Source organism: Jiangella asiatica (assembly GCF_004349065.1).
GTDB classification, from domain to species: Bacteria; Actinomycetota; Actinomycetes; order Jiangellales; family Jiangellaceae; genus Jiangella; species Jiangella asiatica.
Map to the genome: position 1 here is coordinate 1 of NZ_SMKZ01000010.1, position 57671 is coordinate 57671.

Below are 57671 nucleotides of genomic sequence, written 5' to 3' on the forward strand. Positions count from 1 at the left end.
ATGAGGAACCCCTCGGCCACGAGACGCTCGTACGCGGTTGCCACCGTGTTGCGGGAGACGCGCAGCGTGCGGGCCAGCTCACGGGTGGGCGGCAGGCGGTCGCCGGGGCGCAGCCGGCCGTCGCGGAGCCCGTCGCGCAGCGCGCGGTAGACGCGGGCCGAGAGGTCGTCCCGACCGTCGACGGCGACGTGGAGGTCAATCACATTGGCTCTTTCAAATCGACAAGTATTGGCTCTTCTGCCAAACCAATGATCCCTCGTACGGTCACCGTGGTCGAGACACCGCACCCGAGGAGACACCATCATGGACACCGCCGTCGAGCCGACCGCCGTCCGCGACCGCCTGGACGTCGAGGCGCTCGCTCCGGCCGCCTACAAGGCGCTGGTGGCGCTGGACAGCCGGTCCGGCCAGGGCCCGTTGCCGTCGACATTGCTCGACCTGGTGAAGCTGCGCGCCAGCCAGATCAACGGCTGCGCCTACTGCGTCGACTGCCACAGCCGCGACGCGGTCGACGGCGCAGAGAGCGCCGCGCGCGTCCACGCGGTCGCCGTCTGGGACGAGGGTCCGTTCTTCAGCCCGGCCGAGCGAGCCGCCTTCGCGCTCACCGAGTCGATGACGCGGCTCAGCGAGGGCGCGCCGAGGGTGCCGGACGGCGTCTGGGCGGTCGCCCGGGAGCACTTCGGCGACGAGGAGCTGGCTCAGCTGATCATGGTGATCACGACGATCAACGCCTGGAACCGCGTCTGCGTCACCGTCCGGATGGTGCCGGAGTCATACAGCTGAGCCAGCCGGTTACGGGTCGAGTCTCCGCGCCGGGCACCGAGACGTCGGCAGGGATCCGAGATCCGCGAAACGGACTATTGACGCCCCGTGGGTCGTGGTTCATGCTGAGGGCGATAGCCGCGAATCACGCGACATCGCACCCTGGTCACGCCGCCAGGGTCTCGCGTGAGTGCGAACAAGCAGCTCCACGAGCTGAATAGGAAGTTCCGGTCTGGGCATAGTCGACAACGGCTTGCCCATGTGGGTCGCGCGTCGGGGTGGCGCCGACCGAGGACTGGAGGTGCCGTTGTCTCGCACGATCGCAAGGCTTCGCCCGCTAGCCCGGCTGCGCCGCTGGCTGATCGGCCCGCACCAGCCGACCACGAGTATCCGCCTCTCCGCGGCGCTCGTCAGCCTGCTGGCCCTGTTGGCGTTGACCATCCGCTAGCCCCAGCGCCGACCGCGAGGTCCCAGGCGGGAGCGAGGTCCACGAGGGGAAGAAACCCAGTCGGCACCTCCCGCCTCCGATCCGACGCTCGCGGCAGCGCGCCGCCGTCGGCGCAACGTCGTCCGGGCCGGCGGAGCGCTGGCGCGTCCTGGCGGCGCCGCCGGTGAGCCACTGGGCGATCGGCCGCCGGCCGGCTGCGGTACGGCCGACGACGTCCGCCATGGCGAACCGGTCAGGCGCCCGACCAGCACCAGTCCTGCCGGCCCGGACATCTCGGGGCGCGGCGGTCGGCCCACGCACGACCTCCGGCCGTCCTGGCGTAGCGGCTTCGCGCCGCTGTCGACGACCCGTGTCCGACGCGCCGTCCGGACCACACCCGCCGCGCGCACCGTGTCGGCCAGCCGGGCAGCCCACTGGAGGAGCGCACACAGCGCGCCGATCACCTGAAGCGACAGCGGCACATCCACCTCGCGGGGCCTGAGCGACGGTCCACGGAATCACCTCGACCTGTGACGTTCCGATGTCCGACGGCGCCACCGCCTCAGGACGGTGCCACCGGTGCGCTCGCCCGCGGTTCTCGTGCCCGGCCCGGCGCATTCACCGCTGACGACGAGGACGCTACCGACTCAGCTGCCAGGCACACAAGCGTTACCTTTAAGTAACTTGCGAAAGTTGTACGTGCATCGGCCTAAGTTGCACCGGCCACCACGCCTAGCCCCATCATCGGCGACGGCCACCCGGACAACGCGGACAGCGTCGCAACCAAACGCATGGCACCTGCGAATTTTCGACGGCTCAGGATCGAGAACCTGGCGCGGGCTCATCAATAGCGGTCGGCCATTTGATGACAAGCACGAACCTTTCCGTTGACGCCCACGCAAAAGTGCCCCTACTGTGCGATCTCGTACGCGTCCGTGGGGATCGGCGGACCCTGCCGCCAGCGCGAGAGCGAGCACGACGGCAGGACCGGCGCTCCACGGCCGGCGAGCGATGGCCCGATCCCGGTCTCCGGTGCAGGCGCCCCGGGGCTCATGGAATGGAGACCCAATGGCTGACAATCCCGTTCGCAGCGGTACCGCCCACCACGTGACTCGCCGGTCGATGTTGGCCGGAGCGGTAGCGGGCGCGGCATTCCCGGCGGTCGCCACCACCGCCGCGTCGGTGCCGACAGCGACGGCAGGCACGGTACCGAGGACGTCGGGGACCGCCCGTGCCGGCGGGACGACGCACCAGGTCACGATCTACGCCGAGGCGCTCCCGAACGGTCTCTACGGCTACGGCCTGGCCCCGGGCGAGGCCACCGTCCCGGGCCCGATCCTCGAGATGATCGAGGGCGACACGATGGAGATCACGCTGGTCAACACGACCGACCAGCGCCTGTCCATCCACCCGCACGGTGTCGACTACGACGTCCACTCCGACGGCAGCCCGCTCAACGCGTCGGCCACCGAGGCCGGTCAGACGCGCACGTACGTGTGGCACACCCGCGAGAAGGCACCGTCGACGGGACGGATGTGGCTGCCGGGCAGCGCCGGCTACTGGCACTACCACGATCACGCCCTGGGCTCGGACCACGGCACCGACGGCATCGCAAAGGGCCTCTACGGCGCGCTCATCGTCCGCCGCAAGGGCGACGTGCTGCCGGACCGCCAGTTCACGGTCGTGTTCAACGACATGACGATCAACAACCTGACCGCGCCGGACACGCCGATTTTCGACTGCCGGCTGGGCGAGCGCGTGGAGTTCATCGCCATCGGCCACGGCAACATGGAGCACACCTTCCACCTGCACGCCCACCGTTGGGCCGACAACCGCACCGGCATGCTGGAGGGTCCCAACGATCCCAGCCCGGCGGTCGACAACAAGGACCTCAACCCCGGCAGCTCGTTCGGGTTCCAGGTGCTCGCCGGCGAGGGCGTCGGGCCCGGTGCGTGGATGTACCACTGCCACGTGCAGTTCCACTCCGACCCCATGTCGGGCATCTTCCTGGTCCGCAACGAGGACGGCACCATCCCCGACCACGCGCAGGAGGCGATCGACTACTTCCACGGCCACCACCACGGCGGGCACGACGAGCACGAGGGGCACGGCGGCTAGGCCACCGCACTTTTTCGACGAACGACCACACGACCACAGCAGGGCCGAGAACGCATAGCCACGGGGCGCACCATCGATCGAAGGAGCAACGATGAGACGCAGGAGCCTCGAACGTCCGGACGGCAGGCTACCGGCACGGTCGGCACCCTGGCGCCGCACGGCGGTTCTCGCGGGTAGTGCGGCGCTGGCGTTGAGCCTGGTCGCGCTACCGGCCCAGGGTCAGCCGGAGCCGTCGCCGAGCCCCACGAGCCCGGCCCCGCTGGTCGAGGATGCCCCGAAGGCCTCTGACGGGTCGGCACCCAGTGCCTCCCCCGCCGCCCGGCAGGCACTCGCCGCCGCCAAGGCGGCTACCGCCGCCGACAACGGCGTGAACGTGCTGGTGTTCCACGGTGCGGCCGACGCGCAGGACGACCCGGTGGCCGAGGCGACGCAGGCGATCCAGGAGCTCGGCGCGGAGCACGGCTTCGCCGTCGAGGTCTCCAGTGACCCCGCGGTGTTCTCCGCGCAGAGCCTGGCGCAGTACCGCGGCGTCGTCTTCCTGTCCGCGCAGGGCACCGAGCTGACGCCGAGCCAGGAGGACGCCCTGGAGGCCTACCTCGAGGACGGCGGCGGCTTCCTCGGTGTTGGCGACGCGGCCCGCGCGCAGGAGCGGTCGGAGTGGTTCACCGGCCTGATCGGCACTCGGCCGGTCGGCGCGCTGCCGGACCCGCTCGACGTCTCCTCCGTGAGCGCCAGCGCCAACAACCCGCCGAACGAGGACGCGCCCAAGCTCGTCGACGGCGACGTCAACACGAAGTGGCTGGCCTTCGAGCCGACGGCATGGATCGTCGTGCAGCTGACCGAGGCAGCCGCGGTGAACCAGTACGCGTTGTCGTCGGCCAACGACGCCGCCGGCCGCGACCCGCAGGACTGGACGCTGCAGGGGTCCACGGACGGGCAGACGTGGACTGACCTGGACCAGCGCACCGGCGAGGACTTCCCGGACCGGTTCCAGACCAAGGACTACACGTTCGAGAACACCCAGGCCTACCAGTACTACCGCCTGGACATCACCAGGAACGCTGGCGACGGCCTCACCCAGCTCGCCGAGCTGCAGTTCTTCGCCGGCGACGGCACGGTCGAGCCGCCGCCGATCGTCGTGCAGGAGGCGACGGTCAGCATCGTGGACCGTCAGCACCCGGCCAACGACGGCCTCCCGCTGACGCTGGCCCGCGAGGACCGGTGGATCAACTGGGCGCCCAACCCGGTCGGCACGGTCCACACGGTCGCGCAGGTGCAGGAGCACACGTACGAGCCGGGCGAGGGATCCAACGGCGCGTTCCACCCGGTCTCCTGGTGCCGTGACTACGACGGCGGCCGCTCGTTCTACACCGGCATGGGCGGTACCGCCGCCAGCTGGTCCGAGGACGCGCTGCGCAGCCATGTCGCGGGCGCCATCCAGTGGGCTACCGGCATGGTCCGCGGCGACTGCCAGGCGACCATCGGCTCGAACTACGAGATCGAGCGGCTGACCGAGGTGAACCAGGACGGCCAGCTCGACCAGATCGGTGAGCCGCACGGCCTGGACATCGCGCCCGACGGCACCGTCTTCTACATCGGCAAGGCCGCCTGCGCGACCGGCCCGGTCGTCGACTGGTCCGACCCGAATGTGGGACTGGGCTGCGGCACGATCCACCAGTGGGACCCGGAGACCCAGGAGGTCAAGCACCTGACCACGCTGGACGTGTTCGGCAACCGGGGTTCCGGCGGTGAGCTGGTCAAGACCGAGGAGGGCCTGGTCGGCATCGCGCTCGATCCGTCCTTCGCCGAGAACGGCTGGATGTACGTCTACTGGATGCCGTATGAGTCGATCGACAAGGAGCGCCGAGTCGGCGAGCGGACGGTCTCGCGGTTCACCTACGACGCCGAGGCCGACGAGATCGACCTCGACAGCCGGGTTGACCTGCTCTCCTGGGAGACCCAGATCCACAGCTGCTGCCACGCCGGCGGCGGCATGGACTTCGACTCCGAGGGCAACCTCTACATCGGCGTCGGCGACAGCAACTCCTCGCAGGGCTCGGGCGGCTACTCCGGCAACAACTGGACGCAGGAGTTCGCCGGCATCTCGTTCCAGGACGCCCGCCGCACGTCAGGCAACACGAACGACCTGAACGGCAAGATCCTGCGAATCCACCCGGAGGACGACGGGACGTACACCATCCCGGACGACAACCTCTTCACCGGTGAGGAGGAGGGCGGCGGCAAGACCCGCCCGGAGATCTACGTGATGGGTGTCCGCAACATCTCCACGCTCTATGTGGACCCGGAGACCGATTACCTGCACGCGGCGTGGGTCGGCCCGGACGCTGGCAACCCGGACCCGGAGCTGGGCCCGGCGAAGTACGAGACGGCGACCATCATCACGTCGGCGGGCAACCAGGGCTGGCCGTACTGCATGGGCAACCGGCAGCCGTACCGGGATCGCAGCAACGAGGACGCGGCGATCCTGACCGGCTGGTACGAGTGCGACGGCAACCTGGTGAACACGTCGCCGCGCAACACCGGCCTGGTCGACATCCCGGACGCCCGGGACAACATGATCTGGTACTCGCCCAGCGGTGGGAACCCGGTCTTCCCGGACCGTGGCGACGGCATCCCGACATACGACAGCGACGACGCGACGTACACCTTCCCGTACCTGCGGGGCGGCTGCCAGGCGATCATGACCGGCCCGACCTACCGGGAAGCGCTGGTCGACCCGGACAGCGACGTGGCCTGGCCGTCGTACTGGGAAGGCAAGTGGATCATCGGCGACGAGTGCACGCCGACCAACCGCGTCGCAGTGACCGTCGACCCGGAGGGCATCGACTCGCAGAGCCCGCCGCTGTTCGCCGAGGACCTGCGATCGCTCATCCCGGCCGGCGGCAACGACGACCAGCTGCAGAGCTGGATGATGACGTCGCGGTTCGGCCCGGACGGTGCGCTGTACATGTCCGACTACAGCGGCGGCTTCTTCAGTCTCGTCGACAACCAGAAGCTCATCCGCGTCGTCTACAACGGCGGCCCGGCGACGCCGATGGCGGCCGCCTCGGTGACGGCCGTCCAGAACAAGCCGCTGACCATGGCCTTCACCGGCGCTCGGTCCGGCGGCGTGTCCTACGCGTGGGACTTCGGCGACGGAGCCACGTCGGACGAGGCCAACCCGCGGCACATTTACGACGCGGTGGGTACCTACACCGCGACGCTGACGGTGACCTACGCCGACGGCGAGACGATGAGCACCGAGGTCGAGGTCGTCGTCGGCTGCACGGTTCCCGACGACCGGGACACCGTCTGGCTCCGTGACACCGACACCGGGGTCGCCAACCATGAGGCCGGCGGCGGCTGCACCGTCAACGACCTCATCGACGACGAGAGCAGCTGGCCCAACCACGGTCAGTTCGTCCGACACGTGACCGACGTCGCCAACGATCTCGTCGCCGACGGCGTCCTCACCGCCCGCGAACGCACGACGCTGAACCGGCTGGCCGCACAATCCGAGATCGGCACCGCGGGCGACACCGGATACGAGGCCCTCTTCGACGGGACCGCCGAGTCCCTGCAGGGGTGGACCCAGGCTCCGGGCGGCTTCTTCGAGCTCCAGGACGACGGCACGATCATCAGCCGCGGCGGGCTCGGGATGCTGTGGTACTCGGCGCGAGAGTTCGCCGACTTCTCGGTGAAGCTCCAGTTCCGGGACGTGTCGCCGGGCACGGTCCGGGCGAACAGCGGTGTGTTCACCCGGTTCCCGAGCCCGAACCAGCCGCTGGAGGAACGGCCGGAGTGCGGCCGGACCGGCGCCGCCGCCTCGTCACCGGCGTGGGTCGCGATCTACTGCGGGCAGGAGATCCAGATCTACGACGGCGAAACCGGCGAGCCGCAGAAGACCGGGTCGGTCTACAACTTCGACCCGATCGGGCTCGACGACGCCGGTGCGACGCCGAAGGGCGAGTGGAACGACTACGAGATCCGGGTGGTCGGACAGCAGTACACGATCATCCGCAACGGCGTCGTGATCAACGAGTTCGAGAACGCACCCGGCATCACGTCGTCGCGTCCCGGTGACCCGCCGACGGATCTGCGCCAGTTCCTCAGCGGATACATCGGGTTGCAGAACCACGGCAACAACGACCAGATCGAGTTCCGCAACATCCGAGTTCGAGAGCTGTAGCCCCGGCCGCCGGTCGGTGCGGGTGCGGCCACGAGACCTTCTCGTGGCCGCACCCCACCGGCCGGCCCGGCCGCCGGGGTGCGCCCCGGGTTCACGAGAGGTGCACATGCTGATGTTTCGACGACTCCTGGCGGCCCTGACCGGCCGCCGCCTCGGCGCGTCCCCGGGACGTCGCAAGCCCAGTTCGCAAACGGTCCTCGTGTCGGTGCTGGCGACGGCGCTCACGGCGCTGTGGCTGGTGCCGACGGCGACCGCTCTGCGCGGCGAGGCCGAGCCGGCACCGTCGCCGGCGGCGGCCGCGGACCAGGTGCTGACCTGGACCGCGAACGACAGCGTGACCGACTACGCATCATTCCCGACGACGGCGACCGCCGGGCCGACGACCATCGTGTTCGAGAACAGCCAGGCCACCGGGAACACCACCGGCATGCCGCACACGCTGACCTTCGACACGTCGGACCCGAACTACAACCAGGACGTTACGCTGGACCTCGTCGCCAACCCGTTCGACGGCAACGGCGGGCGGCACGAGGCCCAGGTGACGCTCTCCCCCGGTACCTACCGCTACTACTGCGCGTTCCCCGGCCACGGCGAGATGACTGGCCTGCTGGTGGTCACCGGCGGTGGCGAGGACACCACGCCGCCGGAGGTCTCGGCGACGGTCAGCGGCGACCAGAACGTGGACGGCGACTACGTCGGCTCGGCCACGGTCACCGTGACGGCCACCGATGCCGGCTCGGGTGTCGAAACCGTCGAGTACGAAATCCGCGACACAGGCTTCCAGCCCTACACCGGGCCGGTGACGGTGGACGAGCCGGGTGACTACTCGGTGCAGTACCGGGCGACGGACGCGGCCGGCAACACCTCCGAGGTCGGGTCGGTGAGCTTCACGGTCGTCGAAGCCGAACCCGACGACACGACACCACCGGACACCGCCGCGTCGGTGGGCGGCGAGCAGGACGACGAGGGCAACTACGTCGGCTCGGCGACGGTCACGGTGACGGCGACGGACGCTGGGTCCGGCGTCGCGTCGATCGAGTACAACCTCGACGGCGCCGGCTTCACCGCGTACACCGCACCCGTCGTGGTCGACTCGCTGGGCGCACACACCGTCGAGTACCGGGCGACCGACAACGCCGGCAACGTCGCGCCGGTCGGGTCGGTGACCTTCACCGTCGTGGAGCCGGAGCCAGACGACACGACGCCGCCTTCCGTCGATGCCGCTGTCGCGGGTGACCAGGACGAGGACGGCAACTACATCGGCTCCGCCACCGTGACGGTGACCGCGTCCGACGCTGGGTCCGGGGTGGCCTCGATCGAGTACAACCTGGACGGCGCCGGCTTTGTGGCGTACAGCGCGCCCGTGGTCGTCGAAGAGCTGGGCGCACACACCGTCGAGTACCGGGCCACTGACAACTCCGGCAACGTCTCCCCCGCCGGGTCGGTGACCTTCACCGTCGTCGAGCCCGAACCCGACGACACGACCGCACCGGAGGTCTCCGCGTCGGTGGGCGGCGAGCAGGACGAGGACGGCAACTACATCACCTCCGCCACCGTCACGATCACCGCGACGGACGCACAGTCCGGCGTCGAGTCCATCGCCTACGCACTCGACGACGGCTCGTTCGTGCCGTACACCGAGCCGGTCGTGGTGGACGAGCTGGGCGCGCACACGGTGCAGTACCGGGCGACGGACAACGCCGGCAACACCTCCGAGGTCGGCTCGGTGACCTTCACCGTCGTCGAGCCGGAGCCCGACGACACGACGCCGCCTTCCGTCGATGCCGCCGTCGCCGGTGACCAGGACGAGGACGGCAACTACATCACCTCCGCCACCGTCACGGTGACAGCGTCCGACGCTGGGTCCGGCGTCGCGTCGATCGAGTACAACCTCGACGGCGCCGGCTTCACCGCGTACACCGCACCCGTCGTGGTCGACTCGCTGGGCGCACACACCGTCGAGTACCGGGCCACTGACAACTCCGGCAACGTCTCCCCCACTGGGTCGGTGACCTTCACCGTCGTCGAGCCCGAACCCGACGACACGACCGCACCCGCCGTGACAGTGAGCGTCGCAGGCGACCAGGACGAGGACGGCAACTACATCACCTCCGCCACGGTCACGATCACCGCGTCCGACGCTGGGTCCGGCGTCGCGTCCATCGCCTACGCACTCGACGACGGTTCGTTCGTGCCGTACACCGAGCCGGTGGTCGTCTCGGAGCTGGGCGAACACACGCTCCAGTACCGCGCCACCGACAACGCCGGCAACGCGTCGGAGGTCGCGACCGTCGCCTTCAGCGTCGTCGAGCCGGAGCCCGACGACACGACGGCACCCACCGTCGATGCCGCCGTCGCCGGTGACCAGGACGAGGACGGCAACTACATCACCTCCGCCACCGTCACGGTGACAGCGTCCGACGCTGGGTCCGGCGTCGCGTCGATCGAGTACAACCTCGACGGCGCCGGCTTCACCGCGTACACCGCACCCGTCGTGGTCGACTCGCTGGGCGCACACACCGTCGAGTACCGGGCCACTGACAACTCCGGCAACGTCTCCCCCGCCGGGTCGGTGACCTTCACCGTCGTCGAGCCCGAACCCGACGACACGACCCCACCGGAGGTCTCCGCGTCGGTGGGCGGCGAGCAGGACGAGAACGGCGACTACGTCGACTCGGCCACGGTGACCGTGACCGCGTCGGACACCGGATCGGGAGTGGCGAGCGTCACCTACGCCGTCGACGACGGTGCGTTCGCCCCGTACACCGAGCCGGTCGTGGTCTCGGACCTGGGCGAGCACACGGTCCAGTACCGGGCCACCGACAACGCCGGCAACACCTCCGAGGTCGGCTCGGTGAGGTTCACGATCGTCGAACGGGACGGCGATGCCTGCCCCGACTCCGACACCCGCGCCACCGTGGTCGTCGGCGGCATCGACTCCACGGTGCCGAACGTCGACACCGGCGACGGCTGCACGATCAACGACCTGATCGACGACGACGGCGCCTGGCCCAGCCACGGCGCCTTCGTCCGCCATGTCACCGAGGTCGCGAATCAGCTGGTGACCGACGGCGTCATCACGACCCGGGACCGCGGCATGATCACCCGCGCGGCCGCCGCCTCCGACGTCGGCCGGGAACCCGCACCGGAGCCGTCGGACGAGCACTCGGTCGAGGAGGCGCTGGCGCGGCACCACCACCACTGAGATCGCCTGGAGCACCCGTTCCCGGGGGCCGCGACGTCGCGGCCCCCGGGAACGGCGCGTTCTGGGCTGGTCAGGTTGGGCCGCCCCGGGCCGGTCACGATAGTGTTCTGACGGTGCGGGCCCAAGGCCAAACGCGGCCCGGCGCGTCCAGGGGCGGTAGCTCAGCCGGTTAGAGCAGGGGACTCATAATCCCTGGGTCGTGGGTTCGAGTCCCACCCGCCCTACCAGCAATAACGCCCGATCTCGGGTCTTCTACGTCGTCCGCGTGGCACCACTTGTGGCACGAGCTCGTCTACACTGCGGGGCATAACACCACGCCAAGGCCGCCAGAGAGGCAACATCGAGGAGCTGCCGAGCGGCGGCTTCCGGGTCGGCATGTACGCCGGCATCGACCCACTGACGAAGAAGCGCCACGACCTTCGCGAAACCGTGCCGGCTGGACCCGGTGCGGCGCGTGACGCTCAAACTGGCACTGACACGCCTACTCACGCAGGTTGATCAGAAGCGAAACCCGCGAACCACGGCCACGCTGAACCAGTACCTCGTCCCGCTAGCCTCGATCGACCCCGCAGCTAGCCGCACTCTTCGCCGACTGGGAACAGGCCTATCAGGAGCTCGCCGAGGTTTCGTCGAAGAACATCTGAAAACCCTTGAGCCCGACGGGCACTGGATTGTAAGGCTGCACGACAGCACCTCATAAGCCTCTACCAGCAACAACAGTTGAGCTGTCAGCCGCACCACGCGCCTGAAGCAACCTCCGTTCACTCCATTTCGCACCACGGACGTGGGCCTGGGGCGGCTAGGACTGAACGGCCAACTGCTCACGCCGCGGGCCGGAACCTCCTGCGACGTCGAGGCCGCCGTCTCCGACGACCTACCGGAGCCTGTCGGCCGGCCGTCGGCGGGTCATCGCGATGAGGATCGCGCCCAGGAGCGTCGTCCCGGCCAGGACGTACATTCCTCGTTGTACCGAGCCGGTGCTCTCCTCCACCAAGCCTAGGAAGTATGGCGCAAGGAAGCCGCCGACATTGCCGACGGAGTTCACCAGGGCGATGCCGCCGGCCGCCGCCAGACCGGTAAAGTACCGGGTCGGGAGGGCCCAGAAGACAGGCAGCACGGCGATGAAACCGAACGCGGCCAGGCATAGCGCGGCGATGGCCGGGACCGGCGACAGCGCCGCGGACAGAGCGATCCCGGCGGCGGCGGCGGTCATGCACGCGGCGCCGTACTGGCGGTACCGCCCGCTCCGGTCAGCCGCTCGGCCGACGAGGAACAGACCGGCCAGTGCGCACATCCAGGGCAGCGCGCTGATCAGCCCCACCTGCCAGCTGTCCAGCCCACCGATGTCCTCGACGGTGCTCGGCAGCCAGAACGTGACCCCGTACAGGCTCAGCTGGATGCAGAAATAGATCAGCGAGAAGTAGAGCACGATGGGCTGCGTCAGCACCGAGCCCACCGACGCCGTGTGCCCGGCCGGTCGCGTCGCCGCCTCACGGTCGAGTTGCTCCTGTAGGGCGATCCGCTCGGCGGGCGTCAGCCACGCCGCGTCCTGCGGCCGGTCGTCGAGGAAGAACCAGGCCCAGACTCCGACGGCGGACGCCGCCAGGCCCTGGACCAGGAACATCCACTGCCAGCCGGCCAGCGCCGCGATGCCATCCATCTCCATCAGCAGCCCGGACGACGGCGCACCGAGGATGTAGGCCAGTGGCAGACCCCAGTACATGAGGCCGGTGGCGGTGGACCGGTATCGGTCCGGGAACCAGTAGGTGAGGTAGAGGATGACGCCGGGGAAGAACCCGGCCTCGGCGACGCCGAGCAGGAACCGCAGGAGGTAGAAGCTCAGCTCGCCCTGTACCAGGTACATCGCGGCGGCTATCAGGCCCCAGGAGACCATGATCCGGCTGAGCCACCTGCGGGCGCCGACCCGGTGCATGATCAGGTTGCTCGGTACCTCGAAGAAGGCGTAACCGACGAAGAAGATGCCGGCGCCCAGGCCGTAGGCCGCTGCCCCGATGCCGACGTCGACCTCCAGCTCATCCTTGGCGAAGCCGACGTTCACTCGGTCGAGGAACGCCAGGACGAACATCAGCGCCAAGAACGGCACCAGCCGGCGCAGTGCCTTGCGGACGGCTTCTCGCGCGTGCGGATCGGATACAGCCTCGTGTTCGGATTGCATGCCAACCACCTCATCGGAGTGACGTGCGAAACGGCCCGCGCGAATGGCCGCGCGGTCGGGCTGACTATGAACGGGTGAATGCGGAGGTCAGCCCCGGCGTAGCCGGATCTGCGGCAGTCCGGTGACCTCGGTGTCGTAGGCACGGTCGATGTCGACGTCCTCAAGCTCCTGGAGGAAGACCTCGCCTTGGCTCCAGATGGTCGCTCTGAAGACGTGCCCGCCGCGTACGGAACCGCCGGCCTCGGAGAACAGGCCGTGGCAGTGTGCCCACAGCTTCCCGTCGAGAGTCGTGACGTTGCCCTGGATCGACAGGATCTCCATAGATCGCCGCAGTACGACGGTGTCGATCTCGTCGGCGAACTCGTGCTCGTGCCTGATCGGCAGCGTGGTGGTGTCCCGTGGGTTGCGCAGATAGACCTCGCTGATGGTGCCGATCACCGACGCGATCACCGCGGTCCGCACGCCGTGCTCGGCGCAGATCTCCTCGATCCGGTCGGTGAGCTGCTCCCCCGGCTTCAGCGATGCGGCAATCAGCCGGCCTGGCCGGCCGGCGAGTGTGGCGATCCGATCGGCGCCGGACTCTATCGGTGGGTTCATGCGGGGCCTCCTCGGTGTCGGTGTACTCGTGCTGGTCGGTCCGCGCAGCTCAGAGAGGTTCGGCGACGACTGTGCAGGGCGCCTCGGCGACGTCGGTCACGGCCAACGGCAGGGCCGTCAGGCGCACCCGGTCGGCCTGGATCGAGCCGCAGCCAGCCAGGGCGACCACCGTCGGCACAACCGCGGTGAGTGACAGTGAGACCGCTCGGTCGGCACGCGCCTTCTCCGCCGGGTAGTGCCGCAGGTACGCCTTGGCCTGGTCCGACGGCCACGGCGGCCGCTGCCATGGCACCACCGAGGCCCACTCCGCTCGAGCGTGCCGGCCACCGGGACGGTCCACGTCCGCACAATCGGTCAGGAACAGCGGCGCTCCGCGGCGGCGCAACTCGCCGGCCAGGTCGGCGGCGCCCGCCGCACTCAGGTGTGGCGTCGCCAACAGGTAGTCCTCGCCCAGCTCCCTTGGGCTGTGATCACCCCAGCCGGTGACCAGGAGAACGGCGCATCCGGTCCAGGCACCCGCGGTGTCGCTGGCCTCGAACGCGGTTCGCACGTCCGCGGGTCCGATCGATTCCTCACGGTCCTTGGGGATCCGCAGCACGACGGTGTCGAGGTTGACCAGGCGGTCGCGCGGGAGGCTGTCGATGGTGGCTCCGCTGGCGTCCCCATACCCGGAGGTACGCATCCGGGTACCCGTCCCGCTGCCCATCCGGATGTGGAACAGGTGCGCGCGGTTACGCTCCACCGTGGCGATGTCCTCGCGCAGGTGTGGTGAGTCCCAGGGGAAGACCGAGCTCACCGGGCTGTGCGGCGCGATCGGCAAGGTCAGCGTGTGTACGCTGCTGGTCGCGGTCATGTCACTCCTCCATGGCGACGACGGTGCACGGTGCCCCCGCCGCGCCGGCGAGGTACAGCGGCAGGACCGTGACCGTGATCCGCTTGGCGGTGACGGACCCGCAGTTGGCCAGCGCGGCCACCGGCGACACCGACGCGTGCAACGGCACCGATGCCGGGAAGTCCGGTCCGGTCCCACCGGCGCCGCGGGAGCCGACGTAGTGCCGCATATAGATCCGGGCTTGGTCGGACGGGAATGGCGGGCGGTCCCAAGGCCGCCGCGACGACCATTCCGGGTACTGCAGGCCTTTGCCGTGCCCGCCGACATAGGCGCAGTCGGTCAGCATCAGGTCCAGGTCCTTTTCCCTCATGACCTCGACCAGCCGTTCGGCACCGGCGACGGAGAAGTGCGGCGTGGTGGTGGCGTACTCGTCGCCGAGCCGGCGGTACCGCTCACCGTCGCCCCACCCGGTGCGGACGAGAACCGCGTCCCCGGGCCGCACGTCCGGATCGACGGCCAGAGTGGCGTCAATGTCCTCGGGCATGATCGCTTCCAGGGCCCCCTTCGGGATGTCGATTACCACGGCCGGCCGGTTCACCAGTCGCGCGTAGTCGAGCTCGTCGATCTTGGGAGCGTCGTCGGCGTAGCAGGCCGCGAGCATCAAGCGGGTCCCGGTCTCGCTGTGGAAACTCATGTCGTAGGCACTGACGCCATGGCTGTCCGGCGTCATGATCGGCGCCAACTGGAACGGGGAGTCCCAGGCCCAGACGTTGCCGACCGGCATGAACGGGTAGAGCGGCAGCGTCAGGTCGATCGTCCTCACCCCGCCTCCCCGCCGTCGGCCAGGTGTTCCACGAGGTGGTAGGGGTCGCCAGCCTGCTCGGCGTGCTCGCGGATCCATCGACGCCGCTCGGTGTGGAACGCGTCGGAGATCAGATAGACATGCCGGGCCGTCTCCACCGCGATGCGCGACGGATCGCCGTCGACCACCGCCTCCAGCAAGATGCGGTGGTGGCGCGCGATGGCCATCGGATCGTCCTCGGCCTCGGCCACGACATTGAGCCAGAGTCGGAACAACACATGCTGGTCTTCCCAGACGCTGCGCACCCGCGGTAGATCGGGCACCTCGCAGAGGCTCTGATGGAACTCGAAGTCCAACTGGGCGATCTGCTGATGGCACTGCTCGGAGGCCGTGACCATCTCCATCTTGCGCACCAGCCGGTCCAGCGCCTCGATCTCCTTCTCCGAAATCACCGTCGCCGCGCTCTGGTACAGGGTGGTTTCGAGGGTGGTGCGCAACAGGTGCAGTTCGCGGATGTCGCGTTGTGACAGTGCCACCACCCGGGTGCTGCGTCCGGCGCCGACGATCAGCCCGTCCGCCTTGAGCTGCCAGATCGCCTCGCGAAGCGGCGCCCGGCTGACCCCGAGCTGGGCGGCGAGGCGTTCTTCGACGATGCGCTGGTCGGGCTTGAGCCGGCCGCGCAGGATGACCTCGCGCAGCGAACTGTAGACGTCCTCGCTCAGCGCCGAACGCTGCACCTTCGGCAGCACGTCATCGCTCATCGGATTCGCGTTGTCCACGTGACCACCCTCTCCGTCGTCCGTCGTTCGTATTCCGTCGACGGTGGACGGTAAGCTAGCGCCTACCGACATTGGCGTCAACCTGGTCGGCGCGTGCGCGAGCTTGTCGGCGCGTGCGCGAGCGGCTCTCCGGTCCGGCCGAGCACGACGGCTCCATCCGCATCGCCGTCGCCACCGGGCATCGCCCCGAATACCGAGCACCTCGGCCTCGGAGACGATCGGGCTCGACCCAGGCCTGAGACTGAGCGTGGACGAGACGATGCTCGTCGAGGGCACCGATCGGCTCTACGTCGTGGGGGACGCTCCGTACTCGTCACGCGCCCTCGGGACCGTCCGGCGGACGGCCGCCGACGGGTGGGGTTGCTGCCCGGCGCCGTGGGACTCACACCGCCTGGCCAGTACTCGACCTCTCCACATCTCTGAGTGGCCACGCCCAACGTCGTCCGGGCGCGGTCGCCGCGTGTTCCTCCCGACGGCTGTATGAAGCGTTCAAGCGCTGCGAACCAACCGTCGACCAGCGTCGCCCCCCGGCACCAGGACACGCCCGCGCGTGTGCCGTGGTTGATGCGGGCCCACTTGTCTGGGTCGCCACATGGCGTATGAGCTGCGGTTCTGTGGAGTGAGCGCAGTAAGGTTCGAACCTACGACCGCTGGTTGTAAGGCTGCACGACAACGCCTCATACAGCCACTACCAGCAACAACAGTCACGACGACAGCTGCACCACATGCTACAGCCACCCTCGTTCCACTCCATTTCGCACCACGTCAGTGCACTGACCACGGATCCGCACTGCGGGCGCGCGACCGCATCTAGGCAGTGGACCGACCACGCCCGGCCCCGCGACCTGCGGATCAGAAAGGCCGCATGACACCGCCGAATATGGCCACTACCAGTAACGATGGTTTCATCCGGACCCCTTCTTGGAGCGCAACAACCACACTGGTTGACCTCAGTTGATGCCACGAACCATGCCACACGGATCGCTCGGCCGGTTGACGACGTCGGTGAAGTTTCGGGACGCCAACCCGCTGCGGCCGAGGTCACCTGTTGCCTTGGAGGACGCAAGTGCGGCGGTTGTGCCCGACCTCAGAGGACGAGGCACAACCGCCGCGGATTGGATCAGATCAGCCGGTCAATCGTTCCTGCTCACTGCAGCCGCTCGCGTCGACGAAGCGTGGCAGCGACGGCCAGCCCACCGATCACCATTGCGAATCCGCTGAGCAGGAGCCATGTGGTGAGGTTGGCGCCTGTGTCAGGCAGGTCCGGATCGTCGCCCGAGGGCTCCTGCACCGGGTGCTCGGTACACAGCAGGTTGGTTTCGACGCATTCGCTGGGCGGTTCCTCACCGGTTGGCGTAAGGAAGTTCTCCAACAGACCGTCACCCTGCTCGTCGTAGGGCTCGACACGAACGGTGTACGTGACGGTGACGGTCTGACCGGCGGCGAGCGTGCCGGTGATCGTATAGGCGCCGTCCTCGATGTCGGATACGGCCAGCGCCGCGTCGGATGCGGTCGGCCCCTCCAGCAGTGCGGTGTCGTCCGCTACACCCGCGGCGTGGTCGGTGTAGTCGACCTCGGCCGGCCCCTCGCCCGGATTGGCGAAGGTGAGCGTGTAGGTCACCTTGTCACCGGGCTGCAGTTCGGTTCCGGACTCCGGGTCCGCAGACTTTTCCACTACCAGGTTCCCGACCGGGTGGGTGGTGCAGTCCGGATCCTCGTCCTCCGCCGGCTCGCAGACCGGTTCCGTCGGCGGCTCTTCCTGGGGGTCGAGCAGGAAGTTCGCGAGGATGTCGTCGCCGCGCTCTGCTGCATCGCGCACCCGAACCGTGTAGCTGACGGTGACAGTCTGCCCGGCCGCGAGTTCACCGGTGATGTGGATCCGGTCCTCCTCGTCCGGACCGGTCGCCGTCAGCGCCGGGTCGGATGCCGTCGGGGCGCTCACGAAGTCGGCGTCGTCGAACACGTGGGTCAGGTCGTCGACCCTGTCGACGAGGCCGGCGGCCTCGCCGATGTTGGTGAACGTGAGCGTGTAGGTCAGCTCCTGCCCTGCATTGACCGGTGTCGTGCTCTCCGGATCGGCGGACTTGGTGTCCTCGATCTCACCGATCGGCGTCACCGTGCAGTCGGGCTCTTCTCCCTCGGCGGGTTCGCACGGCGGCACCTCACAGTCCGGATCGGCCGGGTCGCACACCTCTTCGCCGGGCGGGATGAGGAAGTTCGCCGCGACGTTGTCCCCGCGCTCGCCGTCTGGCCGCAGTGTCACCTGGTAGGTGACGGTGACCGTTTGGTCAGGCTGCAGGGTCCCGGTGATGGTGAACTGTCCGTTCTCGATCGCCGACACGCTCAGTGCGGGATCGCTCGCCACTGGGGGCGAGGTGACGTCGGCGTCGTCCAGCACGTGGGTCAGGTTGTCGACCTTGTCGACCTGGCCGGCAGCCGAGCCGGTGTTGGTGAACGTCAGCGTGTAGGTCAGAACCGTTCCGGCGCCCACCGGATCATCGGATGCCTCGACCGACTTGCTGTCCTCGATGTCCGGCCAGGGAAGCTCAACGGTTGCGCACGGGTCGGTGTCGGGCGCGGCCTCTTCCTCCGGGATACACGCTGTGTTGATCAGCACCTGGTCGCCTTCACCGGTGTAGGTGACCGTGTAGGTGATAGTCACCGACTCCCCGGAGGCCAGTTCGCCCCCCCAGGTGATTTCGGGCTCGGTGAAATCCAGGGCGCCCGGTCGGTCGGCCGTCAACGTGGACTCGTCGAGCGTGGCGTCATCCAGCACGTCGGACACGTCGTCGACCACCGGTGCCGGCGCGGTGGCGGTGTAGTCGCCGGGCCCGACGTTGGTGGCGACCACGGTATATGTCACCGTCCCGCCCACCTCGGGCAGTTCGGCCGTGTCGGCGACCTTGTCGATAATCAGCCACGGCAGCTCGAACTCGATCTCGTCACATGGCAACCCGGTTTCCGGGTCGAGCCCGTCTTCGTTGGGCGGGTCGCACTCGGGCGTCGGCGGAACGTCACAGCCCGGGTCTGCGGGGTCACACGGCGGCACGAACACCACGTTGCGCACCAACCCGTCGCCATCACCGGTCAACGTCACCTCGTACGTGACGGTGACCGAATCACCGGCGACCAGCTCGCCGGTCCACGACACCATCGGGTCGGCGAAGGCCAGCGAGCCCTGCCGGTCAGCGGACAGCGACGACTCGTCCAGGGTCGCGTCGTCGAGAACGCCCGTGAGATCGTCCAGCAGAACTGCCGGCGCCTCGGCCGTGTAGTCCCCGGTGCCGACGTTGGTCAACGTCACCGTGTACCTCACCGTGTCGCCTGGACGAGAATCCGCGGTGGCGTCCGAGGTCTTGTCCACGTCCAGTTCGCGGGAAGCAATCCGGATCTCTTCGAACTCGTCGATGGTGTGGTAGGTCCAGTCGTCGATCTGGCGAACGTCGCCCCAGCTGCCGGACTCGCCGGTGTTGTCGTTGCCCAGCTGCGGCACGTCACTGCAGTCCCAGCCATGGACGCCGCCGGTGCTGTCCACGCCGCCGGTGCCATCGGTCTGCGGCGTGGTGCAGTCTCGACCCGAGTCAAGGAGTTCGGTGTCGTTCCAGTACAGCGTGGACGATCCGGCGTCCGGGCCGTTGAGCGCCTGCACCTCCAGGCCGCCACGGGTCTCCACGTCATTGTTGACGAAGTGGATCTCACCGACCTGGTCGATCGCGACCCGCGCGCCAAGCTCCTGCGTTGCAGGGATCGGGTTGCCCAGGCCGTCGAGACCGTCGAACGGCACCGTGACCGTGCCGTCCTGGGTCACTGCCACCGGCACCGTGACATCTTCCGGATCGGTGTAGTCCCCGTCGTTGTTGACGTCCACCTGCACGTTGAGCTGGCCGGTGAAGTTCACCACGTCGAACGTGAACTCGCCGCTCTGTACCGTGGCGCTGTCGGGTGTGAAAGAGAGGTTGGACAGATCCGGCAGCTCCACAGCCGGCTGCAGCCACACGGTCGATCCGTCCCACAGCTGCGCGGTGGCCGGCAGGGCCGGGTCCGGGTTCTCGAAGAAGATCTTGTAGGGATCGCCGCATTCGCCCAGCGGCGGGACCCATAGCCGGCCTGTGTCGGCGTCATTCCCAACGGAGTCCATACTCTCGTACGCCGAAACGCAGCTGTCGAGCTGGGCCACGCCGGTCGCGTCCGACGAGAAGACCGAGTCGATGCCGTTGAAGTCGGTATACGTCGCCTCGTACAGGAACCCGTGCTCGCTCTGGTACCAGAAGGTGAAATCCGAGGGCGTGGCCGTAGAGACCTGCGTCATCGCGTATCGCTCCGAGTAGACACGCCCGTCGATCGTCGCCGCACCACTCTGCACCTGGATGTCCCACTCGTACCTGTCACCCGTGGCAGCGACCGGTTCGAAGTCGACCTGCCAGACACCTTCCGTGCTCGACGTCAGATCCGTCCACGAGCATCCGCTGCCGGCCGGGTCGGCTTCCAAGGCTGTACATGTCTGAACCACGCCACCAGGGCCCCGAACCGTGATCTCCACGTCCCCGGCGTTGGTGGCGTTTCCGACCTTGGCGAAGTCGATGTCGATGTTCTCGCCGGCGCCGACATAGGCATAGAAGGTGTTGTCCTGCCGCACTGCTGTCCCGACCGGGTTCACCGATGTCGGCGACACGATGGTTTCGCCGTCCGTGGTCTCTTCAGCGGGCTGAAGGTCCACTGCGTCGTCCTCGCCGCGTACAGCCTGCCGCACTGGCTCCGGTTCGTCGCTCTCCGCAGAGACCCCCGTACTCTGCGGCTCGCTCCATTCGTCGGAGGCCGTGGCGGGTTCCTCGACCGACCCGCTCAGATCTTGCGCTGGAGCGCCCGTCTCTTCCTCCGGTTCGGCGGTTACGGCGCCATCACCTTCGGGAGTTTCAGGCAAGCTCGACGCCGACTCGTCGTCGTAAGCAGAAGGCGCCGCGCCTGTCTCATCTGGCGCCGGAGCGGAAGCGGCCTGCGCGTTGATCGGCAACGCCGCGAGGAGTAGTGAGCTCAGAATGCCCAATACGAGCATGCCGGCCGATGGCCGCCGAAGCGCCGCAACAACTCGCCTCACAAGATCCGTCGGAACAAGAGCTGCGCCGTCGCGGCCCCACCTGCGTCGACCGCGATACCTTCCTCGATGGCGCGTTGTCATGTCCTCGCTCCCCTCAGCTGCCAATCAACCTCGGCCCCGGCCACAGGATCGCTATGCGGAATGACGGCAAGGCAACACACGAGTGCGAAGACACGCCGACCAAACAATGCGAAAGATCCATGGAAGCCCACGGCAAGCACGATCCTCCGACTCACCGATCCTTATGCCAATGTGCGATTTCCTATTGATAGGGCCAAGCAGGGCTACTCAAACAGGCCGAATTTTGGGTGTCAAGGGGTTTGCGATCTTCGATTCACGGTACTAAGAATGCTTGGCGAAGCGAGGCACACCGTCACGCAATTGGAAATTTCGGACGTTCAAGACTGTCACGACCGCGACACATGCATCTCCGCGTCGCGATTAATCGCACACAAAGAACCAGGTCACGGCCATGGTCGATTCGGCTAGCCTCGAACGAGGCACGGAATGTCGCTTATTGCACAGCAATCGCTTTGCCGGCCCTTCGTGTTTACACATAGAGCGTACTTATGTGGTTTACACCTATGCCACTTCTCAGACTCAAATCTGCCCGCCCGCCTGCATTCGCGTCCCGCCCACCCATGCGCGGGCACCACCGAACGCATCAAGCGCGTATTCCGCAGCAAGCTCCGCTCCGGCCAGCGACGGCCCGCTGAGCGTCGGTCGGGCCGCCGGAAACAACGCCGCGATGGAGTCGTTTTCGCCCTGCTGCAGAGCAACGTCCTGGACCGACGTCGCTGGGCCAGCCGCCACGAGCTACGCCTGGCGATCATCACCTGGATCGAACGCACCTACCGCCGCCGACGCCGCCAGGCCCGTCTCGGTCGACTCAAACCCATCGAATACGAGACGATCAACACCACTCAGGTCGCACTCGCCGCCTGAGAACCGCTGTCACCTACTCGTGCAGCAGACCTTGCTTCATATGGTGCGGGTGTCGGCGTCCCGCTCAGAGATCGGATGATGCTCCGGGTGATCCAGTACGGAGAGGTGATGGCATTGCCGACCACCACTGCGTGCGCGCCGGCGTCGACGGCACGCCGTATCGTTTCGGTGCTTCTGTAAGCCGGCCAGCGCCCACCGATCGGCTGCTTCGTCAACCTTTGAGCCCTCCGGCGGTCAACCCGCCGATGATCTTCCGCTGGAAGATCAAGACCACGATGATCAGCGGGATGGTGACCACGACGCCGGCCGCCATGATCGGCCCGAACGGTTGCTCGAGTTCGCTGCCGCCGGTGAAGCGCGCGATCGCGACCGTGACCGGCTGCGAGGCGAGGGTGAGGCTGAAGGTGTTCGCCATCAGGAACTCGTTCCAGGCGATGATGAACACGAGGATCGCGGTGGTGAAGACGGCAGGAGCGGCGAGCGGCAGCACGATGCGCGCGAACGCTGTGAGGGGCGTACATCCGTCCACCTGCGCCGCCTGTTCGAGCTCCCACGGTAGTTGCCGGAAGTAGCTGTACAGCACCCAGATGGCGAACGGCAGCCCGAAGCTCACGTACGGAAGCACCAGCGCCTGGTAGGTGTCTATCCACCCCCATTCGGTGAAGAGCTGGAACAGCGGCGGGACGATCGCGATGTGCGGGAACATCGACGTCGCCAGAACGATGCCCATGACGAGGCCGCGCCGCTTGATCGGCAGGCGGGCCGCCGCGTATGCGGCCAGGGTGCCCACGATCAGGGCGATGACCGTCGTAGTGCCGGCCACGATGAGGCTGTTGCGCAGCGCGTAGAGGAGGTTGTGCGAGCCCTGGAAGATCGTCTCGAAGTTGAGCAGCGACGGAGATGCCGGCACGAGCGAGTTGCTCAGGATGGCCGACGGCCCCTTCAAGCTCGAGACGATCATCCAGTACATGGGGAACAGGCACCACATGGCGAGGACGGCGAAGCCCACCAGCTGACCGAGCACCACCAGCGTGCGCCGCCGGCGGCGCGCAGGCGCCACGGCACGGCGAGCCCGTGCTCCGGTACGGGCACCCACGGATACGTCCGCGGTCGTGGTCATCCGCCACTCCCTTCCCTGTCCGATGCGAAGACCTTCACCCCGCACAGCCGGATGATCAGGAACGCTGCAGCGAAGATCAGCATGAACGTCAGGGTGGACAGGGCCGACCCATAGCCGAACTTCGCCTGGTCGATGGCGTGCTCGTAGGTGAACAGGGACAAGGTGGCGGTTCCGTTGGCGCCGTTCGTGAGGATGGCCGGCGTGTCGTACATCCGCATGAGGTCCAGGACGCGGAACAGCATCGCCACCAGGATGGCGGGCGCCACCAGCGGCAGGGTGATGCTGCGGAAGCGACGTACCGCTCCGGCGCCGTCGATCTTGGCGGACTCGTAGAGATCTTTGGGAATCAACTGCAGGCCGGCGAGGACCAGGAGGCCGACAAAGGGCGCCGTCTTCCAGACGTCGATGAGCACGACGGCGGTCCGGGCCGGGGTTGTCTCCCCCGTCCAGAGGATCTGCCGTCCCAGCAGCTCGTTGACGATGCCATTGGGGGTGAGCATCCACTTCCACAGCACCGCCGCGACGGCCGTGGGAATGGCCCAAGGCACCAAGATCATTGCCCGAACCAAGCCGCGAAACACGCCGAGATGGCTCATGACGAGCGCCATCGCCACGCCGATCACCAACTCCAGGCCGCCGGCCGCGACGGTGAACAGCGCCGTGTCGCGGACGGCGGCCCAGAACTGGACGGCGTCGCTTCCCCACAATGCGCGGGCATAGTTGTCGAACCCGACCAGGTGGGTCTGCCCGGTGATGCTGTCCGAGAAGAGGGACAGACGCAGGGCCCACACGATCGGATAGCCCACCATGAGCGTGAGCAGGATGGCGGTGGGCAGCAAAAGCCGCCGGCCGAGGCGACGCTCAGCCTGATGCTGGGGCAGCCCGCTCGACCTGGAGCTGTGCCGCGCCACGGTGGTTGTCGCCGCAGACATCGTCGGCCCGCCTACATGTTCTCGATCGCGTCGATGAGCGCTGCCTGCAGGTCGCGGACTGCGTCCGCCGGATCGGTCTCGCCCTGCAGCACGGCGTAGGAGGCGTCCTGAACGGCCAGCGAGATCGCGCTCCAAGCCGGCGACTTGGGCAGCGGTCGGGCATTCGCGAGCGCTTCTTTCAAGGCTGGCAAGTACGGGAACTGCTCCACCAGCTCGGGGTCGTCGTACAGCTCGGCCACGACGGGCGAGAGGCTGCCGTCGGCCAGCAACGACCGTTGCGCCTCCGGCTCGAGCAGCCACACCGCGAAGTCCCGGGCGGTGTCCTTGTGCTCGCCATAGGTACTGACCGCCATGTTCCAGCCGCCCAAGGCGCTCGTGCCGGGGCCGTCGATGCCCGGCAGCGGCGCCACGTCGAACTTCCCCGCCACGACATTGCCGTCGCCTGCGGTGCTCGCCAGCTTGTGCATGTAGGGCCAGTTGCGCAGGAAGAGCAGGCGTCCTTGCTGGAACGCCGTCCGGCCCTCCTCCTCGGCATAGGTGATCGCCTCCCGCGAGATCCACCCCTCCTCGAACGCGTCTTGCAGCAACTGCAGCCCGGCAGCTGCCTCGGGCGTATCGACGGCCGGCGCTCCGGAGTCGTCGAGGATGTCGCCGCCGGCGGCGTTGATGGCCTCCTGAACGTTGACGGTCAGACCGTCGTACTTGGCGAACTGGCCGGCGTAGCAACCCATGTCCTCGGCTTCGGCGATGTCGCAGTACTCCATGAGCTCGCCGAACGTGCCCGGCGGCTCGGGCACCAGGTCGGACCTGTAGTAGAGCAAGCCGGCGTCGGTGTACAGCGGCAATGCGTACAACGTGTCCTCGTACCGGGCCGTGTCGAGCGGCGCCTCGAGCAGTTCGGCGTCCGGCAGACTCTCCTCCGGGATCTCCTCGATCCAATCTCGGGCGGCGAACTCGGAGACCCAGACGTTGTTGGTCATGATGAGATCGAATTCGCTGCTCCGTGCTTGCATGTTCTGCACGATCTGGGCGCGCGTCTCGTCCGAGCTCTGAGGCTGCTCGATCAGCTCCACTTGTTCGGTCGGATTCTCCTCGTTCCATCGGTCAGCCAGATGCTGGAAGACGCCAGTGGTGTCCGGCCGGGAGGCGACGGTGATCGGGCCGCGGTCGCCGGCCTCGCTGTCGCCGGAGCCGTCCCCGGCGCCGTCGCCGGGGGTGGACCCCGCGCAGCTTGTCAGGGCGGCCAGCCCCGCGGCGGTCACGGTGATGGCGTATACGATGCGGTTTCTCATGGGCAGCTACCTTCCGTGGCGAAATGCGCGGACGGGCGGGCTCAGGCGAGCGTGATGACGAGGACGGCGAGGCCTCCGCCGGGCGCGGTGTCCGGTCCGAGAGTGAGCGCGATGCCGTCGGACAGCGCCCGCTCGTCGACGATCGACGTGCCGCCATTCCAGGCATCCACCACCTGGAACGGGCCCCTACCGGTGAGACCGAGCACGTCCAGCGGCAACCGAACTCTCAACGACAAGGGTTCCGGCGCCTCGTTGCCGGCGACGACGATGGTCTTCTCGCCGGCGCGGAAGCGCGCATAGGGCACCAGCGTGACCGCCGGGTCGGCGGCGAGCGACACCATGTCGTTCACCCAGCGGTCGGCGTTCAAGACGTCCCGGTGCTCGCGCCGGATCGCGAGGATGCGCCGCACGTCGGTGTGGAAGGCGCGCCGAGCCGGATCCTCCTCGAGCTGCCTCCACGGAACCTGGCAGCCGTACAGCCACCCGCCGGGTCCGCCTGCGCCGAACAGGCCGCGCCGTACCGCGGGCAGGTTGACCTGTGTGGCGTCGAACTCCTCGCCGGCGAAGATCAGTGGGATCCGGTGGCTGAACGCGGCGGAGTAACCGAACCGCGCTCGGCTGCCGTGCAGGGCGTAGTACGAGCCCGGCCCGTCCGACCAGCCCTCGTCGTGGCAGCTGATCTGATGCGTGGTGAAACGGTGCCGGTTGGCGTTCCACTCGGCCGCGATGTCCGGGCTGAAGCCGCTCCAGTCGCGCTGGCCGACGTGGTAGCGCCCGTTCTCGGGCATGATCAGGATCGGGTGCCCGGCGCTCTCGGCCCGGCGGGCGATCTCGTCCCACACCGTGACGTCGTACATGTCGACGTCGACGCGGAACCCGTCGACGCCGTGCTCGGTCACGTACGAGGACCACAGGTCGATCCACCAGGCGCGGAACTCCGGATGGGCGTAGTCGAAGTCGCGCATCCCCCAGGTGCCGTCCGGGAGGAACCAGTCGGGGTGCTCCGCCACCAGTGCGCTGGTGCGCAGCACGCCGTGCGCGATGACATCGACGAGCACCTTGATCCCATGCCGGTGGGCGGTCCGGATCAGCTGGTCGAAGTCCTCCATGGTGCCCAGGGCTGGATCGACGCGGTCGAAGCGGCTCGCCGCGTACGTGCTCCAGATGCCGTAGAAATGCGCCGTGGCCTCGTGGAACCCGGCCAGCCAGATGGCGGTGACGCCCAGGTCGGCAAGGTAGGGCAGGCGTTCGGCCGTGCTGCGGAACGTGCCGCTGCCGTGGCCGTCACCCGCGCCGTCGGGCGACGTGAACCCGCGCGGGTTGAGCTCGTAGATCACCAGGTCGCGGGTCCACTCCGGCGCGGCGACCCGTTTCGGGTCCTCGATCGGCAACGTCGTCACATGACACCGTATTCGTCATAGGTCTGGGTGATGGTGGCGCCGGCCCGCAGCGTCTCCCGCACCGTGTTCTCGGTCCGGGCCTTCTCCTCGGCCAGTTCGAGGACGTCCGCGACCACCCCTGCCGGCACGACCACGACGCCGTCGACGTCGGCCAGGACGTAGTCGCCAGGGTCGACGCGGACCCCTGCACAGGTGACCGGGACCCGGCCGCGGACAGCCTCCAGGCGACCGGCCGAGTCCGCCGGGTGGGTTCCCCTCGCCCAGAGCCCGAAGTCGTGGCCACGGATCCGATGCAGGTCGCGGCTGTAGCCGTCGACGACGGCGCCGACGCAGCCGTTGACCATGGCTCTGGTGGTGATGAGCTCGCCCCAGAACGCGCTGGCCACGTTCGGCGCGGCCACGACCATGATCTCGCCCTCGCGGAGCTGGTCCACGGCACCGAACTGGACGGTGTATCGCTCCTCCGGCACCTCGTCGACGGCGACGACCTCGAGCGTCGCCGCCTGCCCAACCATCCGCACTGGGGTGCCCAGGCCGTGCAGCACCGGTGTCATGGTCGCGTGCCGGATGCCGATCTCGTCGAGGGCGTCGGAGACGACCGCCGAGTACAGGGCGCTGAGCCGAGCCGCTACGTCGTCCATCGGTCTCCTTCGGGTCCGGCGAGGACCTTGCCCGCCGTGGTCTGTGCGCCGGCCAGCTCGTGCAGCCCGATGGGCACGTCGGTCCAGCCGATGCGATGTGTGATGAGCGGCTCGTACCGCCCGGGGTCGTCGCCCAGCGCGATGACGGCGCGGCGGAAGTCGGCTCTGCTGTGGGAGAGCGAGCCGTTCAAGTCGAGCTCGCGGTGCACCAGGGTGTGCAGGTCGGTCGGGGTGCGGTGGCCGTGGACACCCACCACGACGATGCGGGAATGCGCGGGGAGCCCGGCGATGAGCTCGTTGAGAGCGGCCGAGCTGCCGGTGCACTCGAACGCGACCACCCGCCGGTCGGGCCGCGGCGGCGAAGCGCCCAGGGACTCGACGACGTGGGCAGCCGTCAGCCGCCCGACGAGCCCACGCTGCGCCGCGCGCCGCTCGGCCACGACGAGCGAGCGCGCCGGAGTCGCCTCGAGGAGCAGGGCGATGAGCGAGCCCACCGTTCCCGCACCCAGCACGACCACGTCCGCGCCGTCGAGTGGCCCGGCCCTGTCCAGCGCCCGCACCGCGACGGCCAGCGGCTCGGCGAGCGCGGCGACGTCCAGCGGCACGTGCGCCGGCAGCGGCACGCAGGTCGCCGCCGGCACGTCCACGTAGTCGGCCAGCCCGCCGTCGGCGGAGAGGCCCGCCGCCGCGAGCAGCCGGCAGAGATTCACGTCCCCGCGGCGGCAGTGGGCGCAGGTCTCGCACCCGATCAGCGTGTCGGTGACCACCGCGTCACCCACGGCAAGGCCGGTCACGCCGGTCCCGGTTGCCACGACCATTCCGGAGATCTCGTGGCCCAGCACCAGTGGGGCCTGCCGGCCGGACAGCGGATGCGGACGGGTCGGGACCACCACCGGCCCGCTGGCGTACTCCGCGACGTCCGAACCGCACAGCCCGCACCACGCGACCTCGAGCCGCACCCAGCCGTCGGGCAGGGCATCGGCGAGGGGCCATGGGCCGACCCGCACATCGCCGCGCCCGTGCCAGGCGACCGCCGTCATCTCAGACATCGGCTGTCACCGCGGTGCGCTCGCGCCGAACACGGGCTCCCCCGGCTTGGCGTGCCGCCGGACGGCGGCTTCGTCGACGTCCACGCCGATGCCGGGCCGGTCGCTCATGGCGATCCGCCCGCCGACGATGAGCGGACCGCCGATCAGGTCGTCGAAGAAGGGCACGGACATCGCGTGGTACTCCAGCGCGAGCAGGTTGGGGAACGTGGCCGAGACCTGGGCGGCGAAGGCGGTGCCGACCGGGCCGGCGATGTTGTGCGGCGCGACGGACAGGCCGCTGACGTCGGCAGTCTGGGCGATCAGGCGCGCTTCGGCCAGGCCGCCGACCTTGCCCAGATCCGGCGTCACGACGGCGACCGCCTGATCGCGGATGAGCGGCGCAAACCCCGCCCAGCGGCTCAGGTTCTCCCCGGTGGCGAGTGGGACCGAGGTGGAGCGGGCCAGCTCGCGCAGTCCGTCACCGTTCTCCACGGCCAGCGGATCCTCCAGCCAGAGCAGGCCTTCACCCGCGCACCTCTCGGCGATGGTGCGCGCCGTGGGGAGGTCGTACCGCCAGTGGCAGTCCAGCGCGAACTCGGCAGCACCACCGAGGCCCAGCTTGATGGCGGCGATCAGCTCGCCAAGCAGCTCCACCGACGCAGCCGGCAACCGGCGGCTTCCCTCAGGCGTGGGGATCAGGCCGGGCACGTCGACGTCGAACTTCACCGCGTCGAACCCCAGGTGCACGGCCGCGGCCGCGTTCTTCGTCACCCGGTCCAGGTCGAGCGGCTCGGTCTCCGCGCCCGGCTCGAACAGCGTGATGCCGGTCCTGCGGCCGGAGCCGTCGTCGGCGTCGAGGGCCCACGGCGACGGTCGCGTCTGCAGCAGCGGGCCCAGGCTCGTCAGCGCCGACGAGCCATGGCAGTCGGCGTAGACCCGCACGGCGTCGTGGAACCGGCCACCGAGAAGCCGCCAGAGCGGTGTGTCCAGAGCACGAGCCGTCAGATCCCACAGCGCCGCGTCGAGTCCGGAGATCGCGTTCAGCAACATCCCGCCGGCCGAGCCGGCACCCGAACCGGCCGCGTAGAGCCGGCCGATCAGGCGGTTGATGTCACGCGGGTCCTGGCCGATGAGCAACTCGCCCAGCTCGGCGGCGATGCGCGGCAGGCCCGGAGCGAAGAATGACTCACCCCAGCCCACCAGCCCGCCATCGGTTTCGATGCGCACGATGGTCCAGTCGAAGTTCGCTTCCACGACCGCTGTGGTGACGCTACGTATGCGCACCAGCCCTCCCTCTGTCGAACGCCGCCGCAACCGACAGCCAGGCGTCCGGCCTCGTGACTCGGCTCGATCGGAAGTCTGTATCCGAACAAGTCTAGCTGTCAAGCTGTCCGATAGCTCGCTTGCTATACTTCCGCGTATGGTGGAAGGGAACACTCGGCGCGTCCAGCGGCAGAGCCTGCCCGATCTCGTCATCGAGTCACTGCTCACCGACGTGGAGCGGGGGACGATCAAGCCCGGTGAGACCTTGCCGCCGGAGGCCGAGCTGGCCGCTCAGTTCGGGGTCAGCCGTGCCGTGGTCCGCGAGGCGCTGCGCTCACTCCAGGTCCACGGCGTGGTCGAGATCGTCAACGGCGTCGGATCGGTCATCAGGCCCCTCACCTCGACCCCACTGGCCACCTACTTCAGCTTCGCCACCCGCCTGAAGGACGTCTCGACCATCGAGCTGCTCGAGGTGCGGCGCGGCGTCGAGGTCGAGGTCGCCCGCCTGGCAGCGAGCCGCGCCACCGCCGACGACACCGCAAACCTGAGCGACCTCGTGGACGCCATGGGCCAGGAGACCGGCGACCCTGGCCGCTACGCGGAGCTGGACACCGCCTTCCACCTCGCCATCGCGCGCGCCTCACAGAACGCGATGCTCGCGCACCTCGTCGAGGCTATCCGCATACCGCTGCGTGCCTCCATCGAGCGCGGCCTGGACGTGTGGATCGACGCCGGGCATATCGACACGGTCCAGCAGATTCACGCCGACATCCTGACGGCGATCACGAGCCGTGATCCTGCGCGAGCGATCAGCGCCATGGACTACCACTTCGAACAGGTGCTGCTGATGATCGAGGGCCGGCTCGCCCGCCCAGGACGGCTGACCGACAAGTTGTAGGCGTAGCCGCGGACGCCCTGACCAAGGGATCATGATGGCCCTTGGGTGCCGGAGTCGATGATGGTGACAAATGTTGCGCCTACGCGGCGTCGAGGCGTTGATTCCGGTGACGTCCCCTGCGGGTCAGCAGTCCGCGCAGTCGCTCGGCAGGCTGGGGCCGGATCTCTGCCCAACGTTGCAGCATCGCCGCCCGCAGCTGCTCGGACTCGCTGAGCGCGTCGACCAGGTCGTCCGCTGTGAGCCGCAGGGCCCAGTCACCGTTGTCGAGTTGCCGCCATTCGCCGACGCGGACCGACTTCCCGTCATCAGTCTCGACCTCGACGAAACAGCTGTCGTGGCCGGGCGGTTCGGTGAGCACCACGTTCAGCGCGACCATGACGTCACCCCGGTATGTCCCGCGGGTCACGGCCGCGCGGGTAGGTGCTGCGATCACCGATGGTGCGGTCGGCATGGTGAACCCGGTGCTCCACGCCGCGCTCGCGCGCGTACTGGCGGCCGCTCGCGGCAGCCTCGTCCTGGGTCGTGGCGGAGCTGAGCGGAGTCTCGTCGCCTTCGACGATGTTCACCCACTCATCGCCACGCGGCACGGTGTGAATGTCGCCCGTCGCCATGGCTTTCCCTTCGCACGTCCGGGTGGTCCTGCACCACCGGTACCCAGAAGCAGTGGCCGGTACGCTCCGACAGAGGTCAGGCCGGGTCCTCGCGGACGACGTCGCGGGCCGGCTTGTCTGTGCGGATGCCCTTGTAGGAGGGGTGGCGCAGTGTGCCCTCTCGGGTCCACTCGGCGAACGCGACCTCACACACCACCTCCGGACGCAGGAAGTGAGTGCCGGCCTTGTCCGGCTGGGTACCGACGAACGGGCTTTCCTCGACGGCCAGTGGCGCCAGCTCGGCCTTCAGTCGCCGCCGCTCGGTCAGCCTCATGCCGGTGCCGACACGACCGGCGTAGCGGAACGCCCCGTCCGGGTCGTAGTAGCCCACCGTCAACGCGCCGAGGAAGCTCTTGAAGGACGACTCACCCTCCAGCCAGCCGCCGATCACGAACTCCTGCCGCCGAGAGTTCTTGATCTTCAACCAGTCGCGGGAGCGTTTCCCGGGCTCGTAGCGGCTGCGCAGCCGTTTGGCCACGATGCCCTCGAGCTTCTGGTCGGCCGTCGCCTGGAGGAAGTCCGCGCCGCCTCCGGCAACGTAGGCGGGCACCTGCCAGGAGCCGTCCGGCACGATCAGCTTCTCCAGCTCGGCCCGGCGGTCTTCGTACGGCACCCGCAGCAGCGACCGGCCGTCCAGGTACAGCAGGTCGAAGATCATGTAGTAGGCCGGTGTGTCCTTGATCAGCCGCGGGGTGACCGACTCCGCCTTGACGTTCATCCGCGGCTGTAGCTGCTGGAAGCTGGGCCTGCCCTTGGCATCGAGCGCGATGACCTCTCCGTCCAGGACCGCCCGCCGGTCGAGGAGCGCAGCGGCGAGCCGGCCGATCTCCGGATAGGCGCCGGTGAGGTCGCGCAGACTGCGGCTGGTGAGCCGCAGCTGCCCGTCCCGAACTCTGGCGATGGTGCGTATGCCGTCCCACTTGACCTCATAGCCCCAGGCGTCGTCGTCTTCCGGCAACGCGGCTGAGAGCATCGCGGCCATCGGTTCCACCGTGGGCGGCATCGGATCTTCCCCCGTGTTCCCCATGCACCCACTGATACCCCGTCACCGTAAGTCGAGCTCGGACTACGGGCGTCCCGGTCACCGCCGCACGGTCGATCACCCCAACCGCTGCGTGGACTGAGTCGGGGCGTCAACAGGCGATCGTTTGTTGGCGACTCGCTCTTCAGGCGCCCTTTGGGCGAGGATCCAGGTGTAGGGGATCTCGGTGTTGCCCTCGGTCTGCGTCTCCACGGCGGTCCGGACGATGACGAAGCCAGCATCCACCACCAGCTGGCGGGTGCGCTGGGCGTCGAACATGCTGAAGTGCATGTCAACCCCGAGCCACTCGACCGTTCGGCCGGGTTCGTCGGCGTCCTCGATGCTGAGCAGGAGGTAGCCGCCCGGGCGCAGCCATCGGTGTATACGGACCAGGAGAGTGCCGTGCTGATCACGTGGCACGTGGTCGAACGTGTACAGCGACACCACCGCGTCGAATCGGCCGTCGGTGAAGTCGACAGTCCGTAGGTCGTCGCAGATGAAGGTGGCAGCCAGAACGTTGGCCCTGGCCTGTTCGATCTGTGCCGGCGAGATGTCAACGCCTGTGACGCGGAACGTCGTGGCGAGATCGGCGACGGTCGGCACGCCGGTGGCGCACCCCAGGTCGAGGACCTCGGCGTTCGGCGTGAGCAGCGTCGTCAACCCGCCCAGCCATCGTTTCCGTGGCCACCGAGCCTGCTCGAGGCGTGCGTAGGACGACATAGCGGCGTCGTATCCGGTCCGCACGACCGCGCCGGGATCGTCACTCATTCCCGCACCATACCGACGAGCGACGCAACCCGACTCCGACGTTGGGTCGCCTAGCTGCTTCGCGTCACCGTCATCGAACGATCGTTTGCTGAAGATCACGCCGGGCCCCGGCCGCGACCGGGGCGGGTGTCCCCCGACACTCGTTCAACAGCGCGCCGACGCCCGGCTGCGCGGTTGACGAAGCCCGATGCCGTCCTGGCGAAGCGCGTGGCTGCCGAGCCCGACAAGGCGTTCATGCGGACGCGGGGTGAGCGCGTTGGACTCGGCTGACTCGAACCTATGGGAGGCGACGGGCCCGTTCTTCGCCAGCGTGCCCCGGACGGGCTGACCGCATGCGCCACAGGCGCCCGGTCACCGCGGTCACGATGACGACGCCGAGGACGACGAGGAGCGCCACGGCCACCGGCGACGACGCGAAGACCGTGATGTTCCCGTCGGAGACCACGAGGGAGCGCCGGAAGTTCGTCTCGAAGATCGGGCCGAGGATGAAGGCGAGGACGAGCGGCGCCGGTGGGATTCCGAGTTTGCGCAGCAGATAGCCCACCAATCCGGCGCCGATCATGACCGCGACGTCGAAGGGGTTGCCGTTGATGCTGTATGCGCCGATGACGAGAATCGCGACGGTGATGGTCGCCATGGTGCCCGGTGGGATCTGCGCGATCTTCACGAAGACGGGCAGCAGCGGGATGTTCATGACGAGCAGCACGAGGTTGCCGATCACCATCGAAACCACGACGCCCCAGAAGATGTCGGGGTGGTCGCCGATCAGTTCCGGCCCCGGGGTCACCCCTTGGATCAGCAGGGCTCCGAAGATGACAGCGAGTACGCCGTTGGGCGGGAAGCCGAGGGTGAGCAGCGGGATGAAGGTGGAGATGCTCGCGGCGTTGTTCGCGGTCTCCGGCCCGGACACCGCCTGCGGGACGCCGGAGCCGAACTCCTCCGGCTGCTTCGACACCCGTCGCTCCACGCCGTAGGAGACGAGCGACGCCAGCACGCCTCCGCCGCCGGGGATCAGCCCGAGAGCGGTGCCGATCACCGAGCCACGGCCGACGGCGCCGGCGCTGTCGGCGATGTCACGGCCGGTCGGGAGCACCCGTCCGATCGTCCGGGTCACGGAGGTCGGCCGCCGGCTCTCGGTGATGTTGACCAGCAGCTCCGAAAGTCCGAACACGCCCATGATGATGGCGACGATCTCGAATCCACCGAGTAGGTCGGGGACGCCGAGCGTCCAGCGCGGGCTGGCCGTGATGGGGTCGGGGCCCACCGAGGCGACCAGCAACCCGATGCCGATGGCCACGAGTGACTTGAGGGTGGTACCCGCGGACGTGTACGCCACGAGGAACAGCCCCAGCAGGGCCAGTACGGCGTACTCGGGCGAGCCGAAGCCGAGGGCGAAGTCGGCCAGGGTGGGCGAGAACAGGATCAGGCAGGCGGTGGCGAACAGCCCGCCGGCGAAGGACCCGATCGCCGCCAGCCCGAGGGCCTTGCCGGCCTGCCCCTGCCGGGCCATGGCGTGGCCGTCCATGGTGCTGACGACGGAGGCCGCCTCGCCGGGGATGCGCAGCAGCACTGACGTGATGGTCCCGCCGTACATCGCGCCGTAGTAGACACCTGCCAGCAGGATGATCGCCGTGGGCCCGTCCAGGGTGAAGGTCAGCGGGATCAGCAGGGCCACCGTCGGGGCCGGCCCCAGCCCGGGCAGGACACCCACCATCATGCCGACCGTGACGCCGAGCAGCACGAACAGCAGGTTCTGCACGGACAGTGCCACTTCCAGGCCGTGCAGCAGTCCCTCGAGGATGTCCACGTGGAGCTCCTAGAAGCCGGTCAGCGTTCCGGCCGGGAACGGAACGTCGAGGAGGTAGAGGAAGATGACGAGGATGCCGGCCGAGGCCGCGGCTGCGGTCACGACACTGGTGCGCCATGAGGACCCGACCACGGCCTTGCACCAGTAGAGGGTGACGAACGCGGTGGTGGTCGCCACCCCCAGCTGTCCCAGTGCCGGAACCGCCAGCAGCAGGACCGGCAGCGCCAGCGCCAGGCCGCGCGCTTCGGCACCGGTGATGGCCTCGGCCCGGTCCAGCAGGATCGCTGGGCGCACCTGCGCGAATCCCAGGAGCAGCGTCGTGAGCAGCGCGACCCAGAACGGCCAGAACCCGGGCTCGGTGTTGGCGATGCTGCCGACCGGCATGGTGAGCCGGACCGAGACGGTGAGGCCGGCGGCGGCCGCGAAGAGGACGGCGAAGCAGGCCCGTACGAAGCGCGGGCTCGGCGCCGGGTCGACCTCGCCGTCGCGGTGGCCGATCACCTCGGCATCGGTCACTGGAGGAACTCCTCGTAGCCTCTCGCGGCCGTCTCGAGCATCTCCTGAACGTCCGAGCCCGGGATGAACTCGGGCGGAGCGACGCCCTCGCCGATCTGCGCCTGGATGTCGCCGTTCGACATGCACGTCTCCATGGCGCCCTCGAGCGTCGTCACGATCGGCTCTGGCGTGTCGACCTGGGTCGCCAGGAACCAGAACGAGTCGCCGAGGGGCAGCCCGTCGAACCCGAGCGACACCAGCGTGGGGACGTCGGGAAGGGACGGGGCCGGCTCGTCGACGGCGGTGGCGAGCGCGACGACCTCGCCGGACTGGATGCGCGGCAGGGTGACGCCGCCGTCGGCGGACAGGTACGCGGCGTCGACCTCACCACCGAGCAGCGCCTGGATGGTGTTGCCGTTGCCGGTGAACGGCACCGCCTCGAGCTGCAGGTCCTGGGTGCTGGTCAGGGCTGTGATCGAGATGCCCGGGACGCTCGTGGGCCCGGGGATGCCCACGACGAGCCGCTCGGACGCGGCGCCAGCGAAGAACTCCTCCGCGCTGGTGTACGGCGAGTCCGCCGCGACGACGAGCACCACCGGCGCCTGCCCGATCATGCCGACGGGCAGGAAGGAGTCCGGCTCGTAGCCAACACCGCCTTCGGCGATGGGCGGGACGACGGCGTTGCCGACGCTGGTGGAGACCAGCGTGTAACCGTCGGCCTCTGCTTGAGCGAACAGTCCGTTGCCGACCGCGCCGCCACCACCGTCGCGGTTCTCCACCACGATGGTCGCGTCGAGCTCCTCCTCGATGCAGGGCACGACGAAGCGGGTCGAGACGTCGGTTGACGAACCCGCGGGAACCGGGATGATGAGGTCGATCGGCCGGTCCGGGTAGTCGTCGGTGCTCGCGCTGTTCTGCGTCTGGCCGCAGCTGACGAGCGCGACCATCGCGGCGAGGACGCCGGTCGTGGTGATCAGGGTGCGCATCTGGGTTCCCTTCGTCGTCGTTGACAGATCCGGGACGGAGCCGGCTAGGGCCGCTCGCATCTCATTTCGACACTCCGGACGGGAAGACGTGGGTGTCGTAGTCCGGGATCGCGGGCAGCCACTCCTCGGCCCATCGCTTCTCGATGCCCGCGCGGAAATCGTCGGCCGCGTCGCGGAGCTCGGCGACCACGGTGGGCAGGTCGTCGGCGAGGTTCCGGGTCTCGCCGAGGTCGTCGTCGAGGTCGGCCAGGAACACCGGGTCCTCGGCCGGGAGCGACTCCTCCAGCTGCCCGTTGAGCGTGAGCTTCCACCGTCCCTGCCGGACGGCGGTCTGCTCCCCCTGCTCCCAGAAGAGCGCCTGGTGCGGTGTGCCGGCGCCATTGGCCAGAACCGGCAGCACATCGGTGCCGTCGAGCTCGTAGCCCGAGGTGTCTCCTTCGGCCGCGGCCAGAACGGTGGGAAAGACGTCCATGGCCGCCAGCGGCTCGTCGATGCGCTGCCCGGCAGGGATCCGCGCAGGCCAGCTGACGATCCCGGGCACACGGATGCCGCCCTCGAACAGGCTGAACTTGTGTCCCTTCAGCGGGCCGGCGCTGCTGCCGGGATAGGCGTCCTGGCCGCCGTCGAGCCAGTTGCGGATCTCGCGGGACGGGCCGTTGTCGGACGTGAAGAGGATGACAGTGTTCTCCCGCAGGCCCTGCCGCTCCAGCTCGTCGACGATGCGGCCGATCGCCTCGTCCATGGCGCTGATCATCGCCGCCATGATCATCTGCGGCCACGGCAGGTGTCGGAACGGCTCCTTGTAATTCTCCGGCGCATGCAGCGGATAGTGCGGCGCGTTGAACGGCACGTAGAGGAAGAACGGGCGCCGGTCCGAACCGGCCGTGCGGACGGCGTCGACCGCCCGGTCGCGAACCAGTTCGGTCATGTACTCGCCGTCGTGGTAGACCTCGACGCCGTTCTCCCAGAGGTCGTGGATGGGGGCGCCGAAGTAGGTCCGCCCATTCATGGGCACGCGCCGGTTGTTGGGGCTGTAGTGGATGTGAGAGTAGTAGTCGATCGCGCCGGCGAGGTGCCCGAACGACGCCTCGAAGCCGTGCGCCTCGGGACGCGACTCCACCGTCAGGCCCAGATGCCACTTCCCGATCAACTCGGTGCGGTACCCGAGCTCGCGCAGGGCTGTCGCGAGGGTCGGCACCTGCGGCGCCAGCCCGGGCGTCGTCCGGTAGCCCTGCAGGATCGAGCGGACGCCGGCGTTGCCGGGGTACCGGCCGGTGAGCAGACTCGCCCGCGACGGGGAGCAGACGGGCGAGTTGGCGTACCACGACGTCAGCAGCGCGCCCGATCGAGCGAGGTCGTCCAGGCGCGGGGTGTGCACTGTCTCGGACCCCATGATGCCGAGGTCGCCGTACCCGTGGTCGTCGGAGACGAAGACGATGATGTTCGGCCGTGCGGGCTCGCTCTGCTCGTCGTGAACGGGTACGCCAGTCATGCGGCGTAAAGTAACACCATTGATTTAACAGGTGCAATCTTTAACCTGGCGAACCAATGGTGTTATCTTTCGCCGGACCCGACCCGTCCGGCACACGCCGCCTCGAGGCAGAGGACCCATGGCAGATTCGCGACCGAACTTTCTCTTCGTCATCACTGACCAGCAGCGGTTCGACACGATCGGCGCGCTCGGTCACGAGCAGGCGATCACGCCGACCCTCGACCGGCTCGTCCGCGAGGGCACGTCGTTCACACGGGCCTACGTGACGGCCCCGTCGTGCACGCCGTCGCGGGCCAGCCTCTTCACCGGGATGTACCCGCACAGCACGGGCGTCTGGCGCAACAACGACAGCTGGTCGCACTCGTGGGTCGAGTCGCTCGCCGACCGTGGCTACCGGTGCGTGAACGTCGGGAAGATGCACACGATCCCGTATGAGACGCCGCTCGGGTTCCATGAGCGCCACGTCGTGGAGAACAAGGACCGCAGCAACCCCCGGCTGCCCTTCTTCCTGGACCAGTGGGACAAGGCGCTGTGGACCGCTGGCGTCGCGAAACCGGACCGGAAGATCCTCCGCTCCCGCCCCGACTACGCCGAAAGCCTCGGTGCCTTCGCGTGGGAGGGCCCCGAGGACCTGCACTCGGACAACTTCGTCGGCCGGCTGGCCGAGCTCTGGCTGGAGCGCTATACCGGCGACGAGCCGTTCTTCCTCCAGGTCGGCTTCCCCGGGCCACACCCACCGTACGACCCGACCCCCGAGTACCTGGCGATGTACGACGGGCGCGACGTCGAGCTGCCGCACATGACACCGACGGACCTGGCTAGCCAGCCGGCCGCCCTCAAGGAGCTCCGCCAGGACCACCTCGGCATCGACCACGACGGGATCGTCCACCTCGAGAACCCGTCACCGGAGCAGCTGGCGCGACAACGCCGGCACTACCTGGCGAACGTCACCATGATCGATCATCAGCTCGGGCTGTTGGTCGACGCGCTCGAGGCCCGCGGCGTCCTCGACAACACCGTCATCGTGTTCACGTCCGACCACGGCGACTGTCTCAACGACCACGGCCACAGCCAGAAATGGACGATGTACGACCCCAGCGTCCGCGTCCCGGCCATCGTCTGGAACCCGGGCCGGGTCGCCGCTGGCCGGCAGCTCGACGGCCTCACCTCGGTCATGGACCTGGGACCCACGGTGCTCGAGCTCGCCGGCATCGAGCCGCCACCGTGGATGGAGGCGCAGTCGCTCGTTCCCGCACTGACCGGTGATGAGTGGGCCGGACGAGAGTACGTGTTCGCCGAGCACGCGCGCGACCGCATCCTGACCGGCACCGCGCTCATGACGATGGTCCGCGACGAGTCGACGAAGCTGGTGATGTTCGTGGACTCCGAGGAGGGCCAGCTCTTCGACCTGCGAACGGACCCGCACGAGGAGACGAACCGCTGGGACGACCCCGCGTATGCCGCGGACCGGGCCCGGCTGCTGGCTGCGATCGCCCGGTGGCGCGCGGAGAGCGAGCTGCACACCGCGTCGTGGGCCATGCCCTTCCGCTGACGCTCTCAGCCGCGGTCACGTCAGCCGGCGGTCAGGTCAGCCGGCGGTCGCGTCGCCGTCGGGCAGCGCCGCGCCGATGCCGGAGCGCACGTCGCTCAGGATGCCGAGCATCGCCGACTCGGCGGCAGCACCGTCGCCGTCGGCGATGGCCAGCATGACGGCCTCGTGCAGATCCATCGCGGCCGGTACCGGATAGGCGTGGCTGTGACCGTGTAGCGGGCGCTCGGACACCGCCTCGATGACCGGTTCGATCAGGGCCACGTACATCTCGTTGTGGCTGGCGCGCAGGACCGTGCGGTGGAACGCGATGTCGGCCGCCAGGTACCGGTCGAGCCGGCCGGCCTCGCCGAACACGCGCATCTCACCGGCCGCCTGACGAAGTGCGTCCTTCTCGTCCTCTGTGGCGCGCGCCGCGGCAAGGTGGGCGGCGAACGGCTCGATGCCGATGCGCAGTTCCGTCAGCGAGCGCAACTGCGCGGGGCGGGTCTCGGAGTCGAGGCGCCAGCGGATGACCCGGCGGTCGAACACGTTCCAGGACTCTGCCGGCTGGACCACGATGCCGTTGCGCCGCTCGGACGTGACCAGGTGCATGGCCTCGAGGATGCGCATGCCCTCGCGCGCGACGGTGCGTGAGACGTCGAACCGCGCCTGGATCCCCTCCAGGGTGAGCGCCGTACCGACGGCGAGGCGCCCGCCCACGATGTCGGAGCCCAGCGCGTTCACGACCCGCGAGTGGAGAACTGTCGCCACCATCATTGCCACCTCGATCCCGGCTCACCCGACGATGAGCACCTCAACGCTCGATCCGGTTCCGCCACTGCGCGGCGCCGAGCAGCGCGCGGGCGTTGTGCTCGATCAAGGCCGCGTACCCCAGGGGTCGACCGCCCGCCGCATGCGGGGAGACGATGACGCCTGGCAGGTCCCACAGCGGTGATCCGGCCGGCAGCGGCTCGGTCTCGAAGACGTCCAGCGCGGCCCCCGCGATGACGCCGGCTCGCAGTGCGTTGATCAGGGCCGGCTCGTCGACGACCGTGCCGCGGCCGACGTTGACGATCCAGGCCGTGGGACGCAGCAACGCGAGGCGCTCCGCGTCGACCAGTCCCCGAGTCTCGTCGCCGCCCGGCAGCGCGAGGACGAGGACGTCGACCGTCGGCAGCAGCGCGTCGACGTCGGCGCCGTCCAGGACGTCGAAGCCATCGCGCCGACCCTTGTCGCGGGCGATCCCCACGACGTCGGCGCCGAGCATCGACAGGTACCCGGCGAGCGTGCGTCCGATTCCGCCGAAGCCCCAGATGGCGACGCGGCGCCCCCGAAGGGTGCTGAACTCCGGCGCGTCGTCGCCCGGCTGCCGGCCGCCGCGGTCGCTCCAGGTGTGCCGCACCTGCGCGTCGCGCAGCAGGTCCAGCCGTCGCGCGGCAGCAAGGATGAGCGCGAGCGCGTGTTCGGCTACCGGTTGGTCGTGCAGCCCGACGCCCGAGGTGAGCACCACGCCCGGGCCGAACCCCGCGGCCAGCACCTGCTCGGCCCCGGCGCCGAGCGACTGCACCCACCGCACCTGTGTCATCCGCTCAGCCGCCGTCCGCATCCACTCGCGCGAGCTGCCCCACGCCACCAGGGCGTCGGCGGTCTCGATCCGGACATCGACGGGCGCTGCGACGTCGTAGATTTCAGCCACGACGCCGTCGGGGAGCGTGAGCCGGCCGTCGATGGTGTTCGGGACGAGGAGCCGCAGATCCATGGCGCGATGTCACTCTCCTCGGTGGGCGGGCGGGGTCAGGATAAAAGGTAGCACCTTTGACCCCCCGGACGATCCGGCCCTCTCCCCGTCGTCGTTACGACGACCACGCCCGGCCGGCGACCGCGAAAGCCGAACGCCGCGACCATCTCATCCTCACGCCCCCCGGACACACCCCGGCCAGGGCGCCTTCCCCGGCGTGGGCGCCCGTCCGACGGCGCCTCGGTCAGCTGCATGAAGGGCGGCTTCGTGGGCATAGCGCCTGTTGTTACGGATCCGGCCGTGAGAGGAGGCCATTGTGCATATCCGACGACTGGCGGCAGTTGGTGCTGGAGCGCTTGTCCTGATGCTGGCTGGGACGACGGCGTACGCACAGGGACAACAAGAGTTGTCCGAGCAGGACCAGGCCTTCCTGGTGGCCGCCCATCAGAACAATTTGGCCGAGATCGCCTCCGGTGAGGCCGCCGTCGACCAGGCGAGCACCGAGCTGGTGCGCGCCCAGGGCCAGATTCTCATCACCGACCACACGATGCTCGACGAGTCGTTGCGCCAGGTCGCTGACGCGCACGGAGTTCAGCTGCCGGCCGAGCCCACCGCCGAGCAGCAGGCCCAGCTCGCCGATGTCACAGCCCAGCAAGGTGCGGCGTTCGACCAGGCCTGGACGCAGCTGCAGATCGCCGCTCATCAGGCCGCTCTGACGCTCGGTGAGCAGGAGATACAGCAGGGCACCGCGGCCGATGTCATCGCGCTGGCTGAGGAGGCCGGCCCGGTCATCCAGAAGCATCTGACGATGCTGCAGTCCGGTGACGCGCCCGCACCACATGGTGTCCACGCCGGCATGGGCGGTCATGCCGCCAGTGCGGATGGCGTCGGCATGCTGCCCTGGGTGCTTGCCGGCTGTGGTCTGGTCGTGCTCGCCGTCAGCGGGGCCGCGCTACGACGCCGAGCATGATCCGCTGGCTCACCGGCTCCGGCGTGGGGCGAGCCGTTGCCTGCGCGGGGGTTGCGGCCGGCATCGCGATGCTCGCGGCTGGCGTGACGCAGCTCGCATCACCGGCCGACAGCCGGGGCGGGGAGCGAATCGTCGCCGAGCGGTCCAACACGGATATGCCGGTACGGTCGCCATCGACACCCTCCACAGCGGTGCCGGCACACCCGCCGGCCCCCGCGGCGCAGGTGACTGCCGCAGCAGCGCCGACGGTGTTGACCATGGCCGGCCAGGACATCCCGCTGGAACCGGTCTCCATGCTGCCCGACGGCAGCATGGAGCTGCCGGCGCCGCCGCATGTCGGCGGATGGTGGGCGCCCGGCGCAGCGCCGGGCGACCCAGCCGGCACCGTCGTCGTCGCCGGACACGTCGACACGGCCGAGCACGGAGCAGGGATCTTCGCCCATCTCGCCGGCCTGCCCGTCGGTGAGCCCATCAGCGTCGCGACCACCGACGGGCAGGTCCACCGTTACATCGTGAGCGATCTGATCCACGTGCACAAAGACGATCTGCCGGCAGACGTGTTCTCACGCGCAGGCCCCAGGCGGCTCGCGGTGATCACGTGTACCGGGCCGTTCGATGACGACGGCGGCGGCTATTCTCAGAACCTCGTCGTCCTGGCCCGGCCCGACACCGGCTGATTCCGCTCGCGGCCGTGACGTCGACATCCCGGTCCGGTGTTCTGGAATCACCCTCGAGTCCACGCCACGTAGGCCTTCGACCACCGCGTCGCAGCCGGTCTCCTCAGTAACATCCAGCCGATGCTGCGCGTTCGGGTACTTCAGGGTGTTCAGCTGAGTCGGCCCCGTGCGGGACCTCGGCTGCGTCGTGAGTCTCAGAGCCAGCGGTCGGCTTCGGGGTACCAGCCGAAGCCGAGCATGCCCCAGGCGATCAGGGGCGGGAGCCAGGCTTGCTCGGCATCGGTGAGGGGGCGGCGATCGATGTAGGTGTCGATCAGGAGTTGCTGCGCCTCGGGCGAGATCGGCTGCCAGTTGTGATACCACGTGCCGAGCAGGCAAACGGCGTGGGCCAGGTCCATGACCGCCGGGTCCAGGCGGGCCTCCTCGAAATCGAGCACGCCGCTGATTGCCGTGCCCTGCCAGAGCAGGTTGGCGCCGCGAAAGTCAGTGTGCACCGGCTGCCGATCGGGCAGCTCGGGCAGCTCGGCGATCCGCCGGTCGAGGCGATCGAGCAGCTCCCGCGGTACGGACTCGGCCAGCCCCTCCGGCAGGGCCCACAGCTTGCCCCGCCCGCCGGCAACCGGTCCGACGTTCTCGAGCCGGGACGCGTCCGGCCAGGCCGCGAGATCTTCGTGCAGCGCGGCCAAGGCGTGACCGGCGGCCAGGACCTGATCATGGTCGGTCGCGTCCAGCAGGCCCCCGGACAACACCGGCTGGATCCCGACGGACTTGTCGTCCTGCAGCAGTTGTCGATGACCACCGACGGACATCAGCGGCCGGGCCACCGGCTGGCCGCGATCGGCGAGCCAGCCGACCAGGGCAGCGCGGGATGTGAGCCAGTCGTGCGCCACCGCGAGCCGGCAGATCTTGATTATCAGCCGTTGGTCGGGGGTGGTCACCCAGACCATCAGGTTCTGCGCGCTGATGACCACCCGGTCGACGGTGCGGACCTCGATCCCATACTCGGCGACGGTCAGGTCGACGGCCCAGCCGACCGCCGCTGCCGCGCTGCCGAAGCCGAACCGGCGGCGCAGTTCCGCGTCCGGATCCGAACTCTCCCAAAGCATCTCCGGGGTCGGAGCGGTGATCATCGGTCGCCTCCCAGCTTTGACGGTACGACGGCTGAGCAGCGTCCAAGCGTAGCCGCGGCGCGGCTGCTCCGCGTCGCCCATGGTCCGGCCGCAGGGTCCCGCCGGGAAGCAAGTCGCCCTTTTCGAATGCATGTCCGGATAGGGGTGGGGCTCGTGCGGCTTCGTCGCCACCCGCCCCGGGTCCTACGCGAAGGGGCAGCCGTCGCGCACGCCCACTCGGTCGGACCGGAGCTACTGCGCATCGATACGTCTGTCGAGCGTGCGACCCACCGCACGGCCCGGCCGGCGCCGGCACGCTACCTTCGTCTGTCCGACCCGAACGACCCGACCGCCGAGGAGCGGGCGGGCCGTTCCTGAACGAACAGCGGTACACGAAGGAGCGCCGATGACATCCCAGACGACCGCGTGGCCGGTGCTGAGCCGGTACGACGGCGAGCATTCGTTGCGTATCGCCCTCCCGCTGGGCGGAATCGGGACCGGGACAATCAGCCTCGGCGGCCGCGGCGACCTGCGCGACTGGGAGATCATGAACCACCCGGCCAAGGGCTGGGCGCCGAAGTCGAGCTTCTTCGCCGTCCGGACGGCGACGACGGACGGTGACGGCTCCGACGCGGTCGTGCGCGCACTCGAAGGGCCGGTGGATCCCGTCCTCTACGAGGGCTCGGACGGCGCGGCAGTGCCGAACCACACCCTGCCGCGCTTCGCGCGCTCGCAGTTCCACGCCGCGTACCCGTTCGGGCAGGTCCTGCTGCAGGACCCGGACGTGCCGGTGCACGTGCGACTCCAGGCGTTCAATCCGCTCGTCCCGGCCGACGACAGCGCCAGCTCGATCCCGGTGGCCGTGCTGCGCTACGTCATAACGAACACCACCGAACGCAGTCTCGACGTGTCGGTGGCCGGGAACGTGCAGAACGTCGTGGGCGGCGGCGACGCCGCGGGCAACCGCAACACCACACGGCGGCAGTCGTCCGTCACCGGTGTGCTGCTCGCCTCCGACGGCGTCGACTCCGAGCACGAGCAGTGGGGCTCGATGGCGCTCGCCGTTCTCGACGAGGACGACGTCAGCCTGCGCACGTCCTGGACCGATCACCGGTGGGGCGGCAACCTGCTGGACTTCTGGGACGACCTCACCGCGGACGGCCACGTCGACGAGCGCGTGTCCGCGACCGACAAGCCGGTCGCCTCCGTCGTCGCCCGCCGGACCCTGGCGCCGAGCGAGACGCACGCTTACACGTTCCTACTCACCTGGCACTTCCCGAACCGCCGCAGCTGGGACGGCAGTGCGACTGTCGGCAATCACTACGCCACCGTCTACGGCGACGCCTGGGATGTCACGAGCAGGACGGCAGCCGACCTATCCAGTCTGGAGTCGCGCAGCCTCGCGTTCGTGCACGCCCTCGTCGGCAGCGACCTACCGGAGGCGGCGAAGGAAGCCGCGCTGTTCAACATCAGCACACTACGCACGCAGACCTGCTTTCGCACCGCCGACGGGCGATTCTACGGATGGGAGGGTTGCCTCGACGGCACCGGCAGTTGCTTCGGCAATTGCACGCACGTATGGAATTACGAGCTCGCCACGCCGTACCTGTTCGGCACGCTGGCTCGATCGATGCGCGAGCTGGAGTTCGGGCACGCGACCGATGGCGACGGGCTCATGAGCTTCCGCCTACAACTGCCCCTCGAGCGCGCCCGCGAGCACGGCGTGGCCGCGGCCGACGGCCAGATGGGCTGCATCGTCAAGCTCTACCGCGAGTGGCGCCTGTCCGGCGACGACGACCTGCTGCGCTCGCTGTGGCCCGCGGCGCGCCGGGCACTGGAGTTCGCGTGGATCCCCGGCGGCTGGGACGCCGACCGCGACGGCGTCATGGAGGGCTCGCAGCACAACACCATGGACGTGGAGTACTTCGGCCCCAACCCCGAGATCGGAACGTGGTACCTGGCCGCGCTGCGAGCTTGCGAGGAGATGGCCCGGCACCTCGGCGACGACGCCTTCGCCGACACCTGCGCCGACCTGTTCGCCCGCGGCAGCTCCTGGATCGACGAGCACCTGTTCAACGGCGAGTACTACCGGCACGAGATCCGCCCACCTGTTTCGGAGGAAGCGATCGCCCCCGGACTGCGGATGCCCGGCACAAGCGCGGGCGACCTCACCGAACCGGAGCTGCAGATCGGCGACGGCTGCCTCACCGACCAGCTCGTCGGGCAGGCTCACGCGCACCTGGCCGGACTGGGTCACCTGCTGGACCCGGAGCACGTCCGCACGACGCTGCGCAGCATCGTTCGGCACAACGCCCGTACGAGCGGCCCGGCCGTGCAGTTCAACCCGAGTCGCAGTTACGCGCTCGGCGACGAACCAGGGCTGGTCGTCGCCTCGTACCCGCACGGCAACCGCCCGGCTCGACCGTTCCCGTACTTCGCCGAGGTGTGGACCGGCCTGGAGTACACCGCCGCCGTCGGCCTGATCTGCGAGGGCCTGCGCGACGAGGGCGTGGGTGTGGTCGAGACGGTACGGAGCCGCTTCGACGGCCGCCGGCGCAACCCGTTCGACGAGGCCGAATGCGGTCACCACTACGTGCGGGCGATGGCCAGCTGGGGTGCTGTCGTCGCATTGACCGGGTTCCGCTACGACGGCGTCACGGGTGAGCTGCACTTCGCCGCCGCCGGCCGCGCGGCACGGTGGTTCTGGTCGACCGGGTATGCCTGGGGCACAGTCGAGCAGCGCCCGACGACCGGCGGCACCGACGTGACGCTCGAGGTGGTCGGCGGCCGGGTGCGGCTGTGCCGCCTCGTGCTGGACGGTGTGGGGTCCGCTGACATCGGCGACCGTGTGGCGATTGCGGGCGCGCGGCTCGACGTCACCGCGCCCGAACCGGGTTCAGCCTGAGCCGGTCGTCACCGCAGTCGCCCGCCGGGGAGCTGCCCGGAGGTACCACCCGGCTCGGACGCAGTGGGTGACGACTCAGAGTGCCAAAACAGCGCCGGCGGGTGCCGAGGCAGCACCGACGGCGACCCGAATAAGTCGTCGCGCTGCAGCACCGGGCCAGCGGCCGCGTGCCCGCCTCGGTATACTCAAGGAGGATACGTAACCACGTTGACAAACAGCGGGTTCTTCGATTTCATCCTCGCCAGGAGCATCGCGCTGCTTGCTCGGTCCACCCCTGAGCCAGAGAGGACGTCGGGTGTCTGCCCCTCACGTCGCGCCCGACCACCAGTCGAGGAAGTCGCGCTATCTGCTGGAGCCGGCGGATCGGCCGGCGACCCTGCCCAGCATCCACTCGTGGACACCCGGTCCTGGCGTGTTCAGCCTTGACATCGACGCCGGGGTTGCGCTCATCACGACGGACGAGGACACGCTCGATGTCGCGGCACTTTTCGCCGAGGACCTTGCCCGCTTCACCGGGCACCACCATCGCCTCGAACATGGCGCCGAACCCGGCGCCGGACAGGTGGGCCTGCACCACGTGCCGGGGATGACCGGGATACCTCCCGAGGGCTACCGCCTGGACGTGGGCGACGCAGTGCGCGTGGTGGCGTCCACCCGTTCGGGTCTCCTGTACGGCTGCCAGTCATTGCTCCAGATGATCAAGCAGGACGAACATCGACGTCACATTCCCCGCGGTGTCGGTCACGACGCTCCCCTTTTCCCGGTCCGCGGCCAGATGATCGACGTGGGCCGCAAGTATCTGTCGTTGGACTACCTGAGGTCCGAGATCCGGCGCATGGCCTGGATGAAGATGAACAGCCTGCAGCTGCACCTGAGCGAGTGGAACGGCTTTCGCTTCGAGAGCCTGGAGCACCCAGGGCTGGCATCGCCGGAGCACTACACCCAGGACGAGCTGCGGGCCCTCGACGCGTATGCCCAACGCTGGGGGGTCACCATCGTTCCCGAGATCGATCTCCCCGGGCATGCGGTCTGGCTCACTCGGTACGAGCCCCGACTGCGGTCACCATCGACTACACAGGACTTCACCGGCTGGCCCGGCGGCGCCGGAGGAGGGTGGACTGTCGACATCACCTCTGACTTCGTCCGTGCCTTCGTCCGCGGTCTGCTCGCCGAAGTGGCGCAGGTCTTCCATGGTGAGTTCATCCACATCGGCAGCGACGAGCTGCCACTCCAGGGCACGGACAGCCAAGACGAGTTCCTGGTGCGCTATGCCCGGGCACATCGGATGACCTACGCCGGCGACGTCTTGGTCGATTTCATCAACGACATGGCCGCCAGCCTTCGTCGTTTCGGCAAACGTGTCGAGATCTGGGAGTGGTGGGCCCACGACGACCAGCCGACGAGCATCGCTCCCGCACCCGACATCAGGGTCGACAAGTGGCTGACCGGTGATGTCGCGCAGTGGGCTCGTCACGGCTACGAGACGGTCGGGGTCAACTGGGACGGGAACTTCGTTACTCCCGGCTACGCGACGACACCGGGCGGGTTGTCGCCGCATGGCTTCGAGGGCTACATGGACTCCGAGGCGAAGTACGAGCAGGCGCACTACCCGGTTGCCGACGGTGTCATGGGATACCGGCTAGGGCGCTGGATGGACCGTGCGGAGCGCTATCCCACCGAATGGATACACCATTTCAGCCACCGTCCACTGCAGATCCTGGCCGAACGGCTGTGGGGCAGTCCGGGTGCGTCCTCCGCGGCCGCCTTCTACGAGCGAGCCGATGCCGTCGGCTCGGCACAGGACAACCTGACCGCGGTGCCGGGACGCGTGTGTCGCATCGTGTCGGTGAGCAGTGAGGAGGTCCACGCCGAGGCCGGGGCCGCCGCCAACGTCCTCGACCCGCATCCACAAACTCACTGGGTCACTCGCTACCTGCCCGAGTTGGACGTTGCCCCGCATGAGCTGGTCATCGATCTCGGGGACGTACGTCACGTCGCGGGTCTGACGGTGTGGCCGCGACAGGACGGAGCAGTGGTGGAGCAGTTCCACCACGCCGAAGGGAGAGCCCGTTCGGTCCGGGTCGAGGTCAGTACAGATCTCTGGCGGTGGGACGTCGTGTGGTCGGGGACCATGCCCGACCATCAAGCCGCCGCCGGCGTGACCTTTCCTTCCCGGCCGGCCCGCTACGTCCGACTCACCGTCGCCACCGACTGGCAGAACCTGATGATCGTGGCGATGTCCTACATCACGGTGTGGGAAGCACCAAGGTCATGAGTACCTCGATCGAGTTGTGGCAGCACCAACGGGCGGCGACGAGGTCCACGCGAGTTCCCAGCTGCGCAGGACGAGCAGGGCTAGGGTCGAGTCGTATCAGCGTCGAGCAGGTCCACGGCGACGGCGGATGAGGACGGAGGGGCAGAACGATGGCCACATGGGGCCAGGCGATCGACGTGCACGGCGCCGAGCCCGCGCTGCTTCGCCACATCAACCGATCCCAAGTGCTACGGCTGCTGCGTGACGCTGGCGAGGCCATGGGCATCTCGGCGATCGGACAGGCCACCAGGTTGTCACGGCCCACGGTCGAACTGGCCCTGGCCGACTTGATCGCGCGGGGCACCGTCCTCGAAACCGGCCACACCAAGGGCTCGGCTCGCGGAGGGCGACCAGCGCGTTCATTTCAGTTCGCGGCGCGTTCCGGTTGTGTCGTGGCAGTGACTGTGCAACGCCGACAGGTGTCGGTGGATGTGTTCGACCTGCGCCAGGTCGCTCTCATGAGACAGGTGTGGCCGCTGGCGGACATCAACGAGGAGCCCGACCCGATCGGATTCGTCCAGGCCGCGGTGCACCAGGTCCTGGACGAGCGATCTCTCGCTCCCGACCTGATGAGGGTGGTCGTCGTCGGGGTCCGCGGTATCGTCGCCGAGGGCGGGCAGGTCACGGTCTCTGGAGAGCTGCCCTCATTCACCGGCGATGCCGCGCATCGCGACCTGCAGAGCAGGTTCTCGTGCCCGGTGATCGTGGAGAACGATGCCAACCTCGCGGCGCTGGCCGAGCACAAGCAGCTGGGTGGACCGCTCGATGTCGTCGGGCTGCTGATCGGCGAGGCCGTGGGCTGCGGGCTCATCCTGAACGGTGAGCTCTATCGCGGCGCCCACGGGGCTGCCGGTGAGTTCTTCGGACCGGACGCGCCCTGGGCGACGACGAGTCAACGCATCAAAACTGAGGTGGTCGCTCGCGGGTCCAGCCTGAGCGAGTTCTTCTCATTGGCCGACGGCGGAAATCGCATGGCCCGCGAGCTCGTCGTCGAGTACGCGGTGGCGATCGCCCGGTTGACCCGGAGCCTGCTCCTGCTCGATCCCCCCGTCGTGGTGATCGGCGGCGACATAGTCCACGCAGGCAAGACGTTCCTCGAGCCCCTGCGCCGCGAACTCATGCCCGACCTGTACCACGACACTGAGATCGTCTATTCGGAACTGGGCAGCGAGTGCCATCGTGTCGGCGCACAGCAACTGGCCTTCAACTGGTTCGACGACCACCTGTTCCGTGCGTGACATGCCACCTCCGCCAGTGCGTGGCGTTTCGAACCGGATGACGAAGGACCACCTGGACGTGGACAGGACACCTCGCGCGACCTGGACGAGCGTGCTCTGCGACTCGCTCGAGAAGGTGTTTCCCGACGCTCGGCCGCGGCCGATGAATACCGCGATCACCCAGCACGTCTTCGCGGGCGAAACGATCTCGGTCCAGGTTGCGCTGCTGCCGCCGTCGCTGCTCGAAGGCAGCCCACCAGAGGTGGTGGTCGAGGTGGCGGCCTCGCCGGGCATCGCCGTCGCGCTGTCGACCGTCGAACTGGTCCCGGCCACCTTCCTGGCATACGAAGGCCACGACGGCGGCTATCTGCGCGACACCGCCGGTCTGTATCCGGACCTGCTCCGACCGCTGGCCCTGGCCCGGGTACGGCCTTTCATCGGGCAGTGGCGTGCGATCTGGATCGACCTCACCGCTGCCCAGGACATCGAGGACGGCACTGTGTCCGTACAGATCACGCTGCGAGCGGACGACGGGACCACGGTCGGCCGGCACGAGTTCGCCGTCGAGGCCATGGCCGAGCCGCTGCCCCAGCTGGAGATGGTCAACACTCATTGGTTCCACTGCGACGGGCTGGCGACCTACTACGGCGTGGACGTCTGGTCGGAGCAGCACTGGAGTCTCGTCGACCGTTTCCTGGGCGCCGCAGCGGAGTTGGGGATCAATTCGGTGCTCACGCCGGTATGGACGCCCCCGCTGGACACAGCGGTCGGGCATTACCGGCTGCCCACTCAGCTGGTCGGCATCACCGAAACCACCGAAGGGTACGCCTTCGACTTCCACCACCTCGAGCGCTGGATGCGCCTGGCTCGCAGTCACGGCATCCGCTTCCTGGAAATCAGCCACCTGTTCTCCCAGTGGGGAGCCGCCTACACGCCAGCGATCTACGTCGACCGCGGCAGCGAGACGGTCCGGGCGTTCGGCTGGGACGTGCCGGCCGTCGACCCGGGCTACCGGCGATTGTTGGTCTCACTGCTCCCTGCGCTGCGAGCCGTGCTGGACTCGGGCTGGGGACTGGAACGGGTGATCTTCCACGTCTCGGACGAACCGCGCGGCGAACACGCCGAAAGCTACAAGGCCGCGCGCTCGGTGATCGACGACCTGCTGGCCGGCTGCGTCATCGTGGACGCGCTGAGCGACTTCGAGCTGTTCACCTCCGGCACGGTGCCGATCCCGGTGATCGCGACGAACCACGCCGAACCGTTCTTGCGGGCAGGCGTGCGTCCGCTCTGGCTGTACTACTGCGTTGGCCAGCACCGCGACGTCGCCAACCGGTTCATCGCCATGCCGTCGAGCCGCAACCGAGCCATCGGCGCCCAGCTGTACCTCACCGGTGCGGCGGGCTTCCTGCACTGGGGCTTCAACTTCTACAACTCCGGCGGGTCGCTGACCGCCATCGATCCGTTCGCCACCACAGACGCCGACGGCAGCCTCCCAGCCGGCGACCCGTTCCTGGTCTACCCAGGAACCGACGAGCGGCCGTGGCACTCGATCCGCTCTCGTGTCTTCGGCGAGGCGATCAACGACGTACGGCTGATGCAACTGGTCCGCGATCGTCGCGGCGACGAGGTTGTCCGCTCGGTCGCCGATCCACACGGGCGTACCACGCTCACCGACTACAGTCTGGACCCCGATCACTACCGCAGGGTCCGTGCCGATCTCGTCGACTCATTGCGATGAGCGTCGACACCAAACTCAACCTGGCTTCAGCAGTCGGCAGCGTACTCCCGCCCCCGGCGATTCCTGCAGCCCTAAGGCAAGGAGGATACGTAACCACCTTGACTAAGGGTGCTGCCGCTGGTTAGATGGCGCGACGAGCAGGAGGCCCTGCCCGTCATCCCATCGGTCAGAGAGGACTCTGGGTTGTCTGCTCCTCAGCTGGTTCCGAATGAATCCCGCGCCGGGGCCGCCCCATCCCTGGCATCTACCGACAGGCCCGCGGCCATCGCTGGAACACCGCGCCGGCGCACTGGCGACCAGGGCACAACCGACCGCTCCGCCACCCGCTTGACCGGTTCGGAAAGTCTCCTGACGGCGCAGGACGCACGCCACAGAGGTACCGCTCTGGATTGAGAACACGATGTCGGCCTGGCCAGTCCGGGACGAGGCGCAGCACGAGGGATCGACGGGAGAGAGGACTTTCGATGGTCGAGAGACAGGCTTGCCAGACTCCGAATCGCAAATCCTCCGCCGCCGCCTCCGGAAGCGACGAGGTTGGCCGCACAAGCGTCCGGCCGCCGTCCGCGGCGCTCCTCGAAGGCAACCGCGTCGAGAGTCACAGCCACCCACGCGACGGTGCCCTATGAGCGGGACGACACCGTCGTCGGACGTGTCCACGACGTCGACGTCCGCTCCGCCCGAGCCGCTGCCGGCCCTTCGGCCGGTCCTGGCGCGCAAGCGCGGCTTGCGGCAGCGGATGTGGCAGGCCAGGTGGCTGTACCTGTTCATCCTTCCCGGCTTCGTGTATTTCGTCGTGTTCCGGTATGTCCCCTTGCTGGGCAACGCCATCGCCTGGCAGGACTACAGCCCGTACCTCGGCTTCAGCGGGAGCCCATGGGTCGCCTGGGACAACTTCGCCAGGCTGCTGACCGATCCAGAGGTCGCCAACGCGGTCACCAACACTCTGTTCCTGAGCCTGCTACAGATCGTATTCGCCTTCCCGGCGCCACTGCTCCTCGCGCTCCTGCTCAACAGCATCGCCGGTGACAGGATCAAGCGCGTCGTGCAGTCGATCGTCTATCTGCCGCACTTCATCGGATGGGTCATCGTCGTCTCCATCTGGCAAGCGCTCTTCGGTGGGACGGGCGTCGTCAGCGACTTACTGGCCCAGATCACCGGTAGTCCGGTCAATCTGATGACCAACCCGGACACGTTCGCGATCCTGATCACCTCCCAGGTCATCTGGAAGGAGGTGGGTTGGGGCACGATCATCTTCCTCGCCGCCATGACCCTGGTCCCCACCGAGCGGTACGAGGCCGCCGCAGTGGACGGCGCCGGGGCCTTGCGCCGGATCTGGCACATCACCCTCCCTGGCATCAGCACGGTGATCGTGCTGCTGCTGATCCTGCGCCTGGGCAGTGTGCTGACCGTCGGTTTCGAACAGATCATCCTGCAGCAGGACGCGGTGGGCGCCGAGGTCGCCCAGGTGCTCGACACGTTCGTCTACTACCGGGGTGTGCTGGGCGGCGACTGGGGTCTCGCTACCGCTGCCGGCCTCGTCAAGGGCGTCATCGGAACAGCGCTGGTTCTCGGCGCCAACTGGGCGGCCAAGCGCTTCGGCGGACAGGGGGCGTTCTGATGAGCCGGCCACGAACGTCGAGCCCGGCCCGGCCGATGTGGATGGGCCGGCCGTCCTTCCTGGTGACCGTCCTCAAGGCCGTGGTCTTGAGCGTCACCGTCGTGGTGATGCTCTACCCGTTCCTGTACGTGATCGCCGGAAGCTTCGCCTCGTCCAACGCCCGCTCGGAAGGCTCCCTGAGCCTCATCCCGACCAGCTTCTCGCTGGACGCCTACGCCTCGGTGCTCTCGGGCGGGATCGTCACCCGCGCGCTCATGGTCAGCATCGGGGTCACCGTGATCGGGACGCTGTTCAGCGTGACCCTGACGATCCTCATGGCGTACGGACTGATGAGCACCAAGGACGTCCCCGGCGGCCGAGTGATTCTCTACCTGGTGCTCTTCACGATGTTGTTCGGGGCAGGGATCATCCCGAATTACCTACTGGTCAGGCAGTTGGGACTGCTCGATACCTACGCCTCGCTCATCCTGCCGGGCGCCATCAGCGCCTTCAACCTGGTTGTCGTCCGCAACTTCTTCATGAACATCCCGCGGGAGATCCTGGACTGCGCGCGGATCGACGGGGCGAGCGAGTGGCGGATCCTCAGCATGATCGTGGTGCCCCTGTCCAAGGGCGTGATCGCCGTCATCGCACTCTTCTACGGCGTCGCCTACTGGAACGACTTCTTCAACGCGATGATCTACCTGAACGACACCGCCAAGTGGCCGGTGCAGTTGGTGCTCAACCAGTACGTCCTGCAGGGGTCCCCGTTGACCCCCCTGCAGAACCCCGCGGCTCCCCCACCACCGGCCGACGCCGTGCAGATGGTCGTGGTGGTGCTGGCCACGGTCCCCATCCTCATCGTCTACCCGTTCATCCAGCGCTACTTCACCAAGGGAGTGCTCACCGGCGCCATCAAGGGCTGACAGACCCCCGACCAAGAGGAGATGGTCATGGACCAGCGTTCGATGTCTTCGCCCGCACTGCTCAGTCGTCGACGGATGCTGGGTCTGGGCGCCGGCCTCGCGGCCGCATTCCCACTCGTGGGAGGCTGCCGCACCGAGGCCCCCGGAGCCAGTCAGACCCCGGGCGGTGTCACGTCATTCACACCACCGAGCTTCATCCCGCCGGACCAGATCCCCGGCGCCTCCATCAGCGACATCGCCGGGGTCCCACCGGCATACACCCGGTATCCGAGCGAACTGGTCCGCTCGGTCAAGGAGGTTCCGGGCCGAGGCGGCGAGGTCTCGACCTTCCAGGTGTTCGAGCAGGCACCGCCGCCGAGTGACAATCCGTGGCTCAACGAGTTCAACGAACGGCTCGGCGTCACGCTCCGCCCGACCTACGCAGCCGGCCCCTCGTACGGGGAGAAGGTCCAGACGATGATGGCGAGCGGCGACCTGCCTGACATCACCTGGATCGAACGCAGCATCGCACCGGGCCTCATTCAGCCGATGCTGCAGGGCGCGTTCACCGATCTCACCGACCTGCTCGCCGGTTCGGGCATCGACCCCTACCCCAACCTGGCCAGGATCCCTACCTACGCGTGGCGCAACTCCACGGTCAACGGAATGCTTCTGGGCGTACCCAGCGCACTGCCCATGGTCAATCAGGTGACGATGTACCGCAAGGACTGGGCGACCGAACTGGGGTACACCGAGCCCCCGCGAGACGCGCAGGAGGTCATGGAACTGCTGGCCGAGTTCACCAGGGGGAACCACCGCGGGAAGCAGGGCGGCGACACGTGGGGCCTGGCCACGCTCGGGCACGGCATCGGTCTGGCGCACCAGATGTTCCGGGTCCCCAACGAATGGCGCATCGAGGACGACGGATCGCTGACGAACGAGATCGAGACCGACGAGTTCGAGGCCGCCACGGAGTACCTGGTCGAGCTGTGGAACTCAGGAGCGTTCCATCCCGACGCCGCGACCCTGCCGGTGCTCGACGCGCAGAACATCTACCAGAACGGCCGGATCGGCCTTCTGCCCGCCGGCGTCACGCCGCACTACCGGACCATGCTGCCCGCCCTCCTGGCGAACGTCCCGGAGTCCGAGCCCACGGCCATCACGCCGCCGGGGCACGACGGCGGCGACCCGGTCATCCACCAGGAGCAGGGCTACTTCGGCATCGCCGCGATCCCCTCGGACGTCGGCAAGGACGTCGAACGGCTCGAGGAGCTGTTGCGGATCATCGACTACTGGTGCGCACCGTTCGGCAGCGAGGAGCACACCTTCATCAACTACGGGATCGAGGGACGCCACTTCGCCTTCGACGACCAAGGCACTCCGGTCCCGACCGCGGGTGACGTCTGGGCACGGGAGGTGTCCGGGCCGTCGTGGCTGGTGGCGCCCCGCGAGGCCGCGTTCTTCTTCCCCGGAAACACCGAATGGGGTGTCGCGGCGCAAAAGGCCGTGGCCGCCGCCGTGCCGCAGTCGGTCGAGAATCCCACGTCCAATCTGATCTCCGACACCGACGTGCGCCAGTCAGGCTCTCTCAACGAGATGTACGACGACTACCTGTACGGGATCATCACCGGGCGTCGTTCGCTGAGCGAGCTCACCGAGTGGCGCGACGAGTGGCGCCGCGCCGGCGGCGACGACATCCGCAACGAGTACGAGGATGTCATGTGACGCCGGTCGACCAGGATCTCTCGCCGCTCACGGTAGGTGCGTCGTGGATCACCTCCGAGCAGTGGCGCGCCGATCCGACGGGGGGTCTTCCCGTCCTCGGGACGACCCTGCGGGCGGACACGCCGCCCGCCTCGGCTGTCCTTCGCGTCTGCGGCCTCGGGGTCTTCGTCGCGTCGATGAACGGGCGCCTCGTCTCCGACGACGTCCTCGAACCCGGGTACACCGACTACGCCAAGCGCGCGGAGTACTGCACGTATGACGTCACGACCCTGGTCGAGGTGGGCGACAACGTCCTGCACATCGAGCTCGGCCCCGGGATGTACCGGTCGCAGCGACACGACGACCGGTGGACGAAGATCCTCACCGACTACGGAGACCTCGCTGCGTGTGCCTCGCTCACCCTCGGATACCCAGGCGGGCAAGAGGTCATTTTTCTGAGCGGTACCGACTGGGGCGCCACGCTCGGCCAGACCCGCTCGTCGAACTGGACCGGAGGTGAGGACTTCGACGCCCGCGTCCAGCTCGACACCTCGGCGTCCGGCGTGCGGGCTTGGCCGCGCGCAGTTGTCGCCCGCACGCCAACAGAGCTCGCGCTGACCCCGAAGACGACGCCGGCACTGCGGGTTCGAGAGGTGATCGAACCGAAGAGCATCACCCCGGTGGCGCCCCGGACTCACGTGGTGGACCTCGGAGTGAACGTAGCGGGATGGGTCGAGCTGGACTTGCCACCGCAGTCGGAGGTCACCCTGCGACCGGCGGAGCTGCTGAAAGGCGACGGCGACATCGATCCGACGACGGAAGGCTGGGGCCCCGTCTACCACACCGTCCGGACGGGAGACCGGCCGCTGACGTGGCACCCGAGGTTCTGCTACAACGGCCTGCGTTACCTCGAGGTCGCTGGGCTGGAGGAACCACTCCGGCCCGAGGAGGTGCGCGGTCTGGTCATCGCGGCCGGCGCGCGTGCCACCGGCGAGTTCTCCTGCTCGGACCAGATGCTGAATCAGATCCATCGCCTCGTGCACCGGGCGGTCACCTCGAACATGTACTCGGTCTTCACCGACTGCCCCCACCGCGAGAAGCTGGCGTTCCTGGAGGAACTCCACCTCGTCTACCCGATCCTGCAGTGGAACTACGACGTCCAGGCGCTACTGACGAACACCATGCTGCTTACGCGCGAGGCACAAGGGCCTGACGGTCATCTGCCCCTGTATGTGCCGGAGTGGGACCCGTTCCCGGATCCCTGGCGCGGGGACGTGAACTGGGGTGGCGCCATCATCCACGTTCCGTGGCAGCTGCACCGTTCCTACGACGACATCTCAGTGCTGCGCGACAACTACGAGGCGATGACACGCTACGCGGAGCACATCCTGCTGGCCCGGGTGGACGGGCTGGTGCGGTACGGGCTGGGTGACTGGGACGGAAGGGAGGCTCGGGCGGTCCCGCTCGTCACGACCTCGGCTCTGGCCAGGATGCTCTGCGTGCTCTCCCAGGTGGCGGAGACGCTCGGCCTGGACAGCGACGCGGC

The 57671-nt window shown here is 68.5% G+C and carries 42 protein-coding genes, 1 tRNA gene and 1 pseudogene (1 of these 44 running past the window's edge); 19 read left to right on the top strand and 25 right to left on the bottom strand.

The window, feature by feature from the left end; genetic code table 11:
• Positions 1-200: GntR family transcriptional regulator (locus tag E1269_RS09080; RefSeq protein WP_131893598.1), on the bottom strand; the 200-nt coding region annotated here is incomplete at its 3' end.
• A gap of 103 nt (positions 201-303) precedes the next feature.
• On the opposite strand from E1269_RS09080, the gene E1269_RS09085 reads away from it, so the two are divergent.
• The 6 genes from E1269_RS09085 to E1269_RS09105 all read left to right on the top strand — a co-directional run bounded on the left by E1269_RS09085 (position 304) and on the right by E1269_RS09105 (position 10928).
• Complete coding sequence (locus E1269_RS09085) at positions 304-783, top strand: carboxymuconolactone decarboxylase family protein (RefSeq protein WP_131893600.1); 480 nt, start codon at positions 304-306, stop codon at positions 781-783.
• 280 nt (positions 784-1063) lie between these two features.
• On the top strand, positions 1064-1210 hold the full coding sequence (locus E1269_RS32155) for a hypothetical protein (protein WP_162606299.1): 147 nt from the start codon (positions 1064-1066) through the stop codon (positions 1208-1210).
• A gap of 1047 nt (positions 1211-2257) precedes the next feature.
• Positions 2258-3307: a multicopper oxidase domain-containing protein gene (locus tag E1269_RS09090; RefSeq protein WP_203433242.1), complete on the top strand. Its 1050-nt coding sequence runs from the start codon at positions 2258-2260 to the stop codon at positions 3305-3307.
• A 91-nt stretch (positions 3308-3398) separates the two neighbouring features.
• Entirely contained in the window at positions 3399-7496 is a 4098-nt protein-coding gene (locus tag E1269_RS09095) for a ThuA domain-containing protein (RefSeq protein WP_131893602.1), read from the top strand.
• Between the two features lie 112 nt (positions 7497-7608).
• Positions 7609-10701 (top strand): OmpL47-type beta-barrel domain-containing protein, encoded by a 3093-nt coding sequence (locus E1269_RS09100; RefSeq protein WP_131893604.1) that lies wholly within the window; start codon positions 7609-7611, stop codon positions 10699-10701.
• A 150-nt stretch (positions 10702-10851) separates the two neighbouring features.
• A tRNA-Ile gene (locus E1269_RS09105) sits at positions 10852-10928 on the top strand.
• A gap of 647 nt (positions 10929-11575) precedes the next feature.
• Here the strand turns inward: E1269_RS09105 and E1269_RS09115 are convergent.
• From E1269_RS09115 to E1269_RS09145, 6 genes are all read right to left on the bottom strand, one after another.
• Positions 11576-12877: an MFS transporter gene (locus E1269_RS09115; RefSeq protein WP_131893606.1), complete on the bottom strand. Its 1302-nt coding sequence runs from the start codon at positions 12875-12877 to the stop codon at positions 11576-11578.
• Between the two features lie 87 nt (positions 12878-12964).
• Positions 12965-13474, bottom strand: coding sequence for a PPC domain-containing DNA-binding protein (locus E1269_RS09120; RefSeq protein ID WP_131893608.1), 510 nt, complete (start codon positions 13472-13474; stop codon positions 12965-12967).
• A gap of 49 nt (positions 13475-13523) precedes the next feature.
• Positions 13524-14327 (bottom strand): cyclase family protein, encoded by an 804-nt coding sequence (locus E1269_RS09125; RefSeq protein WP_162606300.1) that lies wholly within the window; start codon positions 14325-14327, stop codon positions 13524-13526.
• Between the two features lies 1 nt (position 14328).
• Positions 14329-15129 (bottom strand): cyclase family protein, encoded by an 801-nt coding sequence (locus E1269_RS09130; protein WP_162606301.1) that lies wholly within the window; start codon positions 15127-15129, stop codon positions 14329-14331.
• Positions 15126-15887 (bottom strand): GntR family transcriptional regulator, encoded by a 762-nt coding sequence (locus E1269_RS09135; protein WP_162606302.1) that lies wholly within the window; start codon positions 15885-15887, stop codon positions 15126-15128. Before E1269_RS09135 ends, E1269_RS09130 begins: the two co-directional genes overlap by 4 nt.
• A 1147-nt stretch (positions 15888-17034) precedes the next feature.
• The gene (locus E1269_RS09145) at positions 17035-21063 is read right to left on the bottom strand and encodes a DUF7927 domain-containing protein (protein WP_131893618.1); all 4029 of its coding nucleotides are present in this window, start codon (positions 21061-21063) and stop codon (positions 17035-17037) included.
• 634 nt (positions 21064-21697) lie between these two features.
• On the opposite strand from E1269_RS09145, the pseudogene E1269_RS32815 reads away from it, so the two are divergent.
• Positions 21698-21927, top strand: a pseudogene (locus E1269_RS32815) (IS3 family transposase); the annotation flags it as partial.
• A gap of 211 nt (positions 21928-22138) precedes the next feature.
• Here the strand turns inward: E1269_RS32815 and E1269_RS09160 are convergent.
• Genes E1269_RS09160 through E1269_RS09190 form a run of 7 tightly spaced genes read right to left on the bottom strand, consistent with a single transcriptional unit; the run spans position 22139 to position 29624 of the window.
• Positions 22139-23047, bottom strand: coding sequence for a carbohydrate ABC transporter permease (locus E1269_RS09160; protein ID WP_131893622.1), 909 nt, complete (start codon positions 23045-23047; stop codon positions 22139-22141).
• Positions 23044-23979: a carbohydrate ABC transporter permease gene (locus E1269_RS09165; RefSeq protein ID WP_131893624.1), complete on the bottom strand. Its 936-nt coding sequence runs from the start codon at positions 23977-23979 to the stop codon at positions 23044-23046. The genes E1269_RS09160 and E1269_RS09165 overlap by 4 nt, the downstream gene beginning before the upstream one ends.
• A gap of 11 nt (positions 23980-23990) precedes the next feature.
• Entirely contained in the window at positions 23991-25271 is a 1281-nt protein-coding gene (locus E1269_RS09170; RefSeq protein ID WP_131893626.1) for an ABC transporter substrate-binding protein, read from the bottom strand.
• Between the two features lie 41 nt (positions 25272-25312).
• Entirely contained in the window at positions 25313-26671 is a 1359-nt protein-coding gene (locus tag E1269_RS09175) for an alpha-amylase family glycosyl hydrolase (RefSeq protein ID WP_162606303.1), read from the bottom strand.
• Positions 26668-27312 (bottom strand): RraA family protein, encoded by a 645-nt coding sequence (locus E1269_RS09180; RefSeq protein ID WP_131893630.1) that lies wholly within the window; start codon positions 27310-27312, stop codon positions 26668-26670. Before E1269_RS09180 ends, E1269_RS09175 begins: the two co-directional genes overlap by 4 nt.
• Positions 27300-28361: an alcohol dehydrogenase catalytic domain-containing protein gene (locus tag E1269_RS09185; protein ID WP_131893632.1), complete on the bottom strand. Its 1062-nt coding sequence runs from the start codon at positions 28359-28361 to the stop codon at positions 27300-27302. The genes E1269_RS09180 and E1269_RS09185 overlap by 13 nt, the downstream gene beginning before the upstream one ends.
• Positions 28362-28367: 6 nt before the next feature.
• Positions 28368-29624 (bottom strand): mandelate racemase/muconate lactonizing enzyme family protein, encoded by a 1257-nt coding sequence (locus E1269_RS09190; protein WP_162606304.1) that lies wholly within the window; start codon positions 29622-29624, stop codon positions 28368-28370.
• A 136-nt stretch (positions 29625-29760) separates the two neighbouring features.
• Here E1269_RS09190 and E1269_RS09195 point away from each other — a divergent pair, with 136 nt between their 5' ends.
• Positions 29761-30501 (top strand): FadR/GntR family transcriptional regulator, encoded by a 741-nt coding sequence (locus E1269_RS09195; RefSeq protein WP_162606305.1) that lies wholly within the window; start codon positions 29761-29763, stop codon positions 30499-30501.
• 79 nt (positions 30502-30580) lie between these two features.
• Here E1269_RS09195 and E1269_RS09200 read toward each other — a convergent pair whose 3' ends face one another.
• From E1269_RS09200 to E1269_RS09235, 8 genes are all read right to left on the bottom strand, one after another.
• On the bottom strand, positions 30581-30877 hold the full coding sequence (locus tag E1269_RS09200; protein WP_131893638.1) for a hypothetical protein: 297 nt from the start codon (positions 30875-30877) through the stop codon (positions 30581-30583).
• Between the two features lie 4 nt (positions 30878-30881).
• Positions 30882-31112, bottom strand: coding sequence for a DUF2188 domain-containing protein (locus tag E1269_RS09205; RefSeq protein ID WP_131893640.1), 231 nt, complete (start codon positions 31110-31112; stop codon positions 30882-30884).
• Between the two features lie 76 nt (positions 31113-31188).
• Positions 31189-32133, bottom strand: a complete 945-nt coding sequence (ligD, locus tag E1269_RS09210) for a non-homologous end-joining DNA ligase (protein ID WP_162606306.1) — start codon at positions 32131-32133, stop codon at positions 31189-31191.
• 117 nt (positions 32134-32250) lie between these two features.
• Positions 32251-32940: a class I SAM-dependent methyltransferase gene (locus tag E1269_RS09215; RefSeq protein WP_131893644.1), complete on the bottom strand. Its 690-nt coding sequence runs from the start codon at positions 32938-32940 to the stop codon at positions 32251-32253.
• Positions 32941-33217: 277 nt separating this feature from the next.
• Complete coding sequence (locus tag E1269_RS09220) at positions 33218-34747, bottom strand: tripartite tricarboxylate transporter permease (protein WP_131893646.1); 1530 nt, start codon at positions 34745-34747, stop codon at positions 33218-33220.
• Between the two features lie 9 nt (positions 34748-34756).
• Positions 34757-35263, bottom strand: a complete 507-nt coding sequence (locus tag E1269_RS09225; RefSeq protein ID WP_162606307.1) for a tripartite tricarboxylate transporter TctB family protein — start codon at positions 35261-35263, stop codon at positions 34757-34759.
• Positions 35260-36228 (bottom strand): tripartite tricarboxylate transporter substrate binding protein, encoded by a 969-nt coding sequence (locus tag E1269_RS09230; protein ID WP_162606308.1) that lies wholly within the window; start codon positions 36226-36228, stop codon positions 35260-35262. The genes E1269_RS09225 and E1269_RS09230 overlap by 4 nt, the downstream gene beginning before the upstream one ends.
• A gap of 61 nt (positions 36229-36289) precedes the next feature.
• Entirely contained in the window at positions 36290-37720 is a 1431-nt protein-coding gene (locus E1269_RS09235; RefSeq protein WP_131893652.1) for a sulfatase family protein, read from the bottom strand.
• Between the two features lie 118 nt (positions 37721-37838).
• Here E1269_RS09235 and E1269_RS09240 point away from each other — a divergent pair, with 118 nt between their 5' ends.
• On the top strand, positions 37839-39272 hold the full coding sequence (locus E1269_RS09240) for a sulfatase family protein (protein ID WP_131893654.1): 1434 nt from the start codon (positions 37839-37841) through the stop codon (positions 39270-39272).
• Positions 39273-39308: 36 nt separating this feature from the next.
• Here E1269_RS09240 and E1269_RS09245 read toward each other — a convergent pair whose 3' ends face one another.
• Together E1269_RS09245 and E1269_RS09250 are read right to left on the bottom strand one after the other, a co-directional pair.
• The gene (locus tag E1269_RS09245) at positions 39309-40025 is read right to left on the bottom strand and encodes a FadR/GntR family transcriptional regulator (RefSeq protein ID WP_131893656.1); all 717 of its coding nucleotides are present in this window, start codon (positions 40023-40025) and stop codon (positions 39309-39311) included.
• A gap of 40 nt (positions 40026-40065) precedes the next feature.
• The gene (locus E1269_RS09250) at positions 40066-41010 is read right to left on the bottom strand and encodes an NAD(P)-dependent oxidoreductase (protein WP_203433244.1); all 945 of its coding nucleotides are present in this window, start codon (positions 41008-41010) and stop codon (positions 40066-40068) included.
• 385 nt (positions 41011-41395) lie between these two features.
• On the opposite strand from E1269_RS09250, the gene E1269_RS09255 reads away from it, so the two are divergent.
• Both E1269_RS09255 and E1269_RS32160 read left to right on the top strand, forming a co-directional pair.
• Positions 41396-41959 (top strand): DUF4142 domain-containing protein, encoded by a 564-nt coding sequence (locus E1269_RS09255; protein WP_162606309.1) that lies wholly within the window; start codon positions 41396-41398, stop codon positions 41957-41959.
• A 257-nt stretch (positions 41960-42216) separates the two neighbouring features.
• Positions 42217-42636: a class F sortase gene (locus E1269_RS32160; RefSeq protein ID WP_162606310.1), complete on the top strand. Its 420-nt coding sequence runs from the start codon at positions 42217-42219 to the stop codon at positions 42634-42636.
• Between the two features lie 194 nt (positions 42637-42830).
• Here E1269_RS32160 and E1269_RS09270 read toward each other — a convergent pair whose 3' ends face one another.
• Positions 42831-43847: a phosphotransferase gene (locus E1269_RS09270; RefSeq protein WP_162606311.1), complete on the bottom strand. Its 1017-nt coding sequence runs from the start codon at positions 43845-43847 to the stop codon at positions 42831-42833.
• Between the two features lie 304 nt (positions 43848-44151).
• Between E1269_RS09270 and E1269_RS09275 the strand changes: the two genes are divergently transcribed.
• From E1269_RS09275 to E1269_RS09310, 8 genes are all read left to right on the top strand, one after another.
• Positions 44152-46650, top strand: coding sequence for a GH116 family glycosyl-hydrolase (locus E1269_RS09275; RefSeq protein ID WP_131893664.1), 2499 nt, complete (start codon positions 44152-44154; stop codon positions 46648-46650).
• 295 nt (positions 46651-46945) lie between these two features.
• A complete protein-coding gene (locus tag E1269_RS09280) occupies positions 46946-48925 on the top strand; it encodes a family 20 glycosylhydrolase (RefSeq protein ID WP_131893666.1) in 1980 nt (659 codons plus the stop codon).
• 176 nt (positions 48926-49101) lie between these two features.
• Positions 49102-50202 carry an ROK family protein gene (locus E1269_RS09285; RefSeq protein WP_162606312.1) on the top strand — a complete coding sequence of 367 codons (1101 nt, stop codon included), beginning with the start codon at positions 49102-49104 and terminating at the stop codon, positions 50200-50202.
• Between the two features lie 58 nt (positions 50203-50260).
• A complete protein-coding gene (locus E1269_RS09290; RefSeq protein ID WP_162606313.1) occupies positions 50261-51919 on the top strand; it encodes a DUF4091 domain-containing protein in 1659 nt (552 codons plus the stop codon).
• Between the two features lie 622 nt (positions 51920-52541).
• Complete coding sequence (locus tag E1269_RS09295) at positions 52542-53537, top strand: ABC transporter permease (RefSeq protein ID WP_131893672.1); 996 nt, start codon at positions 52542-52544, stop codon at positions 53535-53537.
• Entirely contained in the window at positions 53537-54442 is a 906-nt protein-coding gene (locus E1269_RS09300; protein WP_131893674.1) for a carbohydrate ABC transporter permease, read from the top strand. Before E1269_RS09295 ends, E1269_RS09300 begins: the two co-directional genes overlap by 1 nt.
• Before the next feature lie 27 nt (positions 54443-54469).
• Entirely contained in the window at positions 54470-56146 is a 1677-nt protein-coding gene (locus E1269_RS09305) for an extracellular solute-binding protein (protein WP_162606314.1), read from the top strand.
• Positions 56143-57671 carry the 5' portion of a family 78 glycoside hydrolase catalytic domain gene (locus tag E1269_RS09310; RefSeq protein WP_162606315.1) on the top strand. It continues 679 nt past the right edge of the window, so only the first 1529 of its 2208 coding nucleotides appear in the window; it begins with the start codon at positions 56143-56145; the stop codon falls past the right edge of the window. Before E1269_RS09305 ends, E1269_RS09310 begins: the two co-directional genes overlap by 4 nt.

What these genes read in the sequence shown, in the direction of transcription:
- E1269_RS09165 (WP_131893624.1), bottom strand. Translation starts at nt 23,979, where the DNA reads ATGTCTGCGGCGACAACCACCGTGGCGCGGCACAGCTCCAGGTCGAGC.
- E1269_RS09090 (WP_203433242.1), top strand. Translation starts at nt 2,258, where the DNA reads ATGGCTGACAATCCCGTTCGCAGCGGTACCGCCCACCACGTGACTCGC.
- E1269_RS09185 (WP_131893632.1), bottom strand. Translation starts at nt 28,361, where the DNA reads ATGTCTGAGATGACGGCGGTCGCCTGGCACGGGCGCGGCGATGTGCGG.
- E1269_RS09125 (WP_162606300.1), bottom strand. Translation starts at nt 14,327, where the DNA reads ATGACCGCGACCAGCAGCGTACACACGCTGACCTTGCCGATCGCGCCG.
- E1269_RS09200 (WP_131893638.1), bottom strand. Translation starts at nt 30,877, where the DNA reads ATGGTCGCGCTGAACGTGGTGCTCACCGAACCGCCCGGCCACGACAGC.
- E1269_RS09180 (WP_131893630.1), bottom strand. Translation starts at nt 27,312, where the DNA reads ATGGACGACGTAGCGGCTCGGCTCAGCGCCCTGTACTCGGCGGTCGTC.
- E1269_RS09205 (WP_131893640.1), bottom strand. Translation starts at nt 31,112, where the DNA reads ATGGCGACGGGCGACATTCACACCGTGCCGCGTGGCGATGAGTGGGTG.
- E1269_RS09230 (WP_162606308.1), bottom strand. Translation starts at nt 36,228, where the DNA reads ATGCGCACCCTGATCACCACGACCGGCGTCCTCGCCGCGATGGTCGCG.
- E1269_RS09240 (WP_131893654.1), top strand. Translation starts at nt 37,839, where the DNA reads ATGGCAGATTCGCGACCGAACTTTCTCTTCGTCATCACTGACCAGCAG.
- E1269_RS09275 (WP_131893664.1), top strand. Translation starts at nt 44,152, where the DNA reads ATGACATCCCAGACGACCGCGTGGCCGGTGCTGAGCCGGTACGACGGC.
- E1269_RS09250 (WP_203433244.1), bottom strand. Translation starts at nt 41,010, where the DNA reads ATGGATCTGCGGCTCCTCGTCCCGAACACCATCGACGGCCGGCTCACG.
- E1269_RS09270 (WP_162606311.1), bottom strand. Translation starts at nt 43,847, where the DNA reads ATGGGCGACGCGGAGCAGCCGCGCCGCGGCTACGCTTGGACGCTGCTC.
- E1269_RS09145 (WP_131893618.1), bottom strand. Translation starts at nt 21,063, where the DNA reads ATGACAACGCGCCATCGAGGAAGGTATCGCGGTCGACGCAGGTGGGGC.
- E1269_RS09115 (WP_131893606.1), bottom strand. Translation starts at nt 12,877, where the DNA reads ATGCAATCCGAACACGAGGCTGTATCCGATCCGCACGCGCGAGAAGCC.
- E1269_RS09245 (WP_131893656.1), bottom strand. Translation starts at nt 40,025, where the DNA reads ATGGTGGCGACAGTTCTCCACTCGCGGGTCGTGAACGCGCTGGGCTCC.
- E1269_RS09195 (WP_162606305.1), top strand. Translation starts at nt 29,761, where the DNA reads ATGGTGGAAGGGAACACTCGGCGCGTCCAGCGGCAGAGCCTGCCCGAT.
- E1269_RS09095 (WP_131893602.1), top strand. Translation starts at nt 3,399, where the DNA reads ATGAGACGCAGGAGCCTCGAACGTCCGGACGGCAGGCTACCGGCACGG.
- E1269_RS09300 (WP_131893674.1), top strand. Translation starts at nt 53,537, where the DNA reads ATGAGCCGGCCACGAACGTCGAGCCCGGCCCGGCCGATGTGGATGGGC.
- E1269_RS09170 (WP_131893626.1), bottom strand. Translation starts at nt 25,271, where the DNA reads ATGAGAAACCGCATCGTATACGCCATCACCGTGACCGCCGCGGGGCTG.
- E1269_RS32160 (WP_162606310.1), top strand. Translation starts at nt 42,217, where the DNA reads ATGGCCGGCCAGGACATCCCGCTGGAACCGGTCTCCATGCTGCCCGAC.
- E1269_RS09120 (WP_131893608.1), bottom strand. Translation starts at nt 13,474, where the DNA reads ATGAACCCACCGATAGAGTCCGGCGCCGATCGGATCGCCACACTCGCC.
- E1269_RS09215 (WP_131893644.1), bottom strand. Translation starts at nt 32,940, where the DNA reads ATGAGTGACGATCCCGGCGCGGTCGTGCGGACCGGATACGACGCCGCT.
- ligD (WP_162606306.1), bottom strand. Translation starts at nt 32,133, where the DNA reads ATGGCCGCGATGCTCTCAGCCGCGTTGCCGGAAGACGACGACGCCTGG.
- E1269_RS09160 (WP_131893622.1), bottom strand. Translation starts at nt 23,047, where the DNA reads ATGACCACGACCGCGGACGTATCCGTGGGTGCCCGTACCGGAGCACGG.
- E1269_RS09100 (WP_131893604.1), top strand. Translation starts at nt 7,609, where the DNA reads ATGTTTCGACGACTCCTGGCGGCCCTGACCGGCCGCCGCCTCGGCGCG.
- E1269_RS09085 (WP_131893600.1), top strand. Translation starts at nt 304, where the DNA reads ATGGACACCGCCGTCGAGCCGACCGCCGTCCGCGACCGCCTGGACGTC.
- E1269_RS09305 (WP_162606314.1), top strand. Translation starts at nt 54,470, where the DNA reads ATGGACCAGCGTTCGATGTCTTCGCCCGCACTGCTCAGTCGTCGACGG.
- E1269_RS09295 (WP_131893672.1), top strand. Translation starts at nt 52,542, where the DNA reads ATGAGCGGGACGACACCGTCGTCGGACGTGTCCACGACGTCGACGTCC.
- E1269_RS09235 (WP_131893652.1), bottom strand. Translation starts at nt 37,720, where the DNA reads ATGACTGGCGTACCCGTTCACGACGAGCAGAGCGAGCCCGCACGGCCG.